Raw genomic sequence first — 57671 nt, forward strand, 5'->3', positions numbered from 1 at the left:
TTATTACATGCTTGATGTCGATCCTCGTTTTCGTATTGCGAACCAAACAGAAAATGAGTTATTAAAAGAAGAAGTGCTAGATGACATATTAGAAGAAGAATATGGAATCGAAGATAATAGTATTTTCTTTGAACTAGTTGATCGTTATACGAGTGACCGTAGTGACGATGACTTACAACGAATGATTTTAGCGCTTCATACAGAATCAAGAGCGCATCCAAACCCGGAGAAGTGGCTTGATAAATTAGTAGAAGCATACGACGTGGAAGGAAAGACGATTGAAGATTTAGTGTACGCTTCTTACTTATTAGAAGATGTGAAGTTTCAGCTTGAAACAGCGGAAAAGCATATTCGTAAGGCGACTGAACTCGCAATGCTTCCTGATGGTCCAGCGCCTCGCGTTGAAACGTTACAAGCGGATGTAGCTTTACTTGGAACGTTATCCTCAGCAGCTCGTGGGTCGTGGACAAGCGTTTATGAAGCGATGCAAAATGTATCGTGGCAAACGCTAAAGCGTATTAAGAAAAGTGATTATAACGAAGATGTTGTAAAACAAGTAGATTCTCTTCGTAATAAAGCGAAAGATGAAGTAAAGAAATTACAAGAAGAGCTATTTAGCCGCAGACCTGAAAGTTTCTTACGAGATTTTCAAGATATGCATCCCGTATTAGAAAAACTCGTGAAGCTTGTAAAAGTATTTACAGAGCGTTTCCAAGCAATTAAACGAGATAAAGGAATGGTTGATTTCACAGATTTAGAGCATTTCTGTTTGCAAATTTTAAGTGAGCAAAGTGAAGATGGTGAAATGAAGCCGTCAGCAGTAGCACTTCAATATCGTAATAAATTTGCTGAAGTACTAGTCGATGAATATCAAGATACGAACTTCGTACAGGAATCAATTATTAAATTCGTAACGAAAGATTCTGAGAGTGAAGGGAACTTGTTCATGGTTGGTGACGTAAAACAGTCAATTTATCGTTTCCGACTAGCAGAGCCTGGTTTATTCTTAGGAAAATATAAACGTTTCACACAAGAAGGATCGGGCGGCGGAATGAAGATTGACTTAGCGAAAAACTTCCGTAGCCGTCATGAAGTGCTAGCAGGTACGAACTTTATCTTCAAACAAATTATGGGCGAAGAAGTCGGAGAAATCGATTATGATGCTGACGCTGAATTAAAGCTAGGTGCTAGCTATCCAGAAGGTGAAGATGTAGCGGCAGAGCTATTATGTATTCAGCAAATGGAAGAAGAAGTGCAAGACGGTGAAGAAGGTGCAGAAGTAGAAAAAGCGCAGCTTGAAGCTCGTCTTATGGCGCAGCGTATTAAAGCGATGGTTGATTCAGATTATGAAGTGTATGATCGTAAAACTGATAGTATGCGCCCAGTGCAATATCGTGATTTCGTTATTTTACTTCGCTCCATGCCATGGGCGCCGCAAATTATGGAAGAGTTAAAATTACAAGGAATTCCGGTATATGCTGACCTTGCGACTGGTTACTTTGAAGCGACAGAAGTAAATATTATGATGAACGTATTTCGCGTCATTGATAATCCGATGCAAGATATTCCGCTTGCAGCTGTACTTCGTTCACCGATTGTTGGACTAAATGACGAAGAACTTGCAACGCTTCGTGCTCATGGAAAGAAAGGCTCGTTTTATGAAGTGATGAGTTCATTCTTAAAAGGAGCGCCGCTTGAAGAAGAACAAGAATTGCATGATAAATTAGAGTGGTTTTATAACTTATTGCAAGGGTGGCGTGAATTTGCGCGACAACAATCTCTTTCCGATTTAATTTGGAAAGTGTACGGTGAGACAGGCTATTACGACTTTGTCGGCGGTTTACCAGCCGGAAAGCAAAGGCAGGCAAACTTACGCGTACTATATGACCGCGCAAGACAATATGAAGCAACATCGTTTAGAGGATTATTCCGCTTCTTACGCTTTATTGAGCGTATTTTAGAACGCGGAGATGATATGGGAACGGCGAGAGCTCTCGGTGAACAAGAAGATGTTGTTCGCATTATGACGATTCATAAAAGTAAAGGCCTAGAGTTCCCGGTCGTATTTGTAGCTGGACTTGGTCGCCGTTTTAATACACAAGATTTAATGAAGCGTTTCTTACTTCATAAAGATTTCGGTTTCGGTTCACAATTTATCGATCCTCGTAAACGAATTAAATATACGACATTATCGCAACTAGCGATTAAGCGTAAAATGAAGATGGAATTAATTGCGGAGGAAATGCGCGTACTATACGTAGCGTTAACGCGTGCAAAAGAGAAGTTAATTTTAATTGGAACGGTTAAAGATGCAAATAAAGAAATGGAAAAATGGCTCGATGCAAGAGAGCATAGTGAATGGTTATTACCAGACCATATACGTGCCGGAGCGTCATGTTATTTAGATTGGATTGCACCTTCATTATATAGACACCGTGATAGTGAAATGCTTCTTGAATTAGGACAAGGAAATATTCCAGGCGAAATTTATGAATATAGTGCTAGCTGGAAAGTAGAAGTTGTTGAAGGAAAAGATTTACTTGCACCAGAACCAGTTCAAGAAGAGAAACAAGAGTTATTAGAAGCGCTTCGCGATAAAAAAGCTGTTCCGTTAGAAAGTGAACGGAAAGAAGAAGTGTACGACAGATTAATGTGGGAATACGGGTATGAGGACGCGACATCTCACCGTGCGAAACAGTCTGTTACAGAAATAAAGAGAAATTATCAATCTGAAGAAGGTAGCGATAACGCCTTTATTAAAAAACTTCGTGCACCAATTAAAACACGTCCGCGCTTTATGGAGAAGAAAGGGCTAACATACGCAGAGCGAGGGACAGCAGTTCATGCCGTTATGCAGCATGTAGATTTGAAGAAACCAATTACGACTGAAGTTCTTCAAGAACAAATTGCAAGAATGGTAAACAAAGAACTATTAACATTTGAACAAGCTGAAGAAATAGCGATTGAAAAAGTAATTTCATTCTTTGACAGTGACTTAGGTAAAAGGGTATTAGCGGCAAAAAGTGTTGAGCGTGAAGTACCATTTACGATGATGCTTTCAGCAGAAGAAGCGTATCAAGATTGGCAAGGGAAGAAAGGCGAAACAATACTTGTCCAAGGGGTTATCGACTGCATGATTGAAGAGGAAGATGGAATTACTTTAATCGACTTTAAGACAGATACGATTGAAGGGAAGTTCCCAGGCGGATTTGATCAAGCGAAACCAACTTTAGAAGACCGATACAAAGTACAGCTTTCACTATATGCAAAAGCACTCGAGAAAAGCTTAAAACATCCTGTGAAAGAGAAATGTTTATACTTCTTTGATGGGAATCATGTTGTAAATATTGAGGAATAGAGTTTAGAAAGGGGTTATGGATTATCGCGACGTTAAGAACTTGTGATCAAGGACACGAGTACTACAAAAGTAGCGATTGTCCAACTTGCCCAACCTGTGAGAAAGAGAGAAAGCCGAAAGAAGGCTTTCTTTCTCTTCTTTCAGCACCAGCAAGAAGGGCGTTAGAGCACCATGGAATTCATACTTTAGAAGAACTTTCAAAGTATAGTGAAAAAGAAATTTTGAAACTGCACGGTATAGGGCCAGCATCTTTACCTAAATTGAGAACGGCTTTAGAAGATAAGGGATTATCATTTAAATAAAGAAAAACTAATCATTAGTGGGGAGTAGTATCTTCACTAATGATTAGTTTATATAATCGAATTGATTATTAATATTAAGGAAGGAAGTACAACACGATGGATTTTGAAACAGTAATGCAAGATCTTGAAACAGTAATGCAAGATCTTGAAACTCTCGGTAAGGAACGAACTAAAAAAATATACATATCTAATGGTGCAAAGAATCCACTTTTTGGCGTAGCTACAGGTGCTATGAAACCCATCGCAAAGAAAATAAAAATCAATCAAAGTTTAGCTGAAGAGCTGTATGCCACAGGTAACTACGATGCAATGTACTTTGCAGGCATTATTGCAGACCCCAAAACTATGAATGCATCGGATTTTGATCGCTGGATGGATGGGGCGTACTTTTATATGCTGTCCGATTATGTGGTGGCAGTAACTTTATCAGAATCAGATTTTGCACAAGACGTGGCTGATACATGGATTGCAAGTAGTGACGAACTAAGAATGTCCGCGGGCTGGAGTTGCTACTGCTGGCTTTTAGGGAATCGAAAAGACAATGAATTTTCCGAAGGTAAGATTGCCAATATGCTAGAAGTTGTGAAAAATACAATTCACGATGCGCCAGAACGAACGAAATCCGCTATGAATAATTTTCTAAACACTGTGGGGATTTCATATGTACCGCTACATGAAAAGGCAGTTGAAACCGCAAAGGAAGTAGGCATAGTAGAACTAAAACGGGGCAACAAGAAAAGCAGTTTTCTAAATGCTTACGAAAGTATTCATAAAGAACTTGATAGAGGAAGACTGGGATTCAAACGTAAATATGTAAGATGTTAAAAAACAGAAGGAAAAGCATTAGCTCTATACAAGAAGAGCTAATGCTTTTTTTACGCTGTTGCAATCTGATCTTGGTCTGCAACGTCCGAATCGAATGTATTTGTTGCACTAACGCCGCTAAAAGTGTTAACGACAAATCCGACATTGGAAGCCCCAGATCCGTTATAAGCTTTCGTATTTTCTTTCGGAGAAACGTTATAAAAATCTCCTAAGTTGAAAGAGCCGTTACTGTTTTGAACGACGAGATTTCCTACAACCGAAGGCATATCATCCACCTACTTTGCTAAGCTTTTTAATTACTATATGAATTATTTATTGGAAGGTTCATCAGTAATGTATTGGCGGATTTGCATAATACGAGAGTTATTAAAAGCATAATCAACATTTCCGATTTGAAAGCAACCAGAATTTAAAAGTGTCCGCAAGTGAACATCATTTACTTCAATAAAAGGGCACTCATTTACAATATTCATTCTTACATCTGTGGTTCGCTTTGGAATAGTAATGTGTTCATCTGTGAAAATTTCAAAAGCATCTAAGCGACCTTCTCCTTTTAAATAACAAGGAATTTCCCGATGAACCAAAAGCGCCCTGCTTTTTAATTCCATTTGATTTGTATCACCAACTTGAAATACTGCAGCAATCCCCAAAGAAATAATAGAAACATTTTGGACAACTGAAACATGATGTAACATAATTTTGAGTCTCCTCAACCTGGAGTCGTAGGGACAGCTGTTACTAATGGTACAAATGGCCCCTCTGTAACGGATTCGAATGGCGTATCAAGAATAGAAGAAAGGATGAGAAGGTTTGCATCTCCAATTAAAAATAATGCGGCAGAAGAAACCCCGTTCATTTTAATCTGCCCTACTTTTAATTCGCGGTTTACAACATTTAAATTCATACATACTTACTCCTTTCGGAAATTGCCTGGTATGTGTTGAATAAAGGAAAGAAAAGCTTTGTCAATATCTTGTTTCATTGCTTGAATAATGACGTCTCGTAAATAATCGGGATCTGAGGAGATACCCTCATACGATTGAACTTGTGATAAATAATACGGAAGTCTATGTTCCATCTGTTTTTTTATGTCATCCACCATCATTTGTCGATACATCTCATCAAGCGGCGTTCTCTCTTCTTGTTCAAAATGGAGAATTCGACTATATGCTTCTTCATCTAAATAGCGATGCATTTCTTGAAGGATACCTTGATAAAAGTCTGGATTTGTTTCTGTTTCAGGATTTACTTTTAATGTTTCTGTATCTACTTGAAAATCTTCAATTTGTTGCCCTTTTGTTGAAAATGGATTCAAGCCAATATTTAAAGTACCGTTTAAATTTTCTACTTTTAATTGATCGAATTTATATTCCACTTTTCCTATAGAAGAGGAGGGGCGACTTTTTAAATCATTAAGCTCTTCTTGTAGTAGGCGAACTTGTTCTTCGAGATTTAGAATAGTTTGCTGCTGTATTTGGAGAGCTTGCTGAAGTTGGTGTAGGTAAGTGTATATATCTTGATTCATTTTGTGAAACCTCCTTTTCAATAGGGAGGGGATAGTACTGCTATATATTTATGATAAGGATGGTCTAAGAAGAACTAGTTGAAGGTTTAATAGAAATAATTTGTCCTTTCGCACTTAAAGGGCGAAGAGGTTCTGTAAATCCGCCAGAATTTGAGAATTTAGAAAGAGCCTTAATACTACCTGCAGTTCCAATTTGAAAAACGGAAGAGGTCGTAATGCTATCGATTTTAATGCTGTTAATGATGATACTTTGGTTCACATAAAAATTCAATGCAATCGCCTCCTTTAGTTCGAACCGATTATTGCTTGATCAATTACATCTGAATCATTGACAGTCGTTGAGCTTTGATAATTGTAGACAGAGATGTTATCCCCAACATTAAATGAACCGGCTCCGGCAAAAGCGCGTGAATAACTAATAGGCCTAATCGCAAATACATCTCCAATATGAAAAATACCACTTGATCCAATATTAACGATACGAATATGTCCGACCATAGCTGGCATACAAAACACCTTTCGTTTTTAAAATTTTCTTTTCTACTATTGTATGGGCGTTTTCAATAAAATGTGTATTTTTTTGAAATAAAAGAAACACATGCGTTATTGCGCATGTGTTTCGAACATTTGAGTGTGTGTGCAATCTGTGTGTATAGGCCAAACAACATTTAAGAGCCTGTCCAGTTCCTGGCTACAATTCACTGTTTTTTGAGAAGTCATTCCGTAGCGTTCAGCAAAATAGATCATTTTTTCGCGTTTTTTTTCGATAGCTTGCTCAAACATTGAAATCGGCTCCATCTCTCAATAAATTTTATGTATATATGTAGTACATATTATACAAAAATTCCATAAAAAAGAAACATCTTCGCCAAAAAAAGTATAATTTCTACATTTTATGTCAAATGAAGGGTGAGGAACGAATGTAAGAAGGGAGGAATATTGTAAAAATTAGCGTGCGTGAGAAGGTTTTTTTCTTAAGGGTGCGAATACAATTATAAGGTATGAGTTTTAGGATGGAGAGTGGGAATGTTGCGTTTTGTAACGGCGAAGAAAGAAGAAAAGGTATTTGTAGGTATTGTGGATGAAGAGGAAGAAAAGGTATTACATTTAAGAGAAGCGCAAAGACAAAAAGGGGAAAAGGTTACTATCCCAATTACCATGTTAGAGTGTATTGAAAGAGGAAGCGAATGTCTTGAGAAAGTGTGCGACATTGTAAATTGGGCGAAGGAAAATGCGGGATCGGCGTATTATCCGTTAGCAGAGGTGAAAATATTAGCACCGATTCCAAGGCCAAGAAAGAATATTTTGTGCGTTGGAAAAAACTATCGTGAGCATGCGGTAGAAATGGGCGGAGTAGAGTCTATCCCTGAAAATATAATGATTTTTACAAAGGCGCCAACAACAGTTATCGGAATTGATGAACAAATTAATGGTCACCCTCACGCAACGAATGAACTTGATTACGAAGGTGAACTAGCAATCGTTATCGGTAAGCGAGGGAAACAAATAAAAATAGAAAAAGCTCTTGACCATGTTTTTGGATATACAGTTATAAATGATGTAACTGCTCGGGATATTCAAAGAAAACATAAACAATTTTTCCTAGGGAAAAGTTTTGATACATTTTGTCCGATGGGACCGTATTTAATTCATAAATCGATGGTTAGAACGCCGAATGCATTACACATTGAAACAGTGGTAAATGGAGAAGTAAGGCAAACTTCAAATACGAGAGAAATGATTTTTTCAGTAGAAGAAATTATTTCAACTATAAGTAAAGGTATGACATTAGAGCCAGGAGATATCATTGCAACAGGGACACCAGCTGGTGTTGGTAAAGGTTTTACACCACCGAAGTTTTTGCATGCTGGTGATGAAGTTGTTGTTACAGTAGAGGGAATTGGTACGCTAAGAAATATAGTGAAATGAGAAAAGGGCTATCTTGTGAAAAGATAGCTCTTTTCTATGGGCGTGGATTAACGGAGTAATCTATAATGGCGAAAATATACAATCCGATTAATGCTAAAGTGCAAATTCCAATTAGCATAACTGCAAGTGCGCTTCTCTCACGGCCAAAACCGATAATTGTAAGGAAAACAGCAGTCCAAAATGATGTTTTAAGTAGTGTGAATGTATTAGGAGTTGAATAATGACTGAGTAGAGTTGTAGATAATATGAAGCCGATGAGTGTCATAGAAATAAAAATTGTAGCTAAATAGTTAATGTGTTTACCGTATTTCAAAAGCATGCAGTCCCCCCTTTTTAACAAAAAACAGAATATTCAATTTTATTTTACGGTAAATTACTAAAAAAAGAAAGAGGTTGTCCTATATTTAGGACAACCTCACTATGATTAAGATAGTACAGCTTTAATTTTTTGGAATGCCCACTCTAAATCTTCTTCAGAGATTACTAGAGGTGGTGCAATACGAATTACGTTTTCGTGTGTTTCTTTACATAATAGCCCAGCTGCTTTTAGTTGTTCACAGTAAGGACGAGCTGCCTCGTTTAATTCGATACCGATGAATAAACCTTTACCGCGAATGTCAGTAATCATTGGGTTATCAATTTCTTTTAATTGCCCAACTAGTTTTTCTCCTAATTGAAGAGAACGCTCTGTTAATTTTTCTTCTTCTAATACTTCAAGAGCTGCGATAGAAACAGCACATGCAAGTGGGTTACCACCGAATGTAGAACCGTGAGAACCTGGCTCGAATACGCCTAAAATATCGCTGTTTGCTGCAACACAAGAGATTGGGAATACGCCGCCGCCAAGTGCTTTACCAAGTATGTACATGTCAGGAGTTACATTGTCCCAGTCGCAAGCAAATACTTTACCAGTACGGCCTAAGCCTGTTTGGATTTCATCTGCTACGAATAAAACGTTTTCTTTTTTACATACTTCAAGAGCTTCTTTTAAGAAACCAGCTGGTGGAATGTTAATTCCTGCTTCACCTTGAATTGGCTCTAAAATAAATGCTGCTGTATTTGGTGTAATCGCAGCTTTTAATGCTTCTAAATCACCGTAAGGAATTACAATAATGCCAGGAAGCATTGGACCGAAGCCACGCTTGTACTCTTCGTTTGATGACATAGAAACAGCACCCATCGTACGTCCGTGGAAGTTATCTTCACAAACGATGATTTCTGCACGGTTTGCTTCTACCTTTTTCACATCGTAAGCCCAGCGACGAGCTGTTTTAATTGCAGTTTCAACAGCCTCTGCGCCTGTATTCATAGGAAGTACCATATTTTTATTTGTTAGTTTCGCAACTTTTTCGTACCAAGGACCTAATTGATCGCTATGGAAAGCACGAGAAGTTAACGTAACTCGATTAGCTTGGTCAATTAAAGCGTTAATGATTTTTGGATGACGATGACCTTGGTTTACTGCAGAATATGCACTTAATAAGTCCATATAGCGGTTTCCTTCAGGATCTTCTACCCAAACGCCTTCTGCTTTAGAAATAACGATTGGAAGTGGATGGTAGTTATTTGCTCCGTATGTGTCTGTAAGTTCGATAATATCCTTAGTTTGAATCATGATTGTTCCCCCTTTTGTTATTACAAGAAGTTTGTAAATACTCTAAATATTATAGCATTTAAATATAAAAAAGCGAAACATTTCCTGAAAATAAATGAACATGTTATCATATAGAGTGAAAAAGTGTGAAAAGAGGAGGCAGGGATACGATGGTACATATGCATATTACAGCATGGGCGTTAGGATTAATTTTATTCTTCGTTGCGTATTCACTTTATTCAGCAGGAAGAAAAGGTAAAGGTGTACATATGGGGCTTCGCCTTATGTACATTATCATTATTGTGACAGGCTTCATGTTGTACATGAGTATTGTGAAGACAGCAACAGGTAGCATGCACATGTGGTATGGTTTAAAAATGTTAGCTGGTATTTTAGTAATCGCTGGAATGGAAATGGTTCTTGTGAAAATGAGCAAGAACAAGGCAACAGGGGCATTTTGGGGATTATTTGTTATCGCACTTGTAGCGGTATTTTATCTTGGTTTGAAATTACCAATTGGCTGGAAAGTATTTTAATTGAAAATAAAACCACCTTATGATCTCAAGTATTTGGGAGATAAGGTGGTTTTTTTATTTTATATTGCATCGAGATGCAACTCTTCTCCGTTTACTTTCGTAAATCGCAAAATATTTTTATTAGAGGAAGAGTGGCGTACGAAATGATGTTGCAATGTACAAATCATTTCGTCGTTATCGAACAAAAGAATATTTACTCCTTCGCATGCTTCATCTTTCGGTAAGAATGATAAATAATTATGACAATACATGCAATCATATAAAGAGTAATTAAGCGATTGCAATGATTCGGTTAATAATGTAAAGACAGAGTCAGGTAACTCTTCAAGCCATTCATGATAGCTAAGAAGTAATTTTTTTCGAATTCGTATCATTTCCCCGTTTTGGAGAGAATGTTGTTCATTTGCAATTTGTAATATGTCTTGTTCATAAAAACGAGCTGGTAGCCAATTGTTGTTATATAAAATTTCAAAACCATCTTCGGCAATATCTTCTAATAGAAAAGCCTCATCATTTTCATCATCAAAGAATACCCATTCATTGTTTATATATTCGACATTACCGACTGTATGAGCGCGCGGTTGGTTATACAAAATATGTTTGCGTTGTACCATAGTTCATTTCTCCTTTTATAGAAATAGTTATTCTTGTTATGGACAGTTCGTACGTTCTTTATAACTAGACACACCTAAAGAGAGATGGGCATACAATAAAACACGCTTTACACTGTGAAACTGCTATTCCATATATGGATAGTTAGTTATCGTCAAGTTTGTTGTTTTTATGTATCCGCACTCATAGGGTGGGGATTACTGCACGTTCAGAAACAGATATTAGATTAGGAAGGATGATTTTATGTGCGGGATTACAGGATGGGTGGATTATAAACGCTCATTAGAAGGGGAAAGGGACATCGTGACGAAGATGGCGGAAACGCTAGCGAAACGCGGTCCAGATGATAATAAAGTTTGGATTAAAGGGAACGTCGCATTTGGGCATAAACGGTTAATCGTTGTGGATCCTGAAGGTGGTAAACAACCCATGACTTGTTTGAAAGATGAAACTAGTTATGCGATTTGCTATAACGGAGAGCTCTACAATACAGAAGATATTCGCAAAGAGTTATTAAGAAGAGGTTATACATTTAAAGGGCATTCCGATACAGAAGTACTATTGGCCTCTTATATTGAATGGAAAGAAGAATGTGTTGATCATTTAAACGGCATATATGCGTTTGCAGTATGGGATGAGAAAAATGAACGAGTCTTTATTGCGAGAGATAGATTAGGTGTAAAACCGCTTTTTTATAAATATGATAGCGGACGATTATTATTTGGTTCAGAATTAAAAGCGATACTAGCGCATCCAGATGTGAAGGCGGAAGTAACGTTAGAAGGATTATCGGAAATATTCGGCCTTGGCCCATCTAGAACACCTGGTCACGGTATATATGCTGGTATTCAAGAACTGCGCCCGGGTCATGCAATGACGTTCTCAAAAGACGGTTTATGCATATGGAGATATTGGAATGTGGAAAGTAAAAAACATGAAGATTCATTTGAAGAAACAGTAGAGAAAACTCGTTTTTTATTACAAGATGCGATTACGAGACAATTAGTTTCTGACGTACCACTATGCACTTTTTTATCAGGCGGTGTAGATTCAAGTGCTATAACAGCAATAGCTGCAAAAGAGTATGAAAGATCAGGAAAAGGGCAATTACACACGTATTCTGTTGACTATGAAGATAACGAAAAATACTTTAAAGCGAATGCGTTTCAGCCGAATTCAGATGCTCCATTTATTAATTTAATGACAGAGACATTTCAAACAATCCACCATCGCTGCGTCATTTCTAATGAACAACTAGCACAGTATTTAACAGAAGCAGTACTCGTTCGTGATTTGCCTGGTATGGCAGATATTGATTCGTCATTATTATGGTTTTGCCGTGAAATAAAACAAGATTTTGTCGTCGGATTATCTGGAGAATGTGCAGATGAAATATTCGGTGGTTATCCGTGGTTTTATAGAGAAGATGATTTACAATCAAGTGCATTTCCGTGGATGCGTTCTACAGAAGCGCGTGAACAACTTCTAAAGAAAGAATGGAGAAATAAATTAAATTTACAACAATATGTGCAACAACGCTATGAAGAATCGATTCAAGAAGTTCCTATTTTAGAGGGAGAAAGCCCATTAGAAGCGAAGAGACGACAATTATTTTATTTAAACATGGTATGGTTTATGACAACGTTATTAGACAGAAAAGATCGTATGAGTATGGGGGCAAGTTTAGAAGTACGCGTTCCATTTGCGGACCACCGACTTGTCGAATATGCGTGGAATATTCCTTGGGAAATGAAAATGTATAAAAACCGCGAAAAAGGTCTATTGCGTAAGGCGTTAGAAGGATTGCTTCCAAATGATATATTGTATAGAAAGAAAAGCCCGTATCCGAAAACGCATAATCCGCACTATACGAAAGCAGTAACAGTATGGCTCCAAGATTTATTAACGGATAAAGGATCGATTTTGCATGAATTGTTCGATAAAGAGCAATTGAACGGGTTGATCCAATCAGGCGGAAGTGCATTTCAAACGCCATGGTTCGGTCAATTAATGACAGGCCCTCAACTTTTAGCGCATTTAGCGCAAATTCATGTTTGGTTTAAAGAGTATGGGGTAAATATTAAAGAATAGGGAAAAGGGCGGCTTGCAACATATATGTAAGTCGCTTTTTTATTAAATGAATTGTCATATAAAATTAAAAATCATATTAGAGATAATATCTATTTAGAATTATTATTTTGACGTATTTATTATTGCTTGCTATAATTGGAAACAAATATTCTTGAAAAAGATTCTCATTTCGAAAATTGAGGTGTTATATAGATGATGTATACTCACATTCGTCACGGTGTAAGTTGTCTGAAGAAGTGCTCCAAGATTTAATCGGACGGTATAAAGTGATTGGTGGAATTTCACCGCTTGCAAAAATAACGAAAGAGCAGGCGCATAAATTAACAGATTCAATGAATAAAATGTTTACAGAGTATGAATTTGTTTGTTACTTAGGTTTAAAACATATTGCCCCATTTAGAAGTTTTATATGACAACGATTATGAATGGAAAGTTGTAAATGATGAATTAAATGTCACATATTTTAGACCAAATATGCCGAATGCACAATCTGCATTTATTGATTGCTTAGCTGAAATTGTTTCCAAAAAAATGAAGGAAATAGTTGACAAGGATCTAGTTTTGAATAATAATTAGTTTATAATAATTTTAAATAAATAATAATTACTATGAAAGAAAGAGGAGGATCCCCCTTGATGAATCCAAATAATCGCTTAACAACAAACCAAGGTGCTCCAGTTGGAGATAATCAAAACTCTCGTACGGCTGGTCGCCGTGGACCGGTATTGTTAGAAGACTATCATTTAGTAGAAAAACTTGCTCACTTTGATCGTGAACGTATTCCTGAGCGTGTTGTGCATGCACGTGGTGCAGGTGCTCACGGTGTATTCGTAACGAAAAACAGCATGAAGCAATATACGAAAGCAGCGTTTTTACAAAATGAAGGAACTGAAACACCTGTATTCGTTCGTTTTTCAACGGTTATTCATGGTCAAGGTTCTCCAGAGACAGCTCGTGATCCACGCGGGTTCGCTGTTAAATTTTATACAGAAGAAGGAAACTACGATATCGTAGGTAACCATTTACCTGTTTTCTTCGTTCGTGACGCAATTAAATTCCCTGACATGGTGCATTCTTTAAAGCCAGCACCTGATACAAATGTTCAAACACCAGATCGTTACTGGGATTTCATGACGTTAACTCCAGAATCTACACATATGATGACATGGGTATTTTCTGATTATGGTACACCGGCAAACTACCGTGAAATGGAAGGTTTCGGCGTACATTCATTTAAATGGATTAATGCAGAAGGTAAAATTGTTTACATTAAATATCATTGGAAACCACAGCAAGGTGTGCGTAACTTAAGTGCGAAAGAAGTAGAGCAAGTACAAGGTAAAGACTTCAATCATGCAACTCGTGACTTATTCGATGCAATCGAAAAAGGAAACCATCCGAAATGGGATTTACACGTACAAGTAATGCAACTAGATGAAACGGATTCTTTAGATTTCGATCCATTAGATCCAACGAAAGTTTGGCCAGAAGATCGCTTCCCATTAATTGAAGTAGGGACAATGACGTTAAATCGTAATCCGAAAAACTTCTTTGCGGAAGTAGAGCAAGTGGCGTTTACTCCAAGTGCAACTATAAATGGTATTGAAGCATCTGAAGATAAATTATTACAAGGGCGCTTATTCTCTTACCCAGATACACAGCGTTACCGCCTTGGTGCTAACTACTTACAGATTCCTGTAAACTGCCCATACGCAGCTGTTCGTAACCAACAACGTGATGGTGCGATGCAAGTAAATCAAAACCCATCTACAGTAAACTATGAACCGAGCCGTCATACAGAAAATCCGGTTGAAGATCCAACTTACCGCGATTCAACTATGAAAGTAGAAGGTTATGTATCTCGTGAAAAAATTGACAAACCAAATGATTTCAAACAAGCAGGTGAGCGTTACCGTTCATTCTCTAAAGAAGAGCAAGACAACTTAATTGCGAACTTAACAAATGACTTAAGAGATGTAAATGAACGCACAAAATTACTAGCTATTTGCAACTTCTTCCGTGCAGATCATGACTACGGAATGCGTTTAGCTGGGGCATTAAATGTAGATATTTCGCAATATGTAGGGAATGCTCCGAAGTAAATAGGAAAAGACGACTGGAAGAATTTCCGGTCGTCTTTTTGTGTAAAATATGTTTTAGATGATGTATAAAAAATGTTATACTCTTGTCAAATAAGTTTTACATATAAGAGGTGTATTTTATGAATGTTTCGATTTTTATTATTGCTTTAATTGTCTTTTTATTTGTAGTGTTTGCTATTGTAAAGATGTTTATAACGATCGGGAAACAAGGTGATGAGCGCGCTACGTTTATAAAAAATAAAGCGATGGCTGAGACGTTTCAAATTGCGGTGGGGTTAATGGTACTTGAGATGATACCTTTTATTTATCATCGGTTTAATGAAACTGTAGGAACACCGTTTAATCCAGTTCGCTTTTTAGCTGTAATAGCGATTGCGTTTCTTATTATATTAAGCCTGAATAAAAGTAAGTACGGTGATTCATAAGTTATGCAGATGTATTTCTCGTTTGAGTTATGTCGAATTGTGCAGATAAATCGATATGTTGTGTCGAAAAGTCGATATAATAGAAGGAAACGATCGATATATTAAAAAATCGTTGATATATTTTCTACAATACTAGATGGAGTATACACGAGCGCAAATGCGAATAAATTATATGTATCAATTTCGATATATAGCAAAAACGATAAATGTAATAATTTCCTTTTATTTAATAAAACTAAGTGGCCTGAGTTCTACATCAATAGGAACTCAGGCTTTTTTATGCGAAAAATTTATGAAGTCTTTTTGGAATAAAACTTAGGACAAGAAAGAGTGCGATTTCACCTAAAATAGCGACAGTAATATTGAATAAGAAGGTGCGGAAATTTACAGTGATGTGATTGAGGATAGCGTATTTCCAGTAGGAGAAGCTCATGAAAATCACTCCTTATAGTGTTTTTTTTATAGTATATAAAAGTTGTTTCGTAAAAGTGCATGTCCCTGTTTATAATTTGTAAAAATACAAAATGAATTCTCAACAAAATCTCAACAATTGAGTAAGAAAAGTTTATGGAATATATTACTTATCCCATTACGTAGAAATAGAAGTATTTACAAAATAATTTTCAGAATTAACATAAAATTTACAAAAAACTAATAAATTGTTGAAATAATACAAACAAAAATATATACTCTTTATATACTTTTTACAAAATAAGGGATGTGATGAAATGGTTTACAAGGTTACTTAATTGTATATGAGTTGTTTGTTTTAAAGATTCGAAATAACTTTAAGTGAGGAGAAATGAATATGTTTCGATTTATGAAATCTCCAATTGGTATAGCGGTTGGGGTAGCAGCGGTTATATTGGCATCACCAAAAGCGAGAAAGGGATTACGAAAACTTGCAGTAAAAACAGTATCAGCTTTTCTTGGTGCGAAGGAACAAATTCAAAGTGCTGGTTCAGAAATGGAAGAAGCTTTGCCAAAAGTGAAAGAAGCGGCACGTAGAGTAGCTGTGAAAACAGTATCACCAATTATAGGAGCGGTCGAAGCTGTTCCGAATACAATTTCTAAATTCCAGGAAAAATGGTTTTCTCGTGTAAATGCGTATCATTCTGAGCAAAATATAGATTATGAAAACCTGCCTGTCACTCCTTAATCACTCCATGAGTAATACAGTTTTTTACTTCCTTCAAGACGATAAGGAGGATGGGGATGCAAAGTAAATCATTAAAAACGAGATTTATACGATCGTTACCTGGAAGAATTCGAATTGAAATATATAAGTTAAAACACAACAAGAACATGGCGAACTTGATATTAGACCGATTTAGTCAAGCGGAAGGTATTTATCAAGTAAGCCCCTCAATTTCTACAGGAAGAGCCCTTATTACTTACGATATCAACAAGACCTCTCTACATAACATTTGCAAAATAATTCAACTTATAGAAGAACAAGTGACCAAGCGAAAGAAAACTAGTGCAAATAGCAGTGAAGAAAAGGAGGAATTAATAGATTATTCATCTAGTGTAGTTTCTCGTAATAATGACACTGTTCATAGCAAAAAGGATGAAGGTGTGCCGTTACCGTTAGCGCTTTCGGTTGTTGGGTTAGGTGCTTTCGGCATAAAACAATTATTTATGGGTAGATCTGCCTTAGCTAGAAGTCCTGGTCTTTTTTATGTATCTGGAGCTTTATCTGTTGTGACGGGTTATCCGTTCCTGAAGCGAGGATTCAAAAAAATGGTTGCTAGCAAAAAGGTGAATTCTGATCTTGTGCTTGGTGTAGGAACACTTGCACTTGCGCTCGCACGGGAGAATATTGTCGTGCTTGCCGGTCTTAGTCTATTAAACTACTTAAACTGGAAGCGTAGTCAAGCAAACATAAACGAAGAAAATGAAGCGTATAAAGAAAATCTCCTTTCTCCAGAGATTAAAGCGTATAGTGAAAAACAATCAAAATGGGGAATGATTTTTGGTGGAGCAACTTGGGCTTTCACTAGAAATCCTTTACGCGGAATGGCAGTTTTATTAGCGGCTAATCCGAAACCGGCTGTCTCATCGGCAGAATATGCGTGGCGACAAGGTGACCTCGTTGCAAGAGAAAGAGGATATGTCATTCCAAGTGGTGGGTCGTTATCACAATTGTCTCGAACAAAAACGATAGTATTGGATGATACATCTCGTATATTCCAGTCCTCAGCAGAGGGGATGAGTTGTATTTCACAAGATGAAAATGACGGGCAAGTTTGGTGCACAGCCGCTTCTCTTATTGAAAAAAGTGAGCATGTTTGGAAAGAAGAAGTCGTGCAACAGGCGGCGAAAACTGGAAGAACGTTAAGAAAGGCGTTTGAAGTTCAAGTAGAGAATGAAGGGATAAAAGGTGAAATTCAAGGGATAACTTCCTTTTTCGGAAGTAAAGATTTTGCCGAGCGAAATGGTGTAGATATAAGTGCGTATGAGCTGGAAGCGAAGAGACTTGAAAAAGAAGGTTTTCAAGTTCAGTTCGTTGCTAAAAATAAAAAATGCTTCGGTCTATTAGTTGGATCGAAGGTTACCATTATTCCTGAATTCAAAGAAGTAGTGAATGGATTACATGAAAATAAGTGGAGTATAGGCGTTTTGCAAAATAGTTTACATGTAAATCGTAACATCCTTTCTCATTATGGCGTGGATGATAGCTGGAAGCAGGGGGATGCTGCCAAACGGGTGAAATTGCTTCGCTCAAGTGGAGAAGAGGTATTATTTGCATCGGATCATAATAATGATTTTCCGTCTATACCGTTTGAAGAAATAAAAAATATCCCACAATCTACAGCGTATGCAAACCGAATCAATAAGTTGGTGAATGAGCATTTCCGCGCAGCGAAAGTGTGGAATGTGGTGGGAGAGATGTTAGCAGTTTGGTCTATATTCACAGCACCTGTAATCGCCTTATTTGCAAATGCTTTATCGTTAACGTTCTTATCTAGGGCGAAAAGAATGAGTGAGAAGATATTTTCCTATGGAGAATTGTCGAAAATGGATTCTTCTCAGCCAAAAGTGATGCCTGCTAAACAAGATCAAATTCCGTGGTATACATTTAATCAAGAAAAAGTGATGAATAGATTACAAGTTGAGAAGCAATATGGATTAAGTGATGCACAAGTAAATATGCGAAAAGAAGAATACGGAATGAACCAAATTGAACCGAAACCGTCAGTTCATTGGATTGTATCGTTTATGGGGCAATTTAAAGAATTTACATCGCTTATTCTACTCGGAGCAGCCGGATTATCTGTTATATCTGGTGGTTGGTTTGATGGATTAGCGATGGGGACAATTCTCGTTGTAAATGCAATAATTGGGACGCTTCAAGAGCGGAAGGCGGAAAAGGTAGTTGAGGCTTTAAATCAATTCCGAGCTCCTGTTTGTAAAGTAATACGAGAAGAAGCAGAAATAGAAATATCAAGTAGCGAACTCGTTCCAGGAGATATTGTCTGCCTGGAAGCGGGAGACCGTGTACCTGCTGATCTTCGCGTTGTTAACTCTTGGAACTTAGAAATTAATGAAGCGATGTTAACGGGAGAGTCACTTCCAGTTGAAAAGAAAGCGGACGCTATGCCAGAAGAATGCTCGTTAGCAGAGCGAAACAATATGCTCTTTATGGGGACGTCTGTAACACGTGGTAAAGCGGTAGCAATTGTAGTAGAAACAGGTATGTGTACAGAGATGGGCTATATGATTTCCTTAATGAAAGGGGAGGAAACAGAGCCTACGCCATTGCAGAAAAAGGTGACATCTATTAGTAAAACATTTATTAAAGGAGCATTTGTAGCTGGTGGTCTTGTACTTATGGCGGGGCTACTAAGGGGACTGCCAATTACGCAAATGATCACGACGTCGGTTGCTCTTACTGCCTCTGCTGTTCCAGAAGGGTTGCCAATTATGATCACAATTGCTTTAAGTGCGGGTATATTCCGTATGCAAAAGCAAAATGCACTCGTTCGGAAGCTTTCGAGTTTAGAAACACTCGGTAGAACGACGGTAATTTGTTCTGATAAAACGGGAACTCTTACGAAAAATGAAATGACGGTTAAAGTAATTGCTACGCCGAATCGTTTATGGAGTGTAACGGGTGATGGGTATGAACCAGTAGGGGCGATTGCTGATGTAACTTCATCTAAAGTTGCTGCTGCTGTAGATACGGATATAGAAGAGGCTACTTATTATGAAACGGAAAGCATGCCACTAGAAAATCCGGATTTATCTCGTATTCTTCAAATTGGTGTCCTTTGTAACAATAGTAAATTAGAGCAGGAAGATGACCTATGGATTGTGAAAGGTGATCCGACTGAGGGAGCTTTATTAAGTTTGGCTTCTAAAGCGGGTGCATTACATGAAGATATGGCGTCATTTGAACGTCATCATGAAGAACCCTTTGATTCAGAGACGAAAATTATGAGTGTTGTTTGTAAAGAGAGTAATGCTGAAGAGTTATATAAGTTCTCGAAAGGTTCTGTAGAGGCAATTCTTACTCGTTGTAAATGGTATCAAGATAACGGTCAAATATATCCGTTATGTGATAAGCAAAAAGAAGTTATTTTACAACAAAATGAAGAGTTTGCAAAACAGGCATTAAGAGTATTAGGTTTCGCATACAGCAATGGCGAAAGTGATGATCTTACTTTTGTTGGATTAGTCGGTATGATTGATCCGCCAAAACCTGAAGTGGAAGAGAGTATTCGTGAAGCGATTGAGTTAGGTGTGAAGCCAGTAATGATTACGGGAGATCATCCGACTACGGCGATTTCGATTGCGAAACAAACTGGAATTTGGAACCGTGAAGATCGTGTTTTAACGGGATTAGAAATTGATAACATGGCAGATGAGGAATTAAAAGAAGTTGTGAAAAGTACATCTGTTTTTGCTCGTGTGACTCCGGCTCATAAATTACGAATTGTAACTGCCTTCCAAGCTGATGGTCAAATCGTCGCGATGACTGGAGATGGTGTAAATGATACACCGGCTATAAAAAAGGCGAATATCGGTATTGCGATGGGGCAAACCGGAACAGAAGTTACGAAAGAAGCCGCTGATTTGATTTTGAAGAAGGATCATTTCGGTTCAATTGTTGAAGGGGTAAAAGAAGGTAGAACGATCATCGGAAATATTCGTAAAGCAGTTGGTTGTTTATTAACGGGGAATTTAGCGGAAGTGTTAGTGACTAGTGCTGCTGTTATTGCAGGAATGCCAATTCCGTTAGTGCCAATTCAAATTTTATTAATGAATCTTATTACCGATGCTTTACCAGCGATGATTTTAGCTGTAAACCCTGGAAACAAAACGAAGCAAACGAAACGCCAAGATATTGTTGATAAAGATTTGTACAAAAAAGTTGTGACAAGAGGAGTATTGCTTGGGGTAGGCTCGCTCGCTGTATTTGGTATTAGTTTAGCAGTTGGAGTGCCACTTCCAGTAGCACAAACATCAGCATTTGCGGCTTTAGTTGCTGGACAGCTCATTCAAACTTTCTCTTGGAGACAAGAGGGATCGGAAGAAACGATGCGTGATTGGTCAAAAGATCGTTTCTTTATTGCAGCGTTAGGAACGTCTTGGCTCGTATTGTTATCAGCTATATATGTACCGCCGTTAGCTCGTATATTCCATACCGTTCCGTTAACACTGACGCAATGGATACCTGTTCTTCTCGTAGCGGGTACAGTATCTCAAATCTCGAAACCTATTATTAATTTAGTTTCATATAAGAATAATAATCTAGTAAAACCGGTAGTCTCTGAATCTGCATTATTAAAAACAGTGTAAAGGAGCAATGAAAATGATACGAAAAGTTGTTATTGGATCTACTTTAGCGTTAGCAAGTGCGGCTTTATTACCTGTCGTAAGAAATACACTTCGTCCGCTTGTTGAATCAGGAGCAAGAGGTGTGAAGTCTACTTTTGAAACAATTAAAGAAGAAGTGGAAGATATTATTGTGGAAGCGAAAATGGATAGAATGCAAAAGCAATTTGAGAAAGAACTTTCTTATGTGGAAGATGACACTACTGATGAACAAGAAATTATAGAAGCGGCAGCTGAACAAGCGCAAGATGAAGAGGAGGAGATTAAGCATGATGCATAAAGCTGTAGAAAAAGATGTAGATTATCATTTGGAAAAAGCGTTAGAGCATTTTGAGCAGGCATTAGATTTAAGTGTGAAAGCGGCATCAGAAAATAAAGCGATGCAAAAAGAGATTTCTAGTAAAATGGGATCTTTTACGGGAGATATTTTTCAATCCGTTCGTGAAAAAGGGAAAGTAAATCGCATGAATATAATGAAGTGGTTCACTCTGCCTCGTTTTTAAAAAGAGCTGTTAAGTGGAAGGGATATAGGGAGTTATTTTCTCCCTTATTCATATTCCATGCTATGTATGTCACGTTAGTTTCCGGAACGTTCAACAATACGAAGGGGTGAACGAAATGGCAGCATGGATGATGGTATTAGCACTAACATTTTCATCAAGTATTGACAACTTAGGGGTAGGGATTTCTTACGGCATTCGAAATATAAAAATTAGTCATCTATCAAATTTTATTATTTCGGTAATTTGCTTTTTATTTAGTGTAGTAGGAATATATTTTGGCTTATGGCTGTCAAAAATTTTACCTGGGATTATGCCAGTTGTAATCGGTTCGTTCTTATTAGTTATAATCGGCCTCCGAATCATTTTACTAGCAATGCCTCGGAAGGTTTCGGTGCAAGAGACTGAAGGCGAAGCGGCGGACGCAGAAATAAATGGCTTGACGAAAAATATCGGTAAATCTGGGGAAATCGGTTTTACAGAATCTATTTTTCTTGGAATTGGTTTGTCTGCTAATGCGCTCACAAATGGATTAGGAGCGGGTTTATTCGGTTTGAATCCAATTGCTATTTGTATTGCAGCTGCAGTGGGTAGTTTTATTACAGTATGGGGCGGAGTTGCATTAGGTAGAAAGATAGCTCACGTTCGCATCGGTAAATTCACTTTAGGTCAGTTTGGTACATTGATTAGTGGAACATTATTATTAGTTATTGCGTTTGCTGCATTTTTTGATTAATTCATAGAAGGTGAGTGAAATTGAGATTACTGTATAAAAGGCTAAAGTACTCGGAGTTAGAGTCGGAATTACAATTAGTAGAAAGTGTTTTAAGTTCAGGCTATTTTATTTTATTGGATTTAATCTTTGTATCTTTCTCATTAACGGTACTAACCTTTTCGCTACATCATTCATTTTTTATAGCAATTGTTACATTCGTGAGTTCTTACGTAATTTGCGGTAGTGTATTTTTATTATTGCGGAAATGGTTAAAATGAGTTAAAAAGCTATCTTAAATTTTTAAGATAGCTTTTTTGTTTACAAAATGTAAACATATAAAAGACTTCTATCTTGTAAATAGTCAAAAAAATTTGTTAATATGAATTGTATAGTGGTTGTAGTTATTTTTCTTATAATAACTATGGTTATTCTCGTGAATAAAGGGGAATGAGATATGTCTCAAGATAATGAAAAAAGTAATCTTGGATTGTTGTTGAAAAAGTTACTTAAGGAAAAGTCTTTATCGATGCGAAAACTTAGTTCGCTTACTGAAATTGATACTGCTACCATTTCAATGATTGTGAATGGCAAGCGAAAGGCGAATCCAAAGCATTTGCAAAAGTTCGCAGAGAGCCTTGATGTTCCGGTTGGTGATTTGTTTGTGGCGGCAGGTTATTCTATTGACACAAAACAGGAGGAACAATCTGATATTCATGTTTCCATTAATAACATTGAGCATTTACTTGAATCCGCCCAGCTCTATGATCAAAAGTTTAGTATATCGAATGTAGAGCAGCAATTGGCGAATTATGAACAATATTCGCAAACGGAAGAAGGGAAAGAAACGATTGAAAAGGGGTTTCTTGAAAAGATTCAAAAGGTAAGCAGTATTGGCCCGTTTATTAATGATTTAAAAGAATTGTACGAGAGATTTATGAAGAAGAAGGGAACGACTGCAGAACTTGCTTTAATGGGAAGTGCGCTGATTTACTTTATATTATCGGTCGATGTAATTCCGGATTATATATTTCCAATCGGTTATTTAGATGATGCGGTTGCGGTACAACTCGTTTTAAATGCACTAATGAAAAGGTAAGATGCTTATATGAATAGATAGATAAGGATATTTATATGCCAATAGTTTGGGATAATTGTATCGTTATGAATATACGAAAAAGGTGTACCCCGTGTTAGAACGGAGTACACCTTTTTCGTTTTAATTTGCGGATTTTTCTACATACTCATAAGCTTTCTCGCCGTGCATCGAAATATCAAGTCCCATATGTTCCTCATGCTCATCTACCCGAACAGGGAGGAAAAAGTTAATGGCTTTAATAATGGCGTACGTCATTATGATCGTGAATGCATATGTTGCCCCGATTGCTACAAGTTGTTTAAGTAGTAACGCGGCATTTCCGTAAAATAAACCGTTAGCACCATCACCGTTTACAGTAGTAGTTGCAAATAGTCCTGTCGCAATACCGCCCCAAGTTCCTCCGATGCCGTGGCATCCAAAGGCATCGAGTGTATCGTCGTATCCGAATTTTGTTTTTAAGAAGAAGACAGCGCTGAAGCATAATATACCACCAATTGCTCCGATAAGAAGAGCGGAGAAAGGTGTAACGAATCCACAAGCTGGCGTAATTGCGACTAAACCAGAAACAACTCCGCAAGCAGCCCCCATCGCAGTCGGCTTCGATTGGAAGAACCATTCAGAAAGCATCCAAGTTAGAGCTGAGGCAGCCGCGGCTATATTTGTATTAATAAATGCAGTTAAAGCTACGTCATTTAAAGATAATGCACTACCGACGTTAAAACCGAACCAGCCGAACCAGAGTAAGCCTGCGCCTAACATCGTAAATGGCAAATGGTGAGGAGAGGTGCCGCTTATGTTTTTTCGTTTTCCTAGGAAAATAGCTAATACAAGACCGGCAACACCAGATGTGATATGAACGACATTACCGCCAGCGAAGTCTAACGCGCCAAGTTCTCTTAGCCATCCACCAACGCCCCATACCCAATGAGCGACAGGATTGTAAACGATTGTTGTCCAAAGAAGGATAAAAATAAGAAAGGCAGAAAATCGCATTCTTTCGGCGAATGCACCTGAAATTAAAGCGGGAGTTAAAATAGCGAACATGAGTTGGAACATCATAAATAAATTGTGAGGAATAGTAGATGAGTAGTCTGGATTTGGTGCGTAGGTAACTCCGTTTAGACCGAACCAATCGAGATTGCCGATAAGTCCGTGCCAATCTGGTCCGAATGATAAAGAATAACCGATAACAATCCATTGAATCGAAACGATAGCCATTGCGCTATAACTGTGCATTGTTGTGCTGAGTACGTTTTTACTGCGAACCATACCTCCATAAAAAAGTGCCAATCCTGGTGTCATCAACATGACCATTACTGTCGTTACAAAAATGAAAACTGTATCTCCCGTATTCATTCTCTCTCCTCCTATGATGTTAGAAAAAATAACATTGACTTGTTATGTTTCATATCATATTCGAAATAAAAAGAAAAATCAACTAAAAATGCAGAAAACTTTCTAGGTAATGTCAGAAAACCTAACATGGTGTATTTTGGAGGAATAAAATCAACCTATGCGATTTGCTCTAAAAATTGGTATAATATTCTTACAATTGGAAGTTTGGGGGATGCGCGTGAAAAAAATATGGACTAAGGAACTATTCATTTGTTTTTGTTTAGCTGTTATTTTGTTTGTACCAGTACATACTTTTGCGGAAGAAAAAAGGGAATGGCGAGATGAAGTTATATATTCCATTATGATTGATCGCTTCAATAACGGAGAACCGAAAAATGACAAACAGTTAGACGTTGGTAATTTAGAAGGGTATCAGGGCGGAGATATAAGAGGGATTATAAAAAGATTAGACTACATAAAAGAAATGGGATTTACTACTATTATGCTCTCTCCGCTTTTTGAAAGTGAAAAGTATGATGGATTAGGCGTTCGAAACTTTCAAAAAGTAAATGAACATTTCGGAACAGAAAATGATGTGAAAGAACTTGTAAATGAGGCTCACAAAAAAGGGATGAAAGTTGTCTTTCAATTTCCGTATGAAGAAAATGAACAACAATTAATAGACTCGATGAAATGGTGGATAAAAGAAGTCGATTTAGACGGAAGTTATGTGATACATAGTGAAAAAAAGCCGCATACTTTTTGGGATGAAGTGCAAAAGGATTTGCAGAAGGTAAAGAAAGGTTTTCACATTATGACAAAGGGAGATAATGAGTACTATAAAAAAATAGTAGAGTCATTTTCAAAAGTAGATATGTCTGTGAAACCTTTATATGATGTGAGCGGAAAAGAAGAGGAATTTGCTACGTTTTTAGATAATCAAGAAACAAAGCGATTTGCGCGTATTGCAAAAGAAAATATGTATTACCCGCCGTCTCGTTTAAAACTAGCGATTACTTACTTATTAACATCCCCGGGGATACCGAATTTTTATTACGGAACTGAAATCGCATTAGACGGGGGAGATGCTCCAGATAATAGACGATTAATGGATTTTAAATCGGATGAAAAGTTTATGCAGCATATAACGAAGCTAGGTGAACTTAGACAAGCGAGACCATCTTTACGACGCGGTACGTTTGAACTTCTATATGATAAAGATGGAATGAGTATACTAAAAAGAAAGTATAAAGACGAAGTAACATTAGTAGCGATTAATAATACGAAAGAAACGCAAAAAGTTTCCTTACCTGTAAGTGCAATTGGTGATAAACAAGAGTTAAGAGGATTGTTAGAAGACGAAATTATAAGAGAAGAAAACGGAAAATTTTATCTCGTTTTAAAGCGCGAAGAATCGAATGTGTATAAAGTTAGCGAAGAAACTGGTGTGAATTGGTTATTTATCTCCTTAATCGTCGGTGTGAACGTGTTATTTATTACTTTTTTAATTGCGGTTAAAAAGAGGAGGAAATGAGGGGCTCTCTTTTGTGCTCAATTGATAGTTTATGATGAGGTGAGATGTTTGAGAAAAAAGAAGTGGTTCGCTCTATGTTTATCCCGCTATTTGTGGGCAGTAAAACTCCCACCTCAAAATTCGGCTGGAGCAAAGAAGTTAGGTGGGAGATCAACTGCCCGTAAACGCCCGATTGGTTCAACTAATAATCAGTGGGGATGAACAAAACCCCCACTGATTAAAGTTTCACTGTATGTCTTCTTATCGTATTCGTAAGTTTGCATTTTTGGGACAACGGTGACGATGGGGAATTTGTTCGGTGGGGCGATAGTGTTCATTCTGTTGATACAGCGGTTCTTAAGAGAAATAATATTAAATACAAAGTTGAAAATGATAAAGTTTATATTCCGGAAAAATCATTTGATAAAGCGATAATGTGTTGCTCTTAATAAGTAGAAAACCTCCTCTGAATAGAGGAGGTTTCTTTTTAGCGGTAGTTAATGAACTGTACGTCGATTGGTAAGTCAACGCTGCGAACGGCTGCGATTACTGCTTGTAAGTCATCACGGCTTTTCGCTGTTACGCGTACTTGGTCATCTTGAACTTGTGTTTTCACTTTTAATTTCATTTCTTTAATGATGTTGTTGATTTTTTTCGCGTTATCTTTATCGATACCTTGTTGCAGAGTTGCACGTTGGCGAACAGTGTTACCAGATGCAGTTTCAACTTTTCCGTAGTCCAAGTTTTTAATTGGAACGTTACGTTTTACAAGTTTAGAAATTAGAACGTCTTTTACTTGGTCTAATTTGAACTCGTCATCAGAAGTTAAAACAAGTACTTCTTTTTCTAATTTAATATCACTTTTACTACCTTTAAAGTCATATCGGTTTTGGATTTCCTTTAATGCGATGTTAATTGCGTTTGTTACTTCAGGTAATTCTACTTTCGAAACGATGTCAAAAGAACTCTCTTTTGCCATAGTTAGCACCTCCAAATAAATTTCTATCTTTTCATGCACCTAAATAGGCTATGTAATATACATATTAAAGTATAGTGGAAAATACATCGATTAGATAGAGTGTTGCAACTTAAGTGTTTTGACGGATCATCCGTAGGGTAATATAGTCCTATAGATAAAGTCTTTATTTAATTATAGTGAATTTTGGGCAGTTGGACAAATAAAGGAAAAATCGTGTTATAATTAACTTTTGTTTGGAATGATAAAAAAGATAACTTTATCCCGCATTAACGGGCAGTAAGACTTCCACCTCAAAATTCAGCTGAAACAAAGAAGTTAGGTGGGAGTCGGACTGCCCGTAAACGCCCGATTGGTTCAACTAATAATCATTGGGGGATGAACAAAACCCCCAATGATTAAAGTTTCACTTTATATATATAGAAGGGAATTAAAAAATATGTATTTACAATTAGGATCGATTGAACAGGTAACTGTTTTACGCGAAACGGAAATCGGATATATGGTTGGAAACGAAGAGGAAGAAATCTTCCTACATAAAAACGAATTAGCTGGAGAAATTGCAGAAGGCGATACGATTGATGTATTCTTATACCTTGATCACCAAAATCGTATTTCAGCAACAATGAAGGAACCAATTATTACAACACATGATTGGAATTGGGTAAAGGTTGTAGAAGTTATTCCTAGTTTAGGTGTGTTTGTTGATATTGGTGTATCAAAAGATATACTAATTCCACTTGATGAGTTTCCAATTTATATGCCAGTATGGCCTGAGGAAGGCGACGAATTATATTGTACGTTAAAATTAACGAATCGTGATCGTTTAATTGCTCTTCCGGCAAGAGACAGTGATATGCAAGAAATTATCGTAGATGCAACACCATCTATGCGTAATAAAAACGTAAATGGACGTGTGTATCGCTCACTTCAAGTTGGTTCATTCATACTAACTGACGAGCATTTCCGTGCTTTCTTACACCATACAGAAAGAAAAGAACAAGTCCGCATCGGTGAGCGCGTAACAGGCCGTATCATTGACGTGAAAGATGACGGTACAATCAACATTTCACTTCTTCCTCGTAAAGAAGAAGGAATGGAAGATGATGCAGCAGTACTTTATGCATATATGGAAGAACGAGGCGGAGCGATGCCGTTTTGGGATAAGAGCAACCCAGAAGACATTAAAGAACGTTTCAATATGAGTAAGGCTGCATTTAAGCGTGCGCTTGGTAAGTTGATGAAAGAAGAGAAGGTTTACCAAGAAGAAGGCTGGACTTACTTTAAAAAATAAAGTGAATGGAAAAGACCTATTTTCTCTAGTTGGTTAGGGAATGGGTCTTTTTTGTTTTGCCATTTTCTAAAAAATACGATAAGTTAATTGAATGTTCATATTATTATTATTATTGTTATTATTGATGTTTAAAATGTTAGGGAATTATTTTTTGAAGGAAATACAACAGAGAAATCTATCATGTTTGGCGGGAAAACACAAACACACAAATATGAATATGATGTAGATAATAAAAATACAGTGTATATTGATGCGTTAAACCGTCGTATTGAACATACGTATGATGAAAATGCAAACAAAATTCAGACAAAAATGCCAAACGGCTCGATTTTGGAATCTGTATATGATTCAGCGGATCGCGTCATTGGTGAAAAGCGAAATGGAAAAGATTCATTTACATTTGAACGTGATCAAAATGGACAAGTCACAAAAGTAAAAGACCATGTTAATGGTGTAGAACGCACGAAAACATACGATAAGGCTGACCGCGTCACAAGTGCAACGGATAGCCGGGGCGGAAAGATTGACTGGACATATCATGACAAAGCAAACAGTAAGACTGAAAAATTAAAAGAACAAACAGTAACGCAAGGTGGATACACAAATAAAGTATCGTATGACTACAACACGTTAGATCAAAACATTCGTGTGACAGACGGTTCTCAAACGTATCGCTTTGATTATGACGATCAAGGAAATGTTCGTACGTATACGGCTGGAAATGGTTCAGGTTCTACCTTTAACTATGACCATGCGAATAAAATAAAAGATTTAGTAGTAGGTACGTCAAACAGTATTCTACTTTCGGAGCGATATGAATATGACCAAGCGGGTAACCGTACGAAGATTAAACATGAAGGTGCGGGCGGGAAAGTAACAGAGACCAACTTTGTATATGACCCGATTAACCAACTATTAAACGAGACATTACAAAACGGAACAAGTAAATCCTACACATATGACGGATTTGGAAACCGTACAAGTGTGAAAGTTGTAGAGAATGGCAAAGAAACAAAATCTATAGCGGCAACGTTTAATGAAGGAAATCAGCTTGTGAAATTCGGAAACGAATCGTTAACGTATGATGCGAATGGAAATCGTACATCGGATGGAAAGTACAAATATACATGGAACGAAGATGATCAGATTGTAGCGATTACAAAACAAGGTGAGAGCAATGCATTTGCAACTTATAAATATGACGATGATAATCGCCGTATTGAAAAGAATGTAGGTGGAACCGTAACACGCTACTTATATGATGGAGATAGTATCAATCCATTGTATGAAACAGATGGAAGTGGAAAAGTCCTTCGTCAATATGTATATTCTACAAGTGGTACACGTCTAGCAATGAAATCGCAAGGACAAACAGTATACTACCACTATAACCCTCGCGGTGATGTAGTTGCGATGACAGATCAAAATAGAGAAGTTGTAGCAACGTATGAATATGATTCGTGGGGTAACGTATTAAAGAGTGATACGAAAGGTATCGCGGCAGATAATCCATTTGGGTATGCGGGTTATATGTATGATAAAGAAATTGGTATGTATTACTTGATTGCGAGATACTATAATCCTGAGCATGGTGTGTTTTTATCGGTGGATCCTGATCCGGGTGATGAAGATGATCCGGTTACAATGAATGGGTATACGTATGGTGATAATAATCCGGTGATGAAGATCGATCCTGATGGGCATGCTCCATGGTGGGTTGCAAGTGCAGCAATGGGTGCTGGTTTTGGATTAGCTTCTTATTTATACAAAAACAGGAAGAGTGGATATAGTTGGAAAGGTGCTTTACGTGGTTTGGCTTTCGGAGGAGTAGGGAGAGTTTTAGGTTTTATAACTCCTGTGAAAGGGGGGGGCAAGACTTCTGGGGAAAACTATCCAAGGAAGAGTGACTGTCCCGTTTAAACAGGTGGGTCGTAATGTATCCCGATTGGCTAAAAATCCGAAAAAACATTTTGGAAGGCTTCCAGGAGCGAGGTTAGAGAGTATAGCTAAAGCGAAGAAGAATTCTACAAAAGCAAAGTTAATGCGTATTTCTAATGCGATAGGAAAGCGTAAATAAATTTAAAGAAGGAGAATTGAAGAATTGATAGCGGTTTTGGAATTTATTGTGATTCTTGTTTTAAATATTTTAATAGCGTCTGTTATTCTTTTGCAAGATTACTATGCGGGTAGTATAAAACTATTTTATTATCAAAAAATCGCTGCTGCGGTTATAGTTATACGTTCATTTTTGAGTATATGGATTACCTATTCTATGATAGCTACACTATTGGGGACATTAAAAATCTTAGTAGTTCAATCAGTTATATTACTTTGCCTTTGGGGGCTTATGCAGTATGTAAAGAAGTGCGGGGGAAAGTGGTATATTACAATGAGTGCACTTATTATTTATGGTCTTAGCTGTTATTTTCATATTATGTATGCTATGACAGTGTAGAAGAAGTTTATAAAATGTAGGAAATATTGGTGTATATAATGTTGCTTTAATTGTAGTTGTATTGTATTAGCGATTATGTTAAAAAAGAGACAATATAAAGTGGTAACGGTGCTAGTAGTGAGTCTAATATATATATAGCAACCTCTACTCCATATAGGGCGTTCTTGAGTAATACAATTAATTTATTAATAATAATTTCTTTGATGATTATTGGAATATTGGCTGTTATTTTTGAAAAAGAAAAGTAAATTCAGTGTATCTCAAAATCTAAACAGGTAGTTTGATTTTGAGATACACTTTTTTGATACAAAGTAATCCGCTATACGAAACAGATGGAGAAGGAAATGTGATCACAAGTTACGAATATGATGCTATTACTCTAAGGTATTGTTCGCAGAAGGATAAACAATGGAAGAAGGTCATATGGTGGAAAGAAGAAAAGAATTTGAGATGGTATTTTTAGGGGATGAAAAAAAGATAATCATTGTATCATTTGGGTCTATGTATCCAAATGATGATGAGATGTATTTACGTGATTTACAACTGAATCGCTTAGCTATATCCTCAAATAATTTCCATTATGAGTATAAAGGGCCAATGTTTTTGACGAGTGAAATAATTGGATTTGGGAAAAAACTAGAAGCATTACTACGAAAAGAAATTAAGGAAGCTGTATTGAGTGCCGATGAAGAGGAAATGGAGCTTAAAGTGAAGCTCAAAAGAAATCGATTTTTCGTATACTTTATTTTTTCTAAAAATGATTTAAAGAGTGAAAAATGGGAGTATGAAATATCATTTGAAGCGGATGTAAAAAGTATAGAAGAGGTATGTTATAACATCAAAAAGTTATAGGATTAACTATTCTATAGTTTTTAGAAGGTAGGATAGTTTTAGCATTAAAACTAAAAATGGTGAAAAATTAGGAGAGCCAATCAAATAATCGAAATGAACCTTCATTCTTTAGAAAATATGAAGTAACGAGGATAATAGTATGCATATTTGGACGCTGAGGAATTGGAAAGAATATTATAATTTAGAAGAGAAGAGTCACCGTACTGGATTACGATTGAAATTTGATACAGATGTTGATCCTGAAGTAAGAAGAGCCATTAAGGAATTTTGTAAATGGTTGCGCCGAGAATACTTTTTCCCAATTAGAGTACCTATTTATGTGAAAACGTTATATAAAATAAAGGCAATGGATGGAGAGTTAGTCTATGGTACTTTCTTTGGGCCGTTTGATCGAAATGTTGAGCCGTATATTCGTATTTCGACAGGGGATTATTATGATACGGTGCAGAAAAATGGAAAAGATAACGCTTTAGGATGCTATCTGGTTACTATTGCGCATGAGCTAACGCATTATTTCCAATGGATTAATGATATAAAACTAACGAGAATTGGATATGAGAGGCAGGCTACTGCTTATTCAGGATATATTATTGATGAATATAAAGAAACTAGAGAGCATCCGTAAAGTAGAAACTGTATAGCTAACTGGAAGTATGAGGATTCCACATTTGTAATGAATGTTTAGTAACCCTTTGAAAAGGAGATATGCATATGAAATTTTATAACGCTGGATACCTCATAATTTCCTATGATAGGGAACTTATCTATAAAGAATGCAATATTGAGGGACTATCACAAACGATTTTAACGATATGTAATGGGATTCGGCCTACATTTCCGGATTATTGGTTTTTCCCTTGGTGTAATTCAAATAAAAATGATCCTATTGCTCAGATGATAAATGGAAGGTTGAAGATTAGTAAAGAGGAACATGAAAGTGGACAATCTTTTTTAGATACACTAATGGAAGAAGAAAAGTTCTCGTGGCCGAATACTTTTAAAAATTTAGAAGATGCGAGATTCTTTAAGCGAAATTATGTAAAGGGGATAGAAAATCTGGAGATTATTAGTTTGCATCTTTCAGAAGAGTATCGGACGGATTTTTTAATGAATGAGCGGGAAGAAAATGACTTTAAAGTTTCTAGATATGACTTTCTCGAAAGCTCATTACCTGCTGATGTTAAAAATGATGAAATATTAGGATTTGATATATGTGGTTTTAGTAACAATGATTTTTATTCTTTTATTCATAACAATTTACAAGTGGACTTTGAAGCGTTTGGCAAGAAATTAAATGACTTATCACTTGTTGATAAGTATGAAGATGCAAAGCAGATTATCCATTTAATTGATGATGGAGAAATTGAAGCAGAAGAGGTGTTGTGGTATCCGTGGTTAGTTTTGAAATGTTGAAGAAATCTGCATAAGTATCGGCTGAAAAGGGAGGCATGATAGTGCAAGAGAATGTACTAGAATAATTAATAAAACGTCTTTCCGTATTATCCCCTGAAAAAGAAAGTGAAATAGCGGCAGTTGATTTAAGTGATATATATGAGAGTAGTCAAAGGTTTGAAAAGTTGCTTGAAAATATTATGAAATCTCAGCAAAATAAAGAAGATTTAATAGATGCGCTAATTGAAATGGAGGTAGAATTAGATCATATCAATTGGCATTATAAAAGCTTGAAGAAAGGTTGGAAATCTTGATGAAAGATTAAAAAGCACGATCTTATTTTAAAAAATAAGATCGTGCTTTATTTTAGTTCCCTTTCCCAAAAAGATGAGAAAATGTATCTTTCAAATCACTATCGTTTATTTTAATATCCGCCTTTTTTAATTCATCTTGTAATAATTTTTGACCGAAGGAAGGGTCGGCAATACGTTCTTCTTCTAAGTCTTTACGTATAGAGTCTTTCACTTCATCGTAAGGTTTTAAATCTTTTTTATCAGTTAGTTTAATAATGTGATAGCCGTTTGGTGATTTAACGGGATTGCTAATTTGTCCAACCTTTAATTTGTAGGCAGCTTTTTCAAATTCAGGTGTCATTTTGCCTGCCCCGAAGTATCCGAGGTCTCCGCCATTATCTTTTGATAATATATCTTGAGACTCTTGTTTCGCTAATTCTTCAAATGAAGTGCCGGCATCTAATTTTTTCTTTATTTCTTTCGCTTCATTTTCGTCACTTACTAAAATGTGACTAGCTTTAATTTCTGGTTTATAGTGGTCTTTCACATCTTTTTCTGTAACGCTTTGTTTAATCGCTTCATTTAATGAAAGTTTGAATCTAATTTGATTTTTGAAATCTTCTTCATCTTTTAAACGATTATTTTCTAGTGTTGCTTTGAATTGTTCTCCATATTGATCTTTTGCTTTTTCTACTTCTTTATCTACTGCATCATTAGATACTTTATATTTTTTAGTAATAACATCTTGTGCTACCATTTCGTATAGCGTGTCTTTTCCATATCGATCTTTCAATTGTTTTTCGAAATCGCTCTTCGTAATGGTTGAGTTTGTTGTTGTAGCGATTGTGGCCGAGTCATTTTTTTGTCCGCAAGCAGATAGCATTAATATACTTATTAGTGCAGTGATAATGAATGTACTTTTTCCTTTCATGCTAACACCTCATCTGAATATGTTATCGCTATTGTAGAATATAGAAGTGAACATGAAGTGAATTTTTAATGTTTTTTCCCTGTAAAATGTAAAAAAAGTACATCAACATTAACGTTGATGTACGATGTAATCAAAGATGATCGGTTTTCTTAGAATATGCACGTTTCCCTTGCTGAATATTTTTTTGCTCTTGTTCATTTTTTTGAGTGCGCTTTGCATTATTGTCGCGTGCTTTTTTGTCGTTATCGCTCGTATGTGGCATATGTATCAACTCCATTTCTAAACGTTGTATGTTTATCATTTCCTTTTTCGTAAAGACTATGTATAGCGGTGCATTCATGATTACTAAAGGTGGATTAGAAATGGATTTGAAGCTGAATTATACTGAACTTATTAAGAAGTTAGTCGTTGTGATTATTGCAGGTTTATTAAATGCGATTGGGATGAATTTATTTTTAACACCAGCGAAAGTATATGCGAGTGGCTTTGCTGGATTGTCTCAATTATTATCGCAAGTATTAGGTGACTTTTTATCCATTCATATATCTACGGGTGTATTGTTTAGTCTATTTAATATTCCCGTCGTTATTTTAGCATGGAAAAAGGTTGGAAAGGCTTTTACGTTTTTTAGTTTTCTCTGTGTTATATTTATGACTTTGTTTTTAGAAATTATCCCAGTTAGAGCGGTTTCGAATGATATTATATTGAATGCGATTTTTGGTGGTATTATTTCAGCGATTGGGGTAGGAGTTGCTTTAAAGTGGGGTGCTTCTACAGGTGGCCTAGATATTATCGCCATGATTTTATCAAAGATAAAAGATAAGCCTATCGGCACGTATTTTTTCTTCTTTAATGCACTTATCATTATCGCTGCTGGCTATGTGTATGGATGGGAAAAAGCATTATATACTTTAGTCACTTTGTATATATCAACCAGAATTATTGATGCGATTCATACACGTCATGTAAAAATTACGGCATTAATTGTTACAAAGAATGGGGCAGATGTGCGAAAAGCGATCCACTCTCGCTTAGTGAGAGGGATTACAACTATACCTGCAACAGGTGCTTATACAAATGAAAATAAAGAAATGTTAATGATTGTTATTACTCGTTACGAGTTGTACGAATTAGAGAGGGTTATAAAACAAGTGGACCCGGGTGCATTTACAAATGTACTGCAAACGGTCGGAGTGTTTGGATTGTTTCGAAAAGAGTAAAGAGGACCAAAGCTGGTCCTCTTTTTTTAATGCAAATTCGTAATGTTTTGCAATTGCTCCTGCATTTCACGTAGCTGAACTTTTTCAGCAGTTGAAGAGTTTGCATAAGCAGAGTGCAAAGAGTTTTTTGCTCTATAAACGAGTTCCTGTTGTTCAGCGCCACTTGAACAAGAAACGGCACTTGCAACAGCGTCTCTAGCTTGTTGGAATAGTAAGTTCCCCATTTAAACCCCTCCAAGAGAAGAGTTACTTCTTGCCTTTTCTGCCTCAGCTAATGTACCTCTGTACGGGAATCTTGCATCATGCTTCATAACAGCATCGGCTCCTTGCTGGATAAAACGTTTTGATTTGTTCTTTTTACCCATTCGAAAAACCTCCCTTTATTTAGCTGAAAACAATTGACGCGCTTTCTCTTGCGTCTAATAATAGTATGAGCGTTTGGCGAGAAACTATAAGCAGGGAATTTTTAGATTACAATCCAAGAACCTCTTCTAAATATAGAGCGATACCATCTTCTTCATTCGTTAATGTTGTATGATTTGCAAGTGATTTTAATTCAGGAATCGCATTACCCATTGCGATTCCATGACCAGCAAATTCGATCATTTCAAAGTCGTTATCCTCATCACCAAAAGCGATAATTCGTTCTTTAGGAATGTTATAATGGCCTGAAATTTTTTGTAATCCGACAGCTTTATTTAATCCGCTTTTTACAATTTCAATAATTGGCCAAGGCGCACCCCATTTTCTATGATCGATGACTTCAGCATGCATATCAGTTAAATGTTGACGAATTGCAGCAGAATGCTCGTCATGTGCATCGATTAATAAGCAAGTTGGATGGTCGTTTAAAGTATTTAATAAATCTCCTGTGAAAATCTTTGGAGAACCGAATTCAAAAATATGTTTTTTATCTTCATCAATTTCACGGACATACACATCATCGATGACTTCAGCATAGACATTTTTCACGCCGAAATCAAAGCAAGCTCGGACGATTTCTTGCGCTGTTGAAAGTTCAAGAGGAGAGTGATGTGTTCCCCAACTTGAATCAAGAGGGTGATGCACGTAAGCTCCATTAAAGTTTACGATTGGTGTGTTAAGGCTAAGTTCTTTATAATAATCGTAACTAGCGCGGAATGGACGCCCTGTTGAAATAACGACAATATGTCCTTGTTCTTTTGCTTTTGCAATTGTGTTTTTCGTTCTTGGAGAAATTATTTTGTTGTCTGTTAATAAAGTTCCGTCTAAGTCTAATGCGATTAAATGTTGTTTATTCATAATTTCACCTCTTATAATAATTTTTTTGTTTCTATCTGTATTTCCGTTTTTAATATGCAGAAATAAGAGGTTAAACTGGGTGAAACTACTGTAGATGAAAGTTTCACTATATATCCATCTTACGTCGCGAAGCGCTGTGGTGTCTACTATTTCTCATTGGAAATCAGGGAAAAGTCAATGTCTTTTTAGAAAGTTCAAACAATGTTTCTTTCATTATGTACAATTTGTGAAAAGGATTACATTGTTTGAATGATGCGACTTATAATGAATATGTAATCTTCTCGTATATGTTTGACTCTCCTTTGGAACTGGCCTAAACTTAGGTTGGTTTCTTTTTTTTCAACAAATATACCAATAATTCCTGCTTAAGGTTGTGTAATTATATATATGTACATGGATAAACGGTAGTACTTGTTTCCTAAACATGACAGAAAAGCTTTCTTTTAAAATGGATATACTAATGAGGCAAGACGTCATGGAAGGAGAATGGAAATGGGACAAAATCGCAGGTTTCGTTCAGGGCAAAAGGCGCCAAATGATGGCATTTACGTAGAAATTGGTGAAACGGGAAGTATGGTGAAAGATCCACAAATGGTGAAATTAACTGCCGGGGAAAGGTTTCCAGAGAACGCAAATCATAACCGTCAGTGGACATATAAAAGAAAACCGTAACAGAAGCCGCAATCGTTATTGCGGCTTTTTTTGATTAGGAAAATGAATGTTACTTTTTTCTTTTTCCAATAATAAGTTTGAACTACATAAGCAAAATTATTGTATAAAAAAGTCAGTTGGCGTATAATCAAATCAAAGGTCAAAGAAAGTCAAACAATTGGAGGGCTGTAAAGATGGACTTAAATCAAATGACAACGAAAACACAGGAAGCGATTATGAGTGCTCAATCTTTAGCGGTATCTCATCATCATCAAGAAGTAGATACTGTTCATCTATTGCTTACGTTATTAGAGCAGCAAGACGGATTAACAGTACGTATTTTTCAAAAAATGAATGTCGATATAGAAGCGTTAAAGCAAGGCGCCGAAAGTTTAATTAAGAAAAAGCCTTCTGTAACTGGAAGCGGGGCAGAGGCAGGGAAATTATATGTAACAGGTGCTTTGCAACAACTGCTTGTAAGAGCAGGAAAAGAAGCGGAGAAATTGCAAGATGACTACATTTCAGTCGAACATGTATTACTTGCTTTTTCTGAAGAAAAAGGCGCTATAAATCAATTATTTACAAAATTTCATATTACGAAAGATAACTTATTACAGTCTTTAATGACAGTTCGGGGGAATCAGAGAGTGACTAGTCAAAATCCAGAAGCAACTTATGAAGCGTTAGAAAAATATGGCCGTGATTTAGTGGCGGAAGTAAGAGCAGGGAAAATTGATCCTGTAATCGGCCGAGATAGTGAAATTCGCCGTGTGATCCGTATTCTTTCACGTAAAACGAAAAATAACCCTGTTTTAATCGGGGAACCAGGTGTTGGTAAAACAGCAATCGTTGAAGGATTAGCACAGCGTATTGTAAAAAAAGATGTCCCAGAAGGATTAAAAGATAGAACAATTTTCGCTTTAGATATGAGTGCACTTGTGGCCGGAGCAAAATTCCGCGGTGAGTTTGAAGAGCGTCTGCAAGCTGTATTAAATGAAATTAAAAAGAGTGAAGGCCGCATTTTATTATTCATTGATGAACTTCATACAATCGTCGGCGCTGGTAAAACAGAAGGAGCGATGGATGCAGGAAATATGTTAAAACCGATGCTAGCGCGTGGTGAGCTGCATTGTATCGGGGCAACGACATTAGATGAATACCGTAAATATATTGAGAAAGATCCAGCATTAGAAAGACGTTTCCAACAAGTATTAGCAGAAGAGCCAACTGTTGAGGATGCAATTTCCATTTTACGTGGTTTAAAAGAGCGTTTTGAAATTTATCACGGTGTAAATATTCATGACCGCGCGATTGTAGCAGCATCTGTTTTATCAGATCGATATATTTCAGATCGTTTTTTGCCCGATAAAGCAATTGATCTTGTTGATGAAGCTTGTGCAACAATTCGAACAGAAATTGATTCTATGCCAACAGAATTAGATGAAGTAACGCGCCGCATTATGCAGCTGGAAATTGAAGAAGCAGCTCTTGGGAAAGAAAAGGACTTAGGTAGTCAAGAGCGCCTAAAAACATTGCAACGTGAATTATCGGATTTAAAAGAAGTTGCAAGTAGTATGAGAGCGAAATGGGAGAAAGAAAAAGAAGACATTCATAAAGTGCGTGACTTACGCGAACATTTAGAGCGTTTGCGCCGTGCATTAGAAGAAGCAGAAGGAAATTACGATTTAAATAAAGCAGCTGAGCTTCGACACGGGAAAATTCCAGCTATCGAAAAAGAGTTAAAAGAAGCGGAAGAGATGGGTGCACATAATAAACAAGAGAATCGTTTATTACGCGAGGAAGTAAGTGAAGAAGAAATTGCAGACATTGTTTCAAGGTGGACTGGTATTCCTGTCGCAAAACTCGTTGAAGGTGAACGTGAGAAATTATTACGTCTTGAACAAATTTTATCAGAGCGTGTTATCGGTCAAGAGGAAGCGGTAAGCCTTGTATCAGACGCAGTTCTTCGTGCTCGCGCTGGCATTAAAGATCCGAATCGTCCAATTGGTTCATTCATTTTCTTAGGCCCTACAGGTGTTGGTAAAACTGAGCTTGCAAAAACGTTAGCACAAACGTTATTTGACAGTGAAGAGCAAATGATTCGTATCGATATGTCTGAGTATATGGAGAAACACGCAGTGTCACGCTTAATTGGTGCGCCTCCTGGATATGTTGGATATGAAGAAGGCGGACAATTAACAGAAGCAGTAAGACGTAAACCATATTCTGTTATTTTGTTAGATGAAATCGAAAAAGCACATCCAGAAGTATTCAACATTTTATTACAAATGTTAGACGATGGACGCATTACAGATTCACAAGGACGTACAGTAGACTTTAAAAACACGGTTATTATTATGACTTCAAATATTGGATCTGCTCACTTATTAGAAGGGCTAGAAGAAGATGGTTCTATTAAAGAAGAGTCAAGAGAACTTGTAATGGGACAATTAAGAGGACATTTCCGACCAGAATTCTTAAACCGTGTCGATGAAATTATTTTATTCAAACCTCTTACAAGGAATGAAATTAAAGGTATTGTTGATAAGATTGTACAAGAATTACAAGGGCGTTTAGCAGATCGCCACATATCATTAGAATTGACGGAATCTGCAAAAGAATTTGTTGTAGAAGCTGGATTCGATCCGCTGTACGGAGCTCGTCCGTTAAAACGATACGTACAGCGTCAAGTTGAAACGAAATTAGCGAGAGAATTGATTGCAGGAACGATTACGGACAATAGTCACGTAGTGGTCGATGTTGAAAATGACGAATTAGTCGTTCATGTAAAGTAAAAAAAGAGTTCGGATAAAATCCGGACTCTTTTTAGTGTTGTTCTACTGGCTCGTTTGGAATCGCAGCTGCAATCGCTAATACTAATACCGCAAGAACAACTGAGAAAATAGACGCTTGGTTAAAATCGTATGTACCGCCAGTCATAGAGCCGATTACGTAGCTCATCATATGTACAAGCGCGAACGACCAAATTAATGCCCAAATGAAACGCATATTTTACACCTCTATTCGTTCAATCTGTCCTTATTGTAACACAATTGAAAAAAGAATATAGAAAAATATTTGTAGATTTTTCAACGCAAATTTGCATTCTGTTCATACATTATAAAAGAGTACTTTTATACGTTTAGAAAATAAGGCGGGGGAAAAATGAGTATTACAGAACGTTTTTTTTACTTAGAAAAAGAACCATGTGTAATTTATTTACCGGAAAAGCCAAATGGATTTTCTGTTATGCTCCTAGGAGATTATAACTATTTTATTGAGAATGGTACAAGTTTATGGACACAGCATGCAGGGAGAGCTTATTTTTTACAGGGCCTTATTGAAAAAGGCTACACAGTCTTTTCGTCTAACTTATACGGAAGGCATTGGGGGAACGACCGAGCTGTTCATCTAGCAAAACGTTTGTATGATGTCGTTCTAAGAAAAGAGACATTGAATACGAAAATGCACATTATGGCAGATGGTATGGGAGCACTTGTAGCACTGGAGATGATGAACAAGTACCCTGAATGTATACGTTCGGTCGTTATGTTAAATCCGTGTTTAGATTTACCAGAATATGTGGAGTTTGAGAAAGAGCATAAGTTTTTTTACAAAAGATTAGTGAAGGAATTAAGTTTGGCGTATGATTCCAAAGAAGAAGAATTAGAATTAGAATCAAAAATAAATAAGAAATCATTTGTGCTTCTTCCGTCTTGTGTACCTGTTAAAATTTTCGTATCAACACAAGAAAAAAGAGGAAGAAAACAATTGTTACGTAAATACGAGAAAATGAGGCAATTAAATCAATGCGACACTTTTGTTTTATTCCATCTGCAAGATGTGAAATATAAAATGGTTAGACAAACGACTGATTTCTTTAAAAAATATGAAGAAGAATTGTGAAGCTCCCATATACATAAACGAGGAGCTATTTGTTTCAAGGGGAAAGGATTGGTGGTATGAAACGCGTGCTGATTATAGGTGCACTTACGTTTGTAGGTTATCACCTTGTGAATAAAATGATTGCAGAAGAAATAGAAGTGTATGGTCTTGATTTTGATGAATTTGATAGTATGACAAAAATTAATGAAGAGAAATTATTGTTGATTGGGCGAAATGCGTTATTTACGTACTATTCTATAAGGGATGAAGACGGATGGCGATCGGTAGAGGAAGAAAGTTTCGATACAGTTTATTTTTGTTTGTATGAGCCGAATCAACAAAATGGATTTCGGAATGAAAGGGTCATATTACAATATTTAAAACGAATCGTAAGGATGTGTGAAAAAAATAAAGTAAAGTTAAATCTAATTTCTTCTATTGAAATAGGAAGCACTGAAGAATCCGAAAACAAACGTCTATTTTCGAAGGTGGAAGAAGGGGTGAAAAAAGGCGAATTACAATATAGTGCATATCGAGTTCCTACATTATATGGGCCGTGGCAACCGTCGTTTATGATGTATCATCAGCTTATTTTATCAGAACTTGATGAAAAAGAGTGCCGTTGTATAAATGGAGAAAAAGGAAGCGATTTACTTTACGTTGAAGATGTATGTGAATATTTATGGGAACATGGAATGAATGTAAAGCACCTCGGTGTATATAATTTACTTAGCGGAAAAGAAGAGTTATGGGAAAAAGGTATGACCTTGCTGCATGCAGATGATAAAGTAAATAAAAAAAATGTGGAAGTAAGAGATGAAGCTGTAGAGGTTATTTCTATTCAAAAAAATACACCAGTAGAATTCGGTTTAAATAAACAATTGGCACATATGAAAAAATATAAAGAGTTATACGAAGGGTAGCGCACGTGTTAAACTATTGTATGGATAATTGATTGAAAAGCTTTAATGGAGAGGGAGAGATTACATGAACGAAAAAAGTATGCAATTTTTACAAATCGCAATGAAACATTTACCAGAAGCTAAGGCAATTTTAGATTCTAATGGAATTGCACTTGATATGGAGAACGCACAGCCGGTGTTAGAGCTATTGATGAAAGTAATGGGCGAAGCATATGAGCTTGGGAAAGCAGATAAAGAATAAAACTGAAAAACAAAACCTTCTTTTTGGGAGGGGAGAGGGGCTCGAGCCGTGAGTAGAAGCGGTAAGAGCCTTTTTTAGTCTCGAGCGAGGTAAGACCAGAGGGATGATGAGGTTAAGGGGAAGGTTATGAGGAGAACGCCTTAGTTTTGAAGGAAAGGCAGATAAAGAATAAACCCTTCTTTTTTGATGGGAGAGAGGCTCGAACCGTGGATAGAAGCGGTTGGGGCTTTTTTATTCTCAAGCGGAGTAAGGGTATGGAATAATTTGTATTTTGAAAGGACAGGAATTTTTCTGTTTCTTTTAATGAAAAATAAAGTTAGTAATACGCTGTCTTTATTTTTTTAGCTGAAATATATTCTAGACAAAAGTACATTTATGTTTTAAAATTAGTACCAAGTCATAATAATTGATATAAAATGGAGGGCTGCGATGTGAACGTGGGCATTTTAGGGGTCGGAAGATATGTGCCAGAAAAAGTAGTCACAAATCACGATTTAGAGAAAATCGTAGATACATCTGATGAATGGATTCGTACGAGAACGGGAATTGCAGAAAGACGCATTGCCGATGATACAATAGATACTTCATATATGGCGGTAGAGGCTTCTAAAAAAGCACTTGAAGATGCAGGGATTAGCGGAGAGGATATCGATCTTATTTTAGTGGCAACAGTAACGCCAGATCGCGCATTCCCAGCAGTAGCCTGTGTAATCCAAGAAGCAATTGGCGCAAAACACGCAGCCGCGATGGATTTAAGTGCAGCGTGTGCTGGCTTTATGTACGGAATGATTACAGCGCAGCAATTTATTCAAACGGGAACTTATAAAAATGTATTAGTAGTTGGTAGTGACAAACTATCTAAAATTGTAGACTGGAACGATCGAAATACAGCAGTACTATTTGGGGACGGAGCAGGTGCTATCGTAATGGGAGCCGTTTCGGAAGGAAAAGGTGTACTTTCCTTTGAATTAGGAGCGGACGGAAGTGGCGGTAAGCATCTTTATCAAGACGAGTATGTTATGATGAACGGCAGAGAAGTCTTTAAATTTGCTGTTCGCCAACTTGGTGATTCCTGTCTTCGCGTGTTAGAAAAAGCGGGACTTACGAAAGAAGATGTGGACTTCTTAGTACCACATCAAGCGAATATTCGTATTATGGAATCTGCAAGAGAAAGATTAAATTTACCGAAAGAAAAAATGAGTATGACAATTGAAAAGTTCGGTAATACATCGGCTTCTTCAATTCCAATTGCAATGGTAGAGGAATTGCAAAATGGACGTATTCAAGATGGTGATTTAATTATACTAGTCGGTTTTGGCGGCGGATTAACATGGGGAGCAGTAGCTCTTCGTTGGGGTAAATAAGGACTGAGAGAAAAAAAGGAGTGTATTTTGTATGGAAAAAAAGAGGGTCGTAATTACAGGGCTAGGAGCTGTTACACCGATCGGAACAGATGTTGAAACAGCTTGGGAAAATATTAAAAATGGTGTATCCGGAATCGGACGACTTACAAGAATAGATTCAGAACAAATTCCTGCAAAAGTAGCAGCAGAAATTAATGACTTTGAAGTCGAAAAATATATAGATAAAAAAGAAGCGCGCCGTATGGACCGCTTTACGCAATATGCAGTAGTAGCAGCGAAAATGGCAGTTGCAGATGCGAAGCTTGAAATTACAGAAGAAAATGCACCACGCATTGGTGTATGGGTTGGTTCTGGTATTGGTGGTATGGAAACATACGAAGAACAATTTAAGATTTTTACTGAAAAAGGTCCGCGCCGCGTGAGCCCATTCTTCGTACCAATGATGATTCCAGATATGGCAGCAGGTCAAGTATCAATCGCTACAGGAGCGAAAGGAATTAATACTTGCTCTGTAACAGCTTGTGCATCTGGAGCAAACTCAATTGGTGATGCGTTTAAAGTAATCCAGCGCGGTGATGCTGATGCGATGATAACAGGCGGAGCAGAAGCGCCGTTAACAAGTATGGCGTTCGCAGGGTTTAGTTCAGCGAAAGCACTAACATTTAATGAAGACCCAGCAACAGCGTGCCGTCCATTTGATAAAAATCGTAGTGGATTTGTAATGGGAGAAGGATCTGGTATTTTAATTCTTGAAGAATTAGAGCATGCGTTAGCGCGTGGTGCTCATATTTACGCGGAAATTGTCGGCTATGGTGCAACTGGTGATGCATTCCATATTACAATGCCTGCTCCTGGTGGTGAAGGTGGAGTTCGTGCGATGCGTCAAGCTTTAGCTGATGCAGGTCTAGAGCCAGAAGATATTGATTACATTAATGCGCATGGTACAAGTACAGATGCAAATGAAAAGTATGAAACGATGGCAATTAAAGAAACGTTTGGTGAGCATGCATATAAAGTAGCAATTAGCTCGACGAAATCAATGACAGGTCACTTATTAGGAGCAGCTGGTGCTGTTGAAGCGATCTTCTCTATTAAATCAATCACAGACGGAGTAATTCCTCCGACGATTAACTATGAAACACCAGATCCAGAATGTGATTTAGATTACGTACCAAATACAGCGAGACATCAAGAAGTGCGAGCTGTATTAAGTAATTCATTAGGATTCGGTGGTCATAACGCAGTATTAGTATTTAAAGCATATAAGTAATATGTACAATAAGGTGTCTTTTCGTAAAGTACTACGAAAAGACACCTTATTTATTTTTTATCACCTTTACGTTCCATTCTTTTTTGCATATACATAAGAAAAGGAGGGATGAAGGGTGGGGGTTGTTGAAACGGCAGAATGGTTACATCTGTATTATGGACGCCCAGAAAAGCTTTGTGAGAAATTTACAAAGTATATTCCATTGCCAAAAGAGAGGCTGTATCGTTTTTTAATCTCTAAAGGTATGTATCGCCCAGTAATGAGGGGGGAGCAGGAAATTAAAGAGTTAGAGAAGAAAGAAATTTGGAAAGAACTTAGCATGGAGTATGAAAAATTGAAAAGTTGGCTAAAAGGTCCAGATGTTCCTATCTTTATTTTATTATCAGATTCATATAATCGAACGGTACAAGAGGAATATAACGGGAAGGCTGGTTTATCTATGCGTCACGTTATTTTCTTATTCGTATGTGGACGTAATTCAGTTGAGGAACTAAAAGCGTTATTAACGCATGAATACCACCATATATGTAGATTACATCAAATTGAGACGAAAGAAACAGAGTATACATTACTTGATACGATGATTATGGAAGGGTTAGCTGAGCAAGCTGTGTATGAAAGGTATACAGAAAAAAGATGTGCACCATGGACTACTTATATTTCAAAAGAAGATGCTATTTATTATTGGAGAAATTCAATACAAGAACGAATAGATGTAAAGAGAGGTACGAGGGAGCATGATGTTTTATTAAATGGACTGCACTCGTATCCGAAAATGCTTGGCTATGCACTTGGATTTCATATTGTGAAAGATTGTGTAGCATTTGAAGGAGAAAATACACTGTCTTTATTATCTATAGATGCGAAAGAAATATTGAATAAAGCAAATACATTTCATGTTTCATAAAAAAACAGGAGCGTTACCTCCTGTTTTTTATATTATAGAAGAAAAAATAATAATTAGAATATTTTTCCTTAAGTGGAATAAAGTTAAGCAAAAATGAACATAATGATTGGTACAAACAGTAGTGAAGTGAGGGGTAGTGAATGTTATATCTACATGATGTATGGGTAAATTGGTTTGAAGGTGAAGAGAATGGGTATAACGTTTGTCATTTTTACGAATGGCGGAAAGATGATACGATTGAGCTATTAGATCAAGTGCCATTATTAAAAGTAGATGCCACATTATATCATTACATCGAGAACGAATTATTAGAGCTTCCGCAAAAATTATTGGAAGACGTATATCATAAGGCTTATATTCGTAAAAATCACGAACGTTTGCAACAAGAATATTGTTTTGTAGTTACAGATGGAAAAGGAATTATTGCGATTGATTCAATCGGCTATAATGTGCCAATTAGAAAAAGTAGGCTTATACCTCGTCAAGAGCAGATGGTATATGAGATGGTAGAAAATGTGCAAGAAGAAAAGTATGAGTTCCAAGTGGAAGAGATTGAAAAAGAACATCATATTTTATCGCCGTCACCTTTCATTATGAACGGCCTAACTCGTAAAGAAAGACAGTTAAAACAATTATTATTTATGGCATTAGATCAATTACATACAACGAAAAATCCAGCTGAAATTCGCTATTGGTTCACAGAGTGGGATCCATCAGCGTATGGAATGGTCCAACATATGGGATTTGAAGATGTTTGGGCTAGACTTTATGATGAAGCGAAAACTGGATGGTCTGAGAAGCACGAGCAATTATGTGAGCGCCTTGTAAAAGGACAGCCGTTTTTTGAAAAGTTATGGGAAATGGAAAATGAGCAGAAGGTAAATTAAAAAAAACCGCCAATTGGCGGTTTTTTTTAATGGAGGTGGCAAGAATGTTCGGTGGCTTCGCGCCTTCCTGCGAGGCAAAAAACGCCTCTACGTCAGGAGCTCCATCCTCCTCACATTCTGAGCGAGCCGCTTCCGCTTTATATGAAATCCAGCTCCAGCGGCAAGAATGTTCAGTGGCTTCGCGCCTTCCTGCGAGGCGAAAAACGCCTCTACGTCAGGAGCTCCATCCTCCTCACATTCTGAACGAGCCGCTTCCGCTTTATGTGTTATCTACGTTTTCTGCTTAGTCCCATTGCGTTTTCTACTTTGCGTAGTTGTTTGAATGCAACGCGGTTTGCTTTTTCGGAACCTTTGTCTAGAATTTCGTCTAGTTCTGGGGAGTTGATTAGTTCGTTATATTTGTCTTGGATTGGACGAATTGCTTCTACGACTACTTGTGCTAGGTCACCTTTGAAGTCGCCGTATCCTTTTCCTTCGTACATTGCTTCTATTTCTTCTACTGTTTTTCCTGAGAATGAAGAGTAAATTGTTAATAAGTTAGAGATTCCAGGTTTGTTCTCTTTATCAAATTTAACGATGCCTTCAGAGTCAGTTACAGCACTTTTTATTTTCTTTTCGATTGTTTTTGGCTCATCAAGCATACTGATCATTGATTTTGGATTTGGATCAGATTTACTCATTTTTTTCGTAGGTTCTGTTAATGACATAACGCGAGCTCCTACTTTTGGAATACGAATTTCAGGAACTGTGAACACTTCACGGAAGCGTTTGTTGAAACGCTCTGCTAGATCACGTGTTAATTCCATATGTTGCTTTTGGTCATCACCAACAGGCACGATTTCTGTGTTGTAAAGTAAAATATCAGCAGCCATTAATGGTGGATATGTAAGTAATCCAGCTGGAACTGAATCTCTTCCTGAAGCTTTGTCTTTATATTGTGTCATACGTTCTAATTCTCCAACGTAAGCAACGGATTGCATAATCCATCCTAGTTGAGCGTGTGCTGGTACTTCTGATTGTACAAATAAAGTAGCTTTTTCAGGATCGATGCCGCATGCAACGTATAGCGCAGCAAGACTGCGGATGTTTTTGCGAAGCCCTACAGGGTCTTGAGGTACTGTAATCGCATGTTGGTTTACAATACAGAAATAACAGTCGTGTTCGTTTTGAAGCTCTGTAAATTGCTTCATAGCTCCTAAATAGTTTCCAAGTGTAATTGTTCCGCTTGGCTGAATACCAGAAAAGATAACTGACATAAGTAATTCCTCCTAAAATTGAATGTGCGATGGGGAAGAGAAGGCATACAAAAAAGCCCATTCATCCCAAATTACATAGGGACGAATGGACCGCGGTACCACCCTAATTATTTCACAGCTGTGAAATCTCTCAAGATCCATAATAACGTCTGGATATAACGCCAAAGCCTACTACTTTCGGTTCGGTTTGGTGCTCAAAAGCCCATTCCATACTGTACAATTACTTGTTCACACCACCCACAAGCTCTCTGAAATTGCCCCAATATGTACTCTTCTTTATCATCGCATACATATAAATTTATTGTTAACTGAGCCCTTTTAATATGAAAGAACTAAAGTTTTATAACAAAATGTTTTGCTGATTATTATATCATATGGAGCAGTGTTTGCAAACTACATCAAAATAGTAAAGCTAATGAGGATCGAGAACAACCCAAGTACGATGCCGGTAATACAAATCGGATACGTCCATTTGAATGAATATGTTTTATAAATACGTTCTTTCTTATCGATAGGTTCCTCTGCTTCTTCAATTAAAGAGTCAATTTTTTTATTCGTACCAAATACTCTTTGGAATGCGTAAATTGTTACGTTAAAAAATCCATTTTGAAATATGAATAAAAAACCACCTATAAGAATAAAAAACAATGCAATATAGAATGAGATGTTGACAAAATTCAACAAAAATTGAGATGAAACGAGGAATGCGCCCACACTAGAAGCGATTATCGCAACCAAAAATAGTATACAAGTATGAAAAAAAACTTTATTCAAAATATTCCCCTCCGTCAAAATATTACTAGAATTATTATACTATAAAAGCTATAATAAGTAATATAAATAATTTTTTGAAAATTATACGCAATTGCGGTCTAATTTCAAGATGATGGTAGCAATGTTAACCTATCCCTTTACGAAAAATTAAAAATATAAACATTTTATTAAAAATTTTAACAAAAAAACAAAAAACTATATTCACAATCGTCATATTATATGTATAATGAAAATTGTAGAAACTTGGAGATTATTCTTTCAATTCTGTTTTTCTACAAGTGAGGGTACAGGAAGTGCAATTAGGGGAGGCAACACAACATGAAGAAAAAGATACCGTTATTACTTGCATCAACTTTAACTGCAAGTATGTTGCTTGGCGCGTGTAGCTACCAGAAAGAGGACGCTAAAGCAAAAGGAAAAGAAAACGCTACTAGTAGTAGTAACGGAAAACAGATTCTCAATTTAACAGAGTTATCTGAAATTCCATCAATGGATGCATCGTTAGCATCAGATTCTGCATCTTCAACAGCATTAAATAATACGATGGAAGGTTTATATCGTACTGGCAAAGATCAAAAGAGAATGCCTGGGATTGCTGAAGATGTCCAAAAGCTAGATGATGGGAAGAAATACATATTTAAATTAAGAAAAGATGCGAAATGGTCGAATGGGGAACCTGTAACAGCGAAAGACTTTGTGTATTCATGGAAAAGAGCAGTAAATCCAGATACAAAAGCGACGTATTCGTACATTATGTTCGATATTAAAAATGCAGAAAAAATTCATAAAAAAGAATTACCTGCTGACCAATTAGGTGTAAAAGCGATTGATGATTATACATTAGAAGTGGAATTAGACAATCCCGTTCCTTACTTTATTGATTTAACGGTTTATCCGGTGTTTTACCCACTAAATGAGAACTTTGTGAAATCACAAGGTGATAAGTTTGGTTTAGAGGCAAATACAACATTATATAACGGGCCATTCGTTATGAGTGATTGGAAACATGAACAAAGCTTCCAATTTAAGAAGAACCCATCATATTGGGATAACAAGACGGTTAAAATCGAAGAAATAAATTTCAATATTGTGAAAAATACATCGACTGATGTAAATTTATATGAGACAAATGCGATTGATCGTGCGGCTCTAACGTCGGAATTTGTTGATAAATTTAAAAAAACTCCAGAGTTCCAAGCACGACAAGAAGCAGGAGTTGCCTACTTAAGATTCAATCAAAATAATAAGTATTTGAGTAATAAAAACTTAAGAAAAGCAATTTCAATGTCCTTTGACCGTGATAACATTGCAAAAGTTATTTTAAACAACGGCGCAATTGGTGCTTACGGATTTGTTGGAAAAGATTTCGCTGAAGGTCCGAATAAAAAAGACTTCCGTGCTGAAAATGGAAAGCTAGTTGAAACGGATTCAAAAGAAGCGAAAAAACTTTGGGAAACAGCGAAGAAAGAGCTTGGCACTGATAAAATCGAATTAGAATTCTTAAGCTTCGATAATGAAGATGCGAAAAAAATTGGCGAATTCTTAAAAGGTGAGATGGAAAAGAACTTACCTGGTTTATCGATCAAAATTAAACAGCAGCCATTCGCACAAAAAAATAAATTAGAAGATTCTCAGCAATATGATATTGCGTTTGGTGTTTGGGGTCCAGATTTCCCAGATCCAATCTCATATTTAGATATGTTTGTTACGAATGGTTCACAAAACAAAACGGGATATTCTAATCCGAAATATGATGAACTAATTCTAAAAGCAAAAACAGATACAAAAGATTTACAGGCTCGCTGGAACAACCTTTTAGAGGTAGAGAAGATGTTAATTAAAGAGGATGCAGTTATTGCTCCAGTCTATCAAAAAGGTTCAGCGTATGTAGTAAAAGGTGCTGTAAAAGATATTATCCCGATTAACTACGGTGGTAAATTAACTTACAAATGGGCATCTGTTGAACAAAAATAATCTTTTTTCCATCGTTTACAAGGGTATATGCCTATGATGGGCATGTGCTCTTATTTTAAAAAAATAAAAGTAAGAATATTTCAAACTATCTTATTGCTTTTGAGAAAAACGGGGAGGTGCTTGACTATGGGACGTTATGTATTAAAACGTTTCGTGTACATGGCTTTGACATTATTTTTAATTACTACACTGACTTTCTTTTTGATGAAATTACTACCGGGTTCTCCACTTAAAAACCAGGAGAAACTATCACCGGCACAAAAAGAAATCATTCTTGAAAAATATGGTTTAAATGATCCAGTACCAGTTCAATATGCGCGTTACTTAGGTAACTTAGCAAAAGGTGATTTAGGGGTATCATTCCAATATGATAACCGCCCAGTAACAGATATGATTGTGGATCGTATTGGACCATCAGCACAACTTGGTTTACAAGCGATTATATTAGGAACATTTATCGGTTTAATTTTAGGAATCGTTGCGGCACTTCGTAACAATACGTGGGTCGATTATGGGGCGACAATTATTTCCGTACTCGGGATGTCGGTACCCTCATTCGTATTCGCCGCATTACTACAATATTTCGTAGGGGTAAAACTTGGTTGGTTCCCAGTAGCATTCTGGAAAGGACCGGAGTTTACAGTAATGCCTACAATTGCCTTATCGATGGCAGTTATCGCAACAATCGCACGTTTCGCTCGTGCAGAGTTAATTGAGGTTATGCAAGCTGACTACATTTTAACAGCGAAAGCGAAAGGAATTAGCCAAGGCGTTATCATTATCAAGCACGCACTTCGTAACGCGTTAATTCCAGTTGTAACAATTTTAGGACCAATGGTTGCAGGATTAATTACAGGGACACTAGTTATTGAGCAAATTTACGCTGTACCTGGACTTGGGGAACAATTCGTTAAATCGATTACAGTGAATGACTATACAGTTATTATGGGTACTACAATTTTCTATAGTGCGATCTTCATCTTAGTTATTTTCATTGTCGATATTTTATACGGAATTATTGATCCTCGTATTCGTTTAGCGGGAGGGAAAAAATGATGAAAGATGTACAAAAATTATCTCCAGATTTATTTCAACCAGCCAATCAAAGTAATGTTGATAATGAAGTCATTGCCCGTCCAAGCTTAACGTTTTGGCAAGATGTAAGAAGACGTTTGTTCCAACATAAAGGTGCAATGTTTGGTTTCGTATTATTAATGCTTATTGTACTACTAGCAGTTATAGGACCAATGATAAGTAAGCATTCTTATAAAGAGCAGGATTTAGGTCGTGCGAAAATGCCACCGAAAATTCCAGTGATTGAAAATGTTCATTGGCTACCATTTGATGGTACAGATCAATATGGTGTTGACCAATATGAAAAACGTGATATTAAAGAGTACTTCTGGTTTGGTACAGATGATCTTGGCCGTGATTTATGGACAAGAACATGGGAAGGTACACGTGTATCATTATATATCGCTCTTTTAGCAGCAGCAATTGACCTAGTAATCGGGGTTGCATACGGAGGTATTTCAGCGTTCTATGGCGGCAGAGTAGATAATATTATGCAACGTATTATGGAGATTATTAACGGTATTCCATACTTAATCATCGTTATTTTAATGGTAATCATTATGGGGTCAGGTATATGGTCGATTACACTCGCGATGGCAATTACAGGTTGGATAGGGATGTCGCGTATCGTTCGTGGACAAATCCTAAAATTAAAAAACCAAGAATATGTATTAGCATCTCGTACATTAGGTGCAACAAATACACAGTTAATTGTGAAGCACTTAATTCCGAACGTAATGGGACCAATTATCGTAATGACAATGTTTACAATTCCAACGGCAGTATTTGGTGAAGCATTCTTAAGCTTCATCGGACTAGGCATTCAGCCACCATTCGCATCACTTGGTTCTCTTGTAAATGATGGTTATAAATCAATTCAAACGTATCCACATATGATGTTCATCCCAGCGGTTGTCATCAGTATGTTAATCTTAGCATTTAACTTAATTGCAGACGGATTACGCGACGCGTTAGATCCAAAAATGCGTAAGTAAAAGAGGGGAGAAGTAAAAATGAAAACATTGCTAGAGGTAAAAGATTTGCAAGTCTCCTTTGATACACATGCAGGTGAAGTACAAGCTGTACGCGGCGTTACTTTTGATTTAAAAAAAGGAGAGACATTAGCGATTGTAGGAGAATCTGGTTCTGGTAAATCAGTTACTTCTAAAGCGTTAATGGGATTAATTCCGAATCCTCCAGGACGTATTAAAAACGGTGAAATCGTATTTGAAGGTCGTGACTTAACGAAACTAACAGAAAAAGAAATGCAGCAAGTACGCGGTAAAGATATTGCGATGATTTTCCAAGATCCAATGACATCATTAAATCCAACGATGACAATTGGTAATCAGATTATGGAAGGTCTTATTAAACACCAAGGGATGAGTAAAGCAGATGCACGTAAAGTTGCCTTAGAATTAATCGACCTTGTAGGTATTCCAAATCCAGAAGCGCGCTTAAAACAATATCCTCATCAATTCTCAGGTGGTATGAGACAGCGTGTAGTTATTGCGATGGCGTTAGCTTGTAATCCGAAATTATTAATTGCCGATGAGCCGACAACAGCGCTAGACGTTACAATTCAGGCGCAAATTTTAGAGCTTATGAAGGACATTCAGCAAAAAACAGAAGCAGCAATCATTTTCATTACGCATGACTTAGGTGTAGTGGCAAACGTTGCAGACCGAGTTGCGGTTATGTACGCTGGTAAAGTTGTTGAAATTGGAACTGTTGATGAAATTTTCTACAATCCAAAACATCCATACACATGGGGCTTAATCGCATCTATGCCAAGCTTAGATGGTTCAGAGGACGAGCTATATGCGATTCCAGGAACGCCTCCAGACTTATTAAAACCGCCAAAGGGTGATGCTTTTGCACCACGTAACCCGCAGGCTCTGAAAATTGATTTTGAAATGGAACCACCTTTATTTAAAATAAGTGACACACATTATGCGGCAACTTGGTTACTTCATGAGCAAGCGCCAGAAGTAAAACCACCAGCAGTTGTTGAAAAACGTATTCTTCAAATGAAAGCAGGTGAACAACATGACTAAACAACGTGAAAAATTAATTGAAGTAAAAAATGTGAAACAACACTTTGATGTGAGTGGTGGTGTTGTTAAAGCAGTTAATGATATTTCATTTGATATTTACCGCGGTGAAACATTTGGACTTGTAGGAGAATCTGGTTGTGGTAAGTCAACAACTGGAAGAACGATCATTCGTTTATACGATGCAACTGCCGGTGAAGTGTTGTTCGATGGTGAAAATGTACATGGGAAAAAATCACGCGCAGAACTTAAGAAGTTCAACCGTAAAATGCAAATGATTTTCCAAGATCCATATGCATCATTAAATCCTCGTATGACAGTAGGGGATATTATTGCAGAAGGTATTGATATTCACGGACTAGCAAAAGGCAAAAAAGAGCGTATGGACCGTGTTCACGAGCTGTTAAATACAGTTGGTTTAAATAAAGAGCACGCGAACCGTTTCCCGCATGAATTCTCAGGCGGACAACGTCAACGTATCGGTATCGCTCGTGCGCTAGCTGTAGAACCTGAATTTATCATTGCTGATGAACCAATCTCAGCACTTGACGTATCGATTCAGGCGCAAGTTGTAAACTTACTGAAACAGTTACAAAGAGAAAAAGGTTTAACATACTTATTCATCGCCCATGATTTATCGATGGTAAAATACATTAGTGATCGCATTGGTGTAATGTACCGTGGTCAAATCGTTGAGCTGACAACAAGTGAAGAGTTATATGCGAATCCAATGCATCCATATACAAAATCATTACTATCAGCAATTCCACTTCCAGATCCAGATTATGAGCGCAATCGTAAACGTATCGTATACGACCCATCGCAGCATGATTATGGTAGTGAAGCACCAACAATGCGCGAAATTCGCCCAGGACATTTCGTATTATGTTCTGAAGCAGAGTATAAGAAATATAAAGAAATCTATCAATAATAAAGTAGAGCCATTCTTTTATTACAGAAGGATGGCTCTATTTTTTTATACTAATTAAACTTAATTTAGTATAAAGAGATTTTATCCAAGTTCTTTTTCTGTTTAAAGACAGCAAAGTAAGAGTTTCCAAGAATGAAGAAAAAGGCGACTGAAATCCAGCCGCCTTTTTCTTCATTTAGAAACACTTTTATTTTACTGCGCCTGAACAGAAACACTCTCATCTTGCTCATTTGGTTTAACAAGTGCATAATTTTCCCACGCTCTACTTCTCCAGCGGAAGAACATAATAATTGCTCGCGTCCATTCATCGATGGCAATCGCTAGCCAAATACCAACGAGCCCCATATCTAAATGGAAGGCGAAAAAGTAGCCGAGCGGTAAGCTCATTAACACCATGGAGAATGCACCGATTAAAACAGGATATTTTGCATCGCCAGTTGCACGAAGTGAATTAATGATGACGATGTTCATCGTCCGTCCTGTTTCAAGTAGTACACTTAGTAAAAGAACGCTTGCCCCTAGAGAGATAATATGAGGATTATCCGTAAATAGTCCCATTAATTGTGTGCGGAATGTAACAACGAGAATGACCATAAATAAAGTTACACCAATCGCCCATTGTACACTTTTCCATACGCGTGTGTAAGCTTCATCCTTTTCATTTCCGCCAACTAGGCGTCCAACGATAATAGCTGTTCCCATACCGATAGCAATGGCGAATAAATAAGTGAACATGGAAATGTTAGTAGCGTATTGTCTTGCAGCTAACGATTCTGTTCCTAAGTATGTTGCGTAATATAAGAAGACAATTTGACAAGCTTGATACATGACTTGCTCGAATGCCGATGGAATGCCGATCTTTAAAATTTTGCCAACGTATTCTTTTGATAAAGTGAAGTAATATTGTAATTTCACACGGTATTCCATAACGCGATACAGTAACCAGAAGAAAACGATAAGTGCGATTAACCGGCTGACAGCAGAAGAAATAGCAGCCCCTTGCACACCAAGTTCAGGGAAACCGAATTTCCCGAAAATAAGTACGTAGTTTCCGGCGATATGAATAATATTCATTCCAAGCGAAACAAACATCGCTTGCTTTGTAAAGCCGTGAACGCGGATAATTGCGGCTAATGAGTTAATAATAGCTTGAAGGAAAATAGCTCCTCCGACGATGGATAGATAGCTTTGTGCATACGTTAATACATCGCCTTGTAAATTCATTGCCATCATCATATGTTTTGAAAATAAAAGAAAACCAGCGCTTATAATGAGTCCGACCACTAAATTTAATGTGACGGCTAATGCTGATATTTTTGATGCTTCCATAAAGCGTTTAGAACCGAGGTATTGGGATACAACGATAGCTGCACCATTCCCGATGACTTCTAGTACTAAAATCGCGATGTGAAGGTATTGATTCGCTGCACCAACCCCAGATACAGCATCGTCTGATAATGCACTTAACATGAAAGTATCAGCGATCCCCATCAGCATAAAAAGAAAAACTTCTAGAAAAATAGGCCATGTTAATAAGAATAAACTTAATTTCTCTGTTGGCCCGTTTTTTGAGTGAATTGCTGTCATGTCCGTCCCCTCTTTACCGATATCTATTTTTAGCAAAGTGTATCGTAACACACTTTCATATCCTTTGCACTTATTTTAGCCTACATATTTTCAATATGAATAAACCTTCATTTTATGACAAAAAAGGAAGAATAATTATGCGCAAGATATTATAGGATATAAAATTTGTTTTTCTCAGATAATTTAGAAAAATATAAAATTTATTACTTTTAACACTTTAGTTCAATAAAAACGCAGTGTAAAACGTTTACAAACGCACCTGGTGTTAACAGAAAATTTTAATAAAATAGAAATATAAATATACAAAGAATATATTTGTGTGTATAATATGAATTGTTAGAACATATATATATTTCTTTCTGTTTGAAAATGAAAGGGCTAACATTTTTTTGGAGGGTGGAAGTATGAAAAAAAAGATACCAGTTTTTGTAGCATCAACAGTAGCAATGAGCATGATTTTAGGGGCATGTGGCTATCAAAAAGATGAACCGCAAGCGAACGCAAAAGGGGATAGCGGGAAAAGCGGTGCGAAGCAAGTTATTAACTTAATTGAAACACAAGAAATTCCAACGATGGACCCAGCGTTATCAGCTGATGCAGTTTCTTCAAAAGTAATGAACAACACGATGGAAGGTCTATACCGCCTTGGGAAAGACGATAAATTAGTTCCAGGTGTAGCGAAAGAATTCCAAAAGTCAGAAGACGGTAAAAAGTATACATTTAAATTACGTGAAGATGCAAAATGGTCAAATGGTGAACCTGTAACGGCGAAAGATTTCGTGTATGCATGGCAAAGAGCAATTAATCCAGATACAGCTGCGAAATCGGCGTACATTATGTACGATATAAAAAATGCTGAGAAAATTAATAAAAAAGAGATGAGTCCAGACCAATTAGGCG

Annotated in this window: 60 protein-coding genes, 2 pseudogenes and 1 other annotated feature (2 of these 63 cut by a window edge); of the genes and pseudogenes, 41 read left to right on the forward strand and 21 right to left on the reverse strand. The window is 36.9% G+C overall.

Annotated elements, in window-relative coordinates:
* The 3 genes from addA to ACFVQC_RS10390 all read left to right on the forward strand — a co-directional run.
* Positions 1-3358 carry the 3' portion of a helicase-exonuclease AddAB subunit AddA gene (gene addA, locus ACFVQC_RS10380; protein WP_377898306.1) on the forward strand. It extends 368 nt beyond the left edge of the window, so the window shows 3358 of its 3726 coding nt (coding positions 369-3726); its start codon lies off the left edge, out of view; the stop codon is at positions 3356-3358.
* A 23-nt stretch (positions 3359-3381) separates the two neighbouring features.
* On the forward strand, positions 3382-3660 hold the full coding sequence (locus ACFVQC_RS10385; protein ID WP_002064201.1) for an RNA polymerase alpha subunit C-terminal domain-containing protein: 279 nt from the start codon (positions 3382-3384) through the stop codon (positions 3658-3660).
* A gap of 114 nt (positions 3661-3774) precedes the next feature.
* Positions 3775-4485, forward strand: coding sequence for a DNA alkylation repair protein (locus ACFVQC_RS10390; protein ID WP_377898658.1), 711 nt, complete (start codon positions 3775-3777; stop codon positions 4483-4485).
* A gap of 50 nt (positions 4486-4535) precedes the next feature.
* On the opposite strand, the gene gerPF is transcribed toward ACFVQC_RS10390, so the two are convergent.
* The 7 genes from gerPF to ACFVQC_RS10425 all read right to left on the reverse strand — a co-directional run bounded on the left by gerPF (position 4536) and on the right by ACFVQC_RS10425 (position 6793).
* On the reverse strand, positions 4536-4751 hold the full coding sequence (gene gerPF, locus ACFVQC_RS10395) for a spore germination protein GerPF (protein WP_002170786.1): 216 nt from the start codon (positions 4749-4751) through the stop codon (positions 4536-4538).
* A 42-nt stretch (positions 4752-4793) separates the two neighbouring features.
* Positions 4794-5180 (reverse strand): spore germination protein GerPE, encoded by a 387-nt coding sequence (locus tag ACFVQC_RS10400; RefSeq protein WP_377898307.1) that lies wholly within the window; start codon positions 5178-5180, stop codon positions 4794-4796.
* Positions 5181-5194: 14 nt separating this feature from the next.
* Complete coding sequence (locus tag ACFVQC_RS10405) at positions 5195-5389, reverse strand: spore gernimation protein GerPD (protein ID WP_113734011.1); 195 nt, start codon at positions 5387-5389, stop codon at positions 5195-5197.
* A 6-nt stretch (positions 5390-5395) separates the two neighbouring features.
* Positions 5396-6010, reverse strand: a complete 615-nt coding sequence (gene gerPC, locus ACFVQC_RS10410; protein WP_377894250.1) for a spore germination protein GerPC — start codon at positions 6008-6010, stop codon at positions 5396-5398.
* A 64-nt stretch (positions 6011-6074) separates the two neighbouring features.
* A complete protein-coding gene (gerPB, locus tag ACFVQC_RS10415; protein ID WP_002149891.1) occupies positions 6075-6281 on the reverse strand; it encodes a spore germination protein GerPB in 207 nt (68 codons plus the stop codon).
* Between the two features lie 14 nt (positions 6282-6295).
* The gene (gerPA, locus tag ACFVQC_RS10420) at positions 6296-6517 is read right to left on the reverse strand and encodes a spore germination protein GerPA (protein ID WP_002149890.1); all 222 of its coding nucleotides are present in this window, start codon (positions 6515-6517) and stop codon (positions 6296-6298) included.
* A gap of 96 nt (positions 6518-6613) precedes the next feature.
* Complete coding sequence (locus tag ACFVQC_RS10425; protein WP_377894253.1) at positions 6614-6793, reverse strand: aspartyl-phosphate phosphatase Spo0E family protein; 180 nt, start codon at positions 6791-6793, stop codon at positions 6614-6616.
* 243 nt (positions 6794-7036) lie between these two features.
* On the opposite strand from ACFVQC_RS10425, the gene ACFVQC_RS10430 reads away from it, so the two are divergent.
* Positions 7037-7939 (forward strand): fumarylacetoacetate hydrolase family protein, encoded by a 903-nt coding sequence (locus ACFVQC_RS10430; protein WP_002158910.1) that lies wholly within the window; start codon positions 7037-7039, stop codon positions 7937-7939.
* A 34-nt stretch (positions 7940-7973) separates the two neighbouring features.
* Here ACFVQC_RS10430 and ACFVQC_RS10435 read toward each other — a convergent pair whose 3' ends face one another.
* Complete coding sequence (locus tag ACFVQC_RS10435) at positions 7974-8258, reverse strand: hypothetical protein (protein ID WP_377894255.1); 285 nt, start codon at positions 8256-8258, stop codon at positions 7974-7976.
* A gap of 105 nt (positions 8259-8363) precedes the next feature.
* Complete coding sequence (gene rocD, locus ACFVQC_RS10440; protein ID WP_377894257.1) at positions 8364-9554, reverse strand: ornithine aminotransferase; 1191 nt, start codon at positions 9552-9554, stop codon at positions 8364-8366.
* A 149-nt stretch (positions 9555-9703) separates the two neighbouring features.
* Between rocD and ACFVQC_RS10445 the strand changes: the two genes are divergently transcribed.
* A complete protein-coding gene (locus tag ACFVQC_RS10445; RefSeq protein WP_377894259.1) occupies positions 9704-10069 on the forward strand; it encodes a YisL family protein in 366 nt (121 codons plus the stop codon).
* A gap of 59 nt (positions 10070-10128) precedes the next feature.
* Here ACFVQC_RS10445 and ACFVQC_RS10450 read toward each other — a convergent pair whose 3' ends face one another.
* Positions 10129-10683, reverse strand: a complete 555-nt coding sequence (locus ACFVQC_RS10450; RefSeq protein WP_377894262.1) for a DUF2777 domain-containing protein — start codon at positions 10681-10683, stop codon at positions 10129-10131.
* A gap of 241 nt (positions 10684-10924) precedes the next feature.
* On the opposite strand from ACFVQC_RS10450, the gene asnB reads away from it, so the two are divergent.
* The 11 genes and pseudogenes from asnB to ACFVQC_RS10505 all read left to right on the forward strand — a co-directional run bounded on the left by asnB (position 10925) and on the right by ACFVQC_RS10505 (position 23451).
* Positions 10925-12772, forward strand: a complete 1848-nt coding sequence (gene asnB / locus ACFVQC_RS10455) for an asparagine synthase (glutamine-hydrolyzing) (RefSeq protein ID WP_002149882.1) — start codon at positions 10925-10927, stop codon at positions 12770-12772.
* A 192-nt stretch (positions 12773-12964) separates the two neighbouring features.
* A pseudogene (locus ACFVQC_RS10460) lies at positions 12965-13348 on the forward strand (ferrochelatase).
* A 59-nt stretch (positions 13349-13407) separates the two neighbouring features.
* Positions 13408-14874, forward strand: coding sequence for a catalase KatB (katB, locus tag ACFVQC_RS10465; RefSeq protein ID WP_377898659.1), 1467 nt, complete (start codon positions 13408-13410; stop codon positions 14872-14874).
* A 119-nt stretch (positions 14875-14993) separates the two neighbouring features.
* Entirely contained in the window at positions 14994-15299 is a 306-nt protein-coding gene (locus ACFVQC_RS10470; RefSeq protein WP_377898308.1) for a hypothetical protein, read from the forward strand.
* Between the two features lie 808 nt (positions 15300-16107).
* Positions 16108-16458 carry a YtxH domain-containing protein gene (locus tag ACFVQC_RS10475; RefSeq protein WP_377898309.1) on the forward strand — a complete coding sequence of 117 codons (351 nt, stop codon included), beginning with the start codon at positions 16108-16110 and terminating at the stop codon, positions 16456-16458.
* Between the two features lie 56 nt (positions 16459-16514).
* On the forward strand, positions 16515-21104 hold the full coding sequence (locus ACFVQC_RS10480; protein WP_377898310.1) for a cation-translocating P-type ATPase: 4590 nt from the start codon (positions 16515-16517) through the stop codon (positions 21102-21104).
* Between the two features lie 13 nt (positions 21105-21117).
* Positions 21118-21420 carry a hypothetical protein gene (locus tag ACFVQC_RS10485; RefSeq protein ID WP_002087012.1) on the forward strand — a complete coding sequence of 101 codons (303 nt, stop codon included), beginning with the start codon at positions 21118-21120 and terminating at the stop codon, positions 21418-21420.
* Positions 21410-21643, forward strand: a complete 234-nt coding sequence (locus ACFVQC_RS10490; RefSeq protein WP_016094557.1) for a hypothetical protein — start codon at positions 21410-21412, stop codon at positions 21641-21643. The genes ACFVQC_RS10485 and ACFVQC_RS10490 overlap by 11 nt, the downstream gene beginning before the upstream one ends.
* A 52-nt stretch (positions 21644-21695) precedes the next feature.
* Positions 21696-22376 carry a sporulation membrane protein YtaF gene (gene ytaF / locus ACFVQC_RS10495; protein ID WP_080001738.1) on the forward strand — a complete coding sequence of 227 codons (681 nt, stop codon included), beginning with the start codon at positions 21696-21698 and terminating at the stop codon, positions 22374-22376.
* Positions 22377-22396: 20 nt separating this feature from the next.
* Entirely contained in the window at positions 22397-22633 is a 237-nt protein-coding gene (locus ACFVQC_RS10500) for a hypothetical protein (RefSeq protein WP_002149873.1), read from the forward strand.
* Between the two features lie 176 nt (positions 22634-22809).
* Positions 22810-23451, forward strand: a complete 642-nt coding sequence (locus tag ACFVQC_RS10505) for a DUF1232 domain-containing protein (protein ID WP_002064224.1) — start codon at positions 22810-22812, stop codon at positions 23449-23451.
* A gap of 120 nt (positions 23452-23571) precedes the next feature.
* On the opposite strand, the gene ACFVQC_RS10510 is transcribed toward ACFVQC_RS10505, so the two are convergent.
* The gene (locus ACFVQC_RS10510) at positions 23572-24807 is read right to left on the reverse strand and encodes an ammonium transporter (protein WP_377894272.1); all 1236 of its coding nucleotides are present in this window, start codon (positions 24805-24807) and stop codon (positions 23572-23574) included.
* A 157-nt stretch (positions 24808-24964) separates the two neighbouring features.
* Here ACFVQC_RS10510 and ACFVQC_RS10515 point away from each other — a divergent pair, with 157 nt between their 5' ends.
* Together ACFVQC_RS10515 and ACFVQC_RS10520 are read left to right on the forward strand one after the other, a co-directional pair.
* Positions 24965-26320, forward strand: coding sequence for an alpha-amylase family glycosyl hydrolase (locus ACFVQC_RS10515; RefSeq protein WP_377898311.1), 1356 nt, complete (start codon positions 24965-24967; stop codon positions 26318-26320).
* A 242-nt stretch (positions 26321-26562) separates the two neighbouring features.
* Entirely contained in the window at positions 26563-26748 is a 186-nt protein-coding gene (locus tag ACFVQC_RS10520) for a hypothetical protein (protein WP_377894299.1), read from the forward strand.
* A 38-nt stretch (positions 26749-26786) separates the two neighbouring features.
* Here the strand turns inward: ACFVQC_RS10520 and ACFVQC_RS10525 are convergent, their stop codons facing one another.
* On the reverse strand, positions 26787-27278 hold the full coding sequence (locus ACFVQC_RS10525; RefSeq protein WP_002030284.1) for a YajQ family cyclic di-GMP-binding protein: 492 nt from the start codon (positions 27276-27278) through the stop codon (positions 26787-26789).
* Between the two features lie 436 nt (positions 27279-27714).
* On the opposite strand from ACFVQC_RS10525, the gene ACFVQC_RS10530 reads away from it, so the two are divergent.
* From ACFVQC_RS10530 to ACFVQC_RS10560, 7 genes and pseudogenes are all read left to right on the forward strand, one after another.
* Positions 27715-28569: a CvfB family protein gene (locus tag ACFVQC_RS10530; RefSeq protein ID WP_377898312.1), complete on the forward strand. Its 855-nt coding sequence runs from the start codon at positions 27715-27717 to the stop codon at positions 28567-28569.
* 240 nt (positions 28570-28809) lie between these two features.
* A complete protein-coding gene (locus tag ACFVQC_RS10535; RefSeq protein WP_377898660.1) occupies positions 28810-30489 on the forward strand; it encodes an RHS repeat domain-containing protein in 1680 nt (559 codons plus the stop codon).
* 181 nt (positions 30490-30670) lie between these two features.
* Positions 30671-31024, forward strand: coding sequence for a hypothetical protein (locus ACFVQC_RS10540; protein ID WP_377894277.1), 354 nt, complete (start codon positions 30671-30673; stop codon positions 31022-31024).
* Positions 31025-31432: 408 nt separating this feature from the next.
* Positions 31433-31876, forward strand: a complete 444-nt coding sequence (locus tag ACFVQC_RS10545; protein ID WP_377898313.1) for a WapI family immunity protein — start codon at positions 31433-31435, stop codon at positions 31874-31876.
* 139 nt (positions 31877-32015) lie between these two features.
* Positions 32016-32501, forward strand: coding sequence for a hypothetical protein (locus ACFVQC_RS10550; RefSeq protein WP_377898314.1), 486 nt, complete (start codon positions 32016-32018; stop codon positions 32499-32501).
* Between the two features lie 86 nt (positions 32502-32587).
* Positions 32588-33289, forward strand: a complete 702-nt coding sequence (locus ACFVQC_RS10555; RefSeq protein WP_377898315.1) for a hypothetical protein — start codon at positions 32588-32590, stop codon at positions 33287-33289.
* Between the two features lie 68 nt (positions 33290-33357).
* Positions 33358-33593 (forward strand): annotated as a pseudogene (locus ACFVQC_RS10560) (hypothetical protein).
* A gap of 41 nt (positions 33594-33634) precedes the next feature.
* Here ACFVQC_RS10560 and prsA read toward each other — a convergent pair.
* Both prsA and ACFVQC_RS10570 read right to left on the reverse strand, forming a co-directional pair.
* Positions 33635-34492 (reverse strand): peptidylprolyl isomerase PrsA, encoded by an 858-nt coding sequence (gene prsA / locus ACFVQC_RS10565; RefSeq protein ID WP_377898316.1) that lies wholly within the window; start codon positions 34490-34492, stop codon positions 33635-33637.
* Between the two features lie 130 nt (positions 34493-34622).
* Positions 34623-34754, reverse strand: a complete 132-nt coding sequence (locus tag ACFVQC_RS10570; protein WP_001120851.1) for a DUF3941 domain-containing protein — start codon at positions 34752-34754, stop codon at positions 34623-34625.
* A 100-nt stretch (positions 34755-34854) separates the two neighbouring features.
* Between ACFVQC_RS10570 and ACFVQC_RS10575 the strand changes: the two genes are divergently transcribed.
* On the forward strand, positions 34855-35712 hold the full coding sequence (locus ACFVQC_RS10575) for a YitT family protein (protein WP_002158899.1): 858 nt from the start codon (positions 34855-34857) through the stop codon (positions 35710-35712).
* A gap of 26 nt (positions 35713-35738) precedes the next feature.
* Here ACFVQC_RS10575 and ACFVQC_RS10580 read toward each other — a convergent pair whose 3' ends face one another.
* The 3 genes from ACFVQC_RS10580 to ACFVQC_RS10590 form a co-directional block, all read right to left on the reverse strand.
* On the reverse strand, positions 35739-35936 hold the full coding sequence (locus ACFVQC_RS10580; protein WP_098778083.1) for a DUF3813 domain-containing protein: 198 nt from the start codon (positions 35934-35936) through the stop codon (positions 35739-35741).
* Positions 35937-36077, reverse strand: a complete 141-nt coding sequence (locus ACFVQC_RS10585) for a hypothetical protein (RefSeq protein ID WP_002170819.1) — start codon at positions 36075-36077, stop codon at positions 35937-35939.
* A gap of 106 nt (positions 36078-36183) precedes the next feature.
* Positions 36184-36993, reverse strand: coding sequence for a Cof-type HAD-IIB family hydrolase (locus ACFVQC_RS10590; protein ID WP_002201383.1), 810 nt, complete (start codon positions 36991-36993; stop codon positions 36184-36186).
* Positions 36994-37485: 492 nt separating this feature from the next.
* On the opposite strand from ACFVQC_RS10590, the gene ACFVQC_RS10595 reads away from it, so the two are divergent.
* Positions 37486-37665, forward strand: coding sequence for a YjzC family protein (locus ACFVQC_RS10595; RefSeq protein WP_002117000.1), 180 nt, complete (start codon positions 37486-37488; stop codon positions 37663-37665).
* Positions 37666-37838: 173 nt separating this feature from the next.
* The gene (gene clpB, locus ACFVQC_RS10600) at positions 37839-40439 is read left to right on the forward strand and encodes an ATP-dependent chaperone ClpB (protein ID WP_377898317.1); all 2601 of its coding nucleotides are present in this window, start codon (positions 37839-37841) and stop codon (positions 40437-40439) included.
* Between the two features lie 31 nt (positions 40440-40470).
* On the opposite strand, the gene ACFVQC_RS10605 is transcribed toward clpB, so the two are convergent.
* Complete coding sequence (locus ACFVQC_RS10605; protein ID WP_001211111.1) at positions 40471-40653, reverse strand: YjzD family protein; 183 nt, start codon at positions 40651-40653, stop codon at positions 40471-40473.
* A gap of 156 nt (positions 40654-40809) precedes the next feature.
* Between ACFVQC_RS10605 and ACFVQC_RS10610 the strand changes: the two genes are divergently transcribed.
* The 7 genes from ACFVQC_RS10610 to ACFVQC_RS10640 all read left to right on the forward strand — a co-directional run bounded on the left by ACFVQC_RS10610 (position 40810) and on the right by ACFVQC_RS10640 (position 47121).
* Entirely contained in the window at positions 40810-41550 is a 741-nt protein-coding gene (locus tag ACFVQC_RS10610; RefSeq protein WP_377894291.1) for a lipase family protein, read from the forward strand.
* 29 nt (positions 41551-41579) lie between these two features.
* Positions 41580-42452: an NAD-dependent epimerase/dehydratase family protein gene (locus ACFVQC_RS10615; protein ID WP_377894292.1), complete on the forward strand. Its 873-nt coding sequence runs from the start codon at positions 41580-41582 to the stop codon at positions 42450-42452.
* A gap of 64 nt (positions 42453-42516) precedes the next feature.
* Positions 42517-42693, forward strand: a complete 177-nt coding sequence (locus tag ACFVQC_RS10620) for a ComZ family protein (protein ID WP_002149843.1) — start codon at positions 42517-42519, stop codon at positions 42691-42693.
* A 431-nt stretch (positions 42694-43124) separates the two neighbouring features.
* On the forward strand, positions 43125-44057 hold the full coding sequence (gene fabH, locus ACFVQC_RS10625) for a beta-ketoacyl-ACP synthase III (protein ID WP_002149840.1): 933 nt from the start codon (positions 43125-43127) through the stop codon (positions 44055-44057).
* A 31-nt stretch (positions 44058-44088) separates the two neighbouring features.
* On the forward strand, positions 44089-45327 hold the full coding sequence (gene fabF / locus ACFVQC_RS10630) for a beta-ketoacyl-ACP synthase II (protein WP_377894294.1): 1239 nt from the start codon (positions 44089-44091) through the stop codon (positions 45325-45327).
* Positions 45328-45442: 115 nt separating this feature from the next.
* A complete protein-coding gene (locus ACFVQC_RS10635) occupies positions 45443-46234 on the forward strand; it encodes a DUF2268 domain-containing putative Zn-dependent protease (protein WP_002149838.1) in 792 nt (263 codons plus the stop codon).
* A 140-nt stretch (positions 46235-46374) separates the two neighbouring features.
* Positions 46375-47121 carry a YjbA family protein gene (locus ACFVQC_RS10640; RefSeq protein WP_377898318.1) on the forward strand — a complete coding sequence of 249 codons (747 nt, stop codon included), beginning with the start codon at positions 46375-46377 and terminating at the stop codon, positions 47119-47121.
* 266 nt (positions 47122-47387) lie between these two features.
* On the opposite strand, the gene trpS is transcribed toward ACFVQC_RS10640, so the two are convergent.
* Both trpS and ACFVQC_RS10650 read right to left on the reverse strand, forming a co-directional pair.
* Complete coding sequence (gene trpS, locus ACFVQC_RS10645; RefSeq protein WP_377898319.1) at positions 47388-48377, reverse strand: tryptophan--tRNA ligase; 990 nt, start codon at positions 48375-48377, stop codon at positions 47388-47390.
* 74 nt (positions 48378-48451) lie between these two features.
* Positions 48452-48669, reverse strand: a binding site (T-box leader).
* Positions 48670-48770: 101 nt separating this feature from the next.
* Complete coding sequence (locus ACFVQC_RS10650; protein WP_002149831.1) at positions 48771-49151, reverse strand: DUF3899 domain-containing protein; 381 nt, start codon at positions 49149-49151, stop codon at positions 48771-48773.
* A gap of 318 nt (positions 49152-49469) precedes the next feature.
* Here ACFVQC_RS10650 and ACFVQC_RS10655 point away from each other — a divergent pair, with 318 nt between their 5' ends.
* The 5 genes from ACFVQC_RS10655 (at position 49470) to ACFVQC_RS10675 (ending at position 55184) form a co-directional block, all read left to right on the forward strand.
* On the forward strand, positions 49470-51125 hold the full coding sequence (locus ACFVQC_RS10655) for a peptide ABC transporter substrate-binding protein (protein WP_088044782.1): 1656 nt from the start codon (positions 49470-49472) through the stop codon (positions 51123-51125).
* 126 nt (positions 51126-51251) lie between these two features.
* Positions 51252-52181, forward strand: coding sequence for an oligopeptide ABC transporter permease (gene opp3b, locus ACFVQC_RS10660; protein WP_000534165.1), 930 nt, complete (start codon positions 51252-51254; stop codon positions 52179-52181).
* Positions 52178-53194 carry an oligopeptide ABC transporter permease gene (opp3C, locus tag ACFVQC_RS10665; RefSeq protein ID WP_377896209.1) on the forward strand — a complete coding sequence of 339 codons (1017 nt, stop codon included), beginning with the start codon at positions 52178-52180 and terminating at the stop codon, positions 53192-53194. Before opp3b ends, opp3C begins: the two co-directional genes overlap by 4 nt.
* A gap of 18 nt (positions 53195-53212) precedes the next feature.
* On the forward strand, positions 53213-54256 hold the full coding sequence (locus ACFVQC_RS10670) for an ABC transporter ATP-binding protein (protein WP_002149824.1): 1044 nt from the start codon (positions 53213-53215) through the stop codon (positions 54254-54256).
* Positions 54249-55184, forward strand: coding sequence for an ABC transporter ATP-binding protein (locus ACFVQC_RS10675; protein ID WP_002149823.1), 936 nt, complete (start codon positions 54249-54251; stop codon positions 55182-55184). The genes ACFVQC_RS10670 and ACFVQC_RS10675 overlap by 8 nt, the downstream gene beginning before the upstream one ends.
* A gap of 192 nt (positions 55185-55376) precedes the next feature.
* Here ACFVQC_RS10675 and ACFVQC_RS10680 read toward each other — a convergent pair whose 3' ends face one another.
* Positions 55377-56822: an MATE family efflux transporter gene (locus ACFVQC_RS10680; protein WP_193654805.1), complete on the reverse strand. Its 1446-nt coding sequence runs from the start codon at positions 56820-56822 to the stop codon at positions 55377-55379.
* Positions 56823-57175: 353 nt separating this feature from the next.
* Between ACFVQC_RS10680 and ACFVQC_RS10685 the strand changes: the two genes are divergently transcribed.
* Positions 57176-57671 carry the 5' end (the start) of a peptide ABC transporter substrate-binding protein gene (locus ACFVQC_RS10685; RefSeq protein WP_377898320.1) on the forward strand. The gene runs 1151 nt beyond the window's last position, so only the first 496 of its 1647 coding nucleotides appear in the window; the start codon lies at positions 57176-57178; the stop codon falls past the right edge of the window.

Origin of the sequence: Bacillus sp. NPDC057893, assembly GCF_042796455.1 — a bacterium.
Lineage (GTDB): Bacteria > Bacillota > Bacilli > Bacillales > Bacillaceae_G > Bacillus_A.

Excerpts from the sequence above, each read along its gene's own strand:
- clpB (WP_377898317.1), top strand. The coding sequence starts at position 37,839 with ATGGACTTAAATCAAATGACAACGAAAACACAGGAAGCGATTATGAGT.
- ACFVQC_RS10475 (WP_377898309.1), top strand. The coding sequence starts at position 16,108 with ATGTTTCGATTTATGAAATCTCCAATTGGTATAGCGGTTGGGGTAGCA.
- ACFVQC_RS10550 (WP_377898314.1), top strand. The coding sequence starts at position 32,016 with ATGCATATTTGGACGCTGAGGAATTGGAAAGAATATTATAATTTAGAA.
- katB (WP_377898659.1), top strand. The coding sequence starts at position 13,408 with ATGAATCCAAATAATCGCTTAACAACAAACCAAGGTGCTCCAGTTGGA.
- ACFVQC_RS10445 (WP_377894259.1), top strand. The coding sequence starts at position 9,704 with ATGGTACATATGCATATTACAGCATGGGCGTTAGGATTAATTTTATTC.
- opp3b (WP_000534165.1), top strand. The coding sequence starts at position 51,252 with ATGGGACGTTATGTATTAAAACGTTTCGTGTACATGGCTTTGACATTA.
- ACFVQC_RS10505 (WP_002064224.1), top strand. The coding sequence starts at position 22,810 with ATGTCTCAAGATAATGAAAAAAGTAATCTTGGATTGTTGTTGAAAAAG.
- ACFVQC_RS10595 (WP_002117000.1), top strand. The coding sequence starts at position 37,486 with ATGGGACAAAATCGCAGGTTTCGTTCAGGGCAAAAGGCGCCAAATGAT.
- trpS (WP_377898319.1), bottom strand. The coding sequence starts at position 48,377 with ATGTCAGTTATCTTTTCTGGTATTCAGCCAAGCGGAACAATTACACTT.
- ACFVQC_RS10510 (WP_377894272.1), bottom strand. The coding sequence starts at position 24,807 with ATGAATACGGGAGATACAGTTTTCATTTTTGTAACGACAGTAATGGTC.
- ACFVQC_RS10620 (WP_002149843.1), top strand. The coding sequence starts at position 42,517 with ATGAACGAAAAAAGTATGCAATTTTTACAAATCGCAATGAAACATTTA.
- ACFVQC_RS10525 (WP_002030284.1), bottom strand. The coding sequence starts at position 27,278 with ATGGCAAAAGAGAGTTCTTTTGACATCGTTTCGAAAGTAGAATTACCT.
- ACFVQC_RS10405 (WP_113734011.1), bottom strand. The coding sequence starts at position 5,389 with ATGAATTTAAATGTTGTAAACCGCGAATTAAAAGTAGGGCAGATTAAA.
- ACFVQC_RS10605 (WP_001211111.1), bottom strand. The coding sequence starts at position 40,653 with ATGCGTTTCATTTGGGCATTAATTTGGTCGTTCGCGCTTGTACATATG.
- ACFVQC_RS10555 (WP_377898315.1), top strand. The coding sequence starts at position 32,588 with ATGAAATTTTATAACGCTGGATACCTCATAATTTCCTATGATAGGGAA.
- ACFVQC_RS10480 (WP_377898310.1), top strand. The coding sequence starts at position 16,515 with ATGCAAAGTAAATCATTAAAAACGAGATTTATACGATCGTTACCTGGA.
- asnB (WP_002149882.1), top strand. The coding sequence starts at position 10,925 with ATGTGCGGGATTACAGGATGGGTGGATTATAAACGCTCATTAGAAGGG.
- ACFVQC_RS10590 (WP_002201383.1), bottom strand. The coding sequence starts at position 36,993 with ATGAATAAACAACATTTAATCGCATTAGACTTAGACGGAACTTTATTA.
- ACFVQC_RS10640 (WP_377898318.1), top strand. The coding sequence starts at position 46,375 with ATGTTATATCTACATGATGTATGGGTAAATTGGTTTGAAGGTGAAGAG.
- ACFVQC_RS10575 (WP_002158899.1), top strand. The coding sequence starts at position 34,855 with ATGGATTTGAAGCTGAATTATACTGAACTTATTAAGAAGTTAGTCGTT.
- ACFVQC_RS10490 (WP_016094557.1), top strand. The coding sequence starts at position 21,410 with ATGATGCATAAAGCTGTAGAAAAAGATGTAGATTATCATTTGGAAAAA.
- ACFVQC_RS10670 (WP_002149824.1), top strand. The coding sequence starts at position 53,213 with ATGAAAACATTGCTAGAGGTAAAAGATTTGCAAGTCTCCTTTGATACA.
- ACFVQC_RS10450 (WP_377894262.1), bottom strand. The coding sequence starts at position 10,683 with ATGGTACAACGCAAACATATTTTGTATAACCAACCGCGCGCTCATACA.
- ACFVQC_RS10580 (WP_098778083.1), bottom strand. The coding sequence starts at position 35,936 with ATGGGGAACTTACTATTCCAACAAGCTAGAGACGCTGTTGCAAGTGCC.
- ACFVQC_RS10400 (WP_377898307.1), bottom strand. The coding sequence starts at position 5,180 with ATGTTACATCATGTTTCAGTTGTCCAAAATGTTTCTATTATTTCTTTG.
- ACFVQC_RS10570 (WP_001120851.1), bottom strand. The coding sequence starts at position 34,754 with ATGCCACATACGAGCGATAACGACAAAAAAGCACGCGACAATAATGCA.
- ACFVQC_RS10390 (WP_377898658.1), top strand. The coding sequence starts at position 3,775 with ATGCAAGATCTTGAAACAGTAATGCAAGATCTTGAAACTCTCGGTAAG.
- ACFVQC_RS10655 (WP_088044782.1), top strand. The coding sequence starts at position 49,470 with ATGAAGAAAAAGATACCGTTATTACTTGCATCAACTTTAACTGCAAGT.
- ACFVQC_RS10675 (WP_002149823.1), top strand. The coding sequence starts at position 54,249 with ATGACTAAACAACGTGAAAAATTAATTGAAGTAAAAAATGTGAAACAA.
- ACFVQC_RS10470 (WP_377898308.1), top strand. The coding sequence starts at position 14,994 with ATGAATGTTTCGATTTTTATTATTGCTTTAATTGTCTTTTTATTTGTA.
- ACFVQC_RS10485 (WP_002087012.1), top strand. The coding sequence starts at position 21,118 with ATGATACGAAAAGTTGTTATTGGATCTACTTTAGCGTTAGCAAGTGCG.
- opp3C (WP_377896209.1), top strand. The coding sequence starts at position 52,178 with ATGATGAAAGATGTACAAAAATTATCTCCAGATTTATTTCAACCAGCC.
- ACFVQC_RS10425 (WP_377894253.1), bottom strand. The coding sequence starts at position 6,793 with ATGTTTGAGCAAGCTATCGAAAAAAAACGCGAAAAAATGATCTATTTT.
- ACFVQC_RS10545 (WP_377898313.1), top strand. The coding sequence starts at position 31,433 with ATGGAAGAAGGTCATATGGTGGAAAGAAGAAAAGAATTTGAGATGGTA.
- gerPC (WP_377894250.1), bottom strand. The coding sequence starts at position 6,010 with ATGAATCAAGATATATACACTTACCTACACCAACTTCAGCAAGCTCTC.
- ACFVQC_RS10515 (WP_377898311.1), top strand. The coding sequence starts at position 24,965 with ATGCGATTTGCTCTAAAAATTGGTATAATATTCTTACAATTGGAAGTT.
- rocD (WP_377894257.1), bottom strand. The coding sequence starts at position 9,554 with ATGATTCAAACTAAGGATATTATCGAACTTACAGACACATACGGAGCA.
- ACFVQC_RS10585 (WP_002170819.1), bottom strand. The coding sequence starts at position 36,077 with ATGGGTAAAAAGAACAAATCAAAACGTTTTATCCAGCAAGGAGCCGAT.
- ACFVQC_RS10430 (WP_002158910.1), top strand. The coding sequence starts at position 7,037 with ATGTTGCGTTTTGTAACGGCGAAGAAAGAAGAAAAGGTATTTGTAGGT.
- fabF (WP_377894294.1), top strand. The coding sequence starts at position 44,089 with ATGGAAAAAAAGAGGGTCGTAATTACAGGGCTAGGAGCTGTTACACCG.
- gerPA (WP_002149890.1), bottom strand. The coding sequence starts at position 6,517 with ATGCCAGCTATGGTCGGACATATTCGTATCGTTAATATTGGATCAAGT.
- ACFVQC_RS10530 (WP_377898312.1), top strand. The coding sequence starts at position 27,715 with ATGTATTTACAATTAGGATCGATTGAACAGGTAACTGTTTTACGCGAA.
- gerPF (WP_002170786.1), bottom strand. The coding sequence starts at position 4,751 with ATGCCTTCGGTTGTAGGAAATCTCGTCGTTCAAAACAGTAACGGCTCT.
- ACFVQC_RS10610 (WP_377894291.1), top strand. The coding sequence starts at position 40,810 with ATGAGTATTACAGAACGTTTTTTTTACTTAGAAAAAGAACCATGTGTA.
- ACFVQC_RS10435 (WP_377894255.1), bottom strand. The coding sequence starts at position 8,258 with ATGCTTTTGAAATACGGTAAACACATTAACTATTTAGCTACAATTTTT.
- prsA (WP_377898316.1), bottom strand. The coding sequence starts at position 34,492 with ATGAAAGGAAAAAGTACATTCATTATCACTGCACTAATAAGTATATTA.